Annotated in this window: 54 protein-coding genes, 1 tRNA gene and 1 other RNA gene (2 of these 56 cut by a window edge); 26 read left to right on the top strand and 30 right to left on the bottom strand. The window is 70.3% G+C overall.

Features of this window, described 5'->3' with window-relative positions; all coding sequences use genetic code 11:
- The 4 genes from U2P90_RS06740 to U2P90_RS06725 all read right to left on the bottom strand — a co-directional run.
- Positions 1–668: the beginning of an ABC transporter permease gene (locus U2P90_RS06740; protein ID WP_322474308.1), read on the bottom strand. Its footprint begins 907 nt before the window's first position; the window shows 668 of its 1,575 coding nt (coding positions 1–668); its start codon is at positions 666–668; its stop codon lies off the left edge, out of view.
- A 96-nt stretch (positions 669–764) separates the two neighbouring features.
- On the bottom strand, positions 765–1,214 hold the full coding sequence (locus U2P90_RS06735; protein WP_322474307.1) for a hypothetical protein: 450 nt from the start codon (positions 1,212–1,214) through the stop codon (positions 765–767).
- Between the two features lie 212 nt (positions 1,215–1,426).
- Entirely contained in the window at positions 1,427–2,425 is a 999-nt protein-coding gene (locus U2P90_RS06730; protein ID WP_295820336.1) for an extracellular solute-binding protein, read from the bottom strand.
- 233 nt (positions 2,426–2,658) lie between these two features.
- Positions 2,659–3,678 carry a D-alanine--D-alanine ligase family protein gene (locus U2P90_RS06725; protein WP_295820339.1) on the bottom strand — a complete coding sequence of 340 codons (1,020 nt, stop codon included), beginning with the start codon at positions 3,676–3,678 and terminating at the stop codon, positions 2,659–2,661.
- Positions 3,679–3,945: 267 nt separating this feature from the next.
- Here U2P90_RS06725 and U2P90_RS06720 point away from each other — a divergent pair, with 267 nt between their 5' ends.
- The 3 genes from U2P90_RS06720 to U2P90_RS06710 all read left to right on the top strand — a co-directional run bounded on the left by U2P90_RS06720 (position 3,946) and on the right by U2P90_RS06710 (position 7,987).
- Positions 3,946–5,667, top strand: a complete 1,722-nt coding sequence (locus U2P90_RS06720) for an ABC transporter substrate-binding protein (RefSeq protein ID WP_295820341.1) — start codon at positions 3,946–3,948, stop codon at positions 5,665–5,667.
- A 243-nt stretch (positions 5,668–5,910) separates the two neighbouring features.
- Positions 5,911–6,933 (top strand): ABC transporter permease, encoded by a 1,023-nt coding sequence (locus U2P90_RS06715; RefSeq protein ID WP_295820343.1) that lies wholly within the window; start codon positions 5,911–5,913, stop codon positions 6,931–6,933.
- Positions 6,934–6,967: 34 nt separating this feature from the next.
- Positions 6,968–7,987 carry an ABC transporter permease gene (locus tag U2P90_RS06710; protein ID WP_295820346.1) on the top strand — a complete coding sequence of 340 codons (1,020 nt, stop codon included), beginning with the start codon at positions 6,968–6,970 and terminating at the stop codon, positions 7,985–7,987.
- 26 nt (positions 7,988–8,013) lie between these two features.
- Here the strand turns inward: U2P90_RS06710 and U2P90_RS06705 are convergent, their stop codons facing one another.
- The 6 genes from U2P90_RS06705 to U2P90_RS06680 form a co-directional block, all read right to left on the bottom strand.
- Positions 8,014–8,472: a hypothetical protein gene (locus U2P90_RS06705; RefSeq protein ID WP_322474306.1), complete on the bottom strand. Its 459-nt coding sequence runs from the start codon at positions 8,470–8,472 to the stop codon at positions 8,014–8,016.
- Positions 8,465–9,340: a YgfZ/GcvT domain-containing protein gene (locus U2P90_RS06700; RefSeq protein ID WP_295820352.1), complete on the bottom strand. Its 876-nt coding sequence runs from the start codon at positions 9,338–9,340 to the stop codon at positions 8,465–8,467. The genes U2P90_RS06705 and U2P90_RS06700 overlap by 8 nt, the downstream gene beginning before the upstream one ends.
- A gap of 59 nt (positions 9,341–9,399) precedes the next feature.
- Positions 9,400–10,497 carry a glutamyl-tRNA reductase gene (hemA, locus tag U2P90_RS06695; protein ID WP_322474305.1) on the bottom strand — a complete coding sequence of 366 codons (1,098 nt, stop codon included), beginning with the start codon at positions 10,495–10,497 and terminating at the stop codon, positions 9,400–9,402.
- On the bottom strand, positions 10,494–11,060 hold the full coding sequence (locus U2P90_RS06690) for a precorrin-2 dehydrogenase/sirohydrochlorin ferrochelatase family protein (RefSeq protein WP_322474304.1): 567 nt from the start codon (positions 11,058–11,060) through the stop codon (positions 10,494–10,496). The genes hemA and U2P90_RS06690 overlap by 4 nt, the downstream gene beginning before the upstream one ends.
- Positions 11,061–11,174: 114 nt before the next feature.
- Positions 11,175–12,689, bottom strand: a complete 1,515-nt coding sequence (gene cobA / locus U2P90_RS06685) for a uroporphyrinogen-III C-methyltransferase (protein WP_322474303.1) — start codon at positions 12,687–12,689, stop codon at positions 11,175–11,177.
- A 73-nt stretch (positions 12,690–12,762) separates the two neighbouring features.
- On the bottom strand, positions 12,763–13,098 hold the full coding sequence (locus U2P90_RS06680; protein WP_295820362.1) for a hypothetical protein: 336 nt from the start codon (positions 13,096–13,098) through the stop codon (positions 12,763–12,765).
- A gap of 262 nt (positions 13,099–13,360) precedes the next feature.
- On the opposite strand from U2P90_RS06680, the gene U2P90_RS06675 reads away from it, so the two are divergent.
- Positions 13,361–14,086 (top strand): GNAT family N-acetyltransferase, encoded by a 726-nt coding sequence (locus tag U2P90_RS06675; protein ID WP_322474302.1) that lies wholly within the window; start codon positions 13,361–13,363, stop codon positions 14,084–14,086.
- On the opposite strand, the gene U2P90_RS06670 is transcribed toward U2P90_RS06675, so the two are convergent.
- From U2P90_RS06670 to U2P90_RS06660, 3 genes are read right to left on the bottom strand one after another with little or no spacing between them, the layout of a single operon-like run.
- On the bottom strand, positions 14,073–14,540 hold the full coding sequence (locus tag U2P90_RS06670) for an NUDIX hydrolase (RefSeq protein ID WP_322474301.1): 468 nt from the start codon (positions 14,538–14,540) through the stop codon (positions 14,073–14,075). The two genes, U2P90_RS06675 and U2P90_RS06670, sit on opposite strands and share 14 nt — an antisense overlap.
- Complete coding sequence (locus tag U2P90_RS06665; RefSeq protein WP_322474300.1) at positions 14,537–14,986, bottom strand: NUDIX hydrolase; 450 nt, start codon at positions 14,984–14,986, stop codon at positions 14,537–14,539. Before U2P90_RS06665 ends, U2P90_RS06670 begins: the two co-directional genes overlap by 4 nt.
- A 9-nt stretch (positions 14,987–14,995) precedes the next feature.
- Positions 14,996–15,898 carry a P1 family peptidase gene (locus U2P90_RS06660; protein WP_322474299.1) on the bottom strand — a complete coding sequence of 301 codons (903 nt, stop codon included), beginning with the start codon at positions 15,896–15,898 and terminating at the stop codon, positions 14,996–14,998.
- Positions 15,899–16,156: 258 nt separating this feature from the next.
- Between U2P90_RS06660 and ffs the strand changes: the two genes are divergently transcribed.
- Positions 16,157–16,255: signal recognition particle sRNA small type (gene ffs, locus U2P90_RS06655), an RNA gene on the top strand.
- Between the two features lie 52 nt (positions 16,256–16,307).
- Here the strand turns inward: ffs and U2P90_RS06650 are convergent.
- Positions 16,308–16,673 (bottom strand): hypothetical protein, encoded by a 366-nt coding sequence (locus tag U2P90_RS06650; protein ID WP_295820374.1) that lies wholly within the window; start codon positions 16,671–16,673, stop codon positions 16,308–16,310.
- A 38-nt stretch (positions 16,674–16,711) separates the two neighbouring features.
- Here U2P90_RS06650 and U2P90_RS06645 point away from each other — a divergent pair, with 38 nt between their 5' ends.
- Entirely contained in the window at positions 16,712–17,434 is a 723-nt protein-coding gene (locus U2P90_RS06645) for a carbonic anhydrase (protein ID WP_295820375.1), read from the top strand.
- Between the two features lie 66 nt (positions 17,435–17,500).
- Here U2P90_RS06645 and U2P90_RS06640 read toward each other — a convergent pair whose 3' ends face one another.
- Positions 17,501–18,760, bottom strand: a complete 1,260-nt coding sequence (locus U2P90_RS06640) for an aminopeptidase (protein WP_322474298.1) — start codon at positions 18,758–18,760, stop codon at positions 17,501–17,503.
- 286 nt (positions 18,761–19,046) lie between these two features.
- Positions 19,047–19,229 carry a 50S ribosomal protein L32 gene (gene rpmF, locus U2P90_RS06635; protein ID WP_136391122.1) on the bottom strand — a complete coding sequence of 61 codons (183 nt, stop codon included), beginning with the start codon at positions 19,227–19,229 and terminating at the stop codon, positions 19,047–19,049.
- A gap of 370 nt (positions 19,230–19,599) precedes the next feature.
- Between rpmF and U2P90_RS06630 the strand changes: the two genes are divergently transcribed.
- The 4 genes from U2P90_RS06630 (at position 19,600) to U2P90_RS06615 (ending at position 22,868) form a co-directional block, all read left to right on the top strand.
- Positions 19,600–20,076 carry an HD domain-containing protein gene (locus U2P90_RS06630; protein ID WP_322474297.1) on the top strand — a complete coding sequence of 159 codons (477 nt, stop codon included), beginning with the start codon at positions 19,600–19,602 and terminating at the stop codon, positions 20,074–20,076.
- A 62-nt stretch (positions 20,077–20,138) separates the two neighbouring features.
- Complete coding sequence (proB, locus tag U2P90_RS06625) at positions 20,139–21,230, top strand: glutamate 5-kinase (RefSeq protein WP_322474296.1); 1,092 nt, start codon at positions 20,139–20,141, stop codon at positions 21,228–21,230.
- A 25-nt stretch (positions 21,231–21,255) separates the two neighbouring features.
- Complete coding sequence (locus U2P90_RS06620) at positions 21,256–21,996, top strand: glucodextranase DOMON-like domain-containing protein (RefSeq protein WP_322474295.1); 741 nt, start codon at positions 21,256–21,258, stop codon at positions 21,994–21,996.
- Positions 21,978–22,868: a DMT family transporter gene (locus tag U2P90_RS06615; RefSeq protein WP_322474294.1), complete on the top strand. Its 891-nt coding sequence runs from the start codon at positions 21,978–21,980 to the stop codon at positions 22,866–22,868. Before U2P90_RS06620 ends, U2P90_RS06615 begins: the two co-directional genes overlap by 19 nt.
- Positions 22,869–22,875: 7 nt before the next feature.
- On the opposite strand, the gene U2P90_RS06610 is transcribed toward U2P90_RS06615, so the two are convergent.
- Positions 22,876–24,156: a DUF4127 family protein gene (locus U2P90_RS06610; protein WP_322474293.1), complete on the bottom strand. Its 1,281-nt coding sequence runs from the start codon at positions 24,154–24,156 to the stop codon at positions 22,876–22,878.
- A 121-nt stretch (positions 24,157–24,277) separates the two neighbouring features.
- Between U2P90_RS06610 and U2P90_RS06605 the strand changes: the two genes are divergently transcribed.
- The 3 genes from U2P90_RS06605 to U2P90_RS06595 are packed head-to-tail and all read left to right on the top strand — an operon-like array spanning position 24,278 to position 26,497.
- The gene (locus U2P90_RS06605) at positions 24,278–25,438 is read left to right on the top strand and encodes an ABC transporter permease (protein WP_322474292.1); all 1,161 of its coding nucleotides are present in this window, start codon (positions 24,278–24,280) and stop codon (positions 25,436–25,438) included.
- Positions 25,438–26,154 (top strand): ABC transporter ATP-binding protein, encoded by a 717-nt coding sequence (locus U2P90_RS06600; protein WP_322474291.1) that lies wholly within the window; start codon positions 25,438–25,440, stop codon positions 26,152–26,154. Before U2P90_RS06605 ends, U2P90_RS06600 begins: the two co-directional genes overlap by 1 nt.
- 52 nt (positions 26,155–26,206) lie before the next feature.
- The gene (locus U2P90_RS06595; protein ID WP_322474290.1) at positions 26,207–26,497 is read left to right on the top strand and encodes a hypothetical protein; all 291 of its coding nucleotides are present in this window, start codon (positions 26,207–26,209) and stop codon (positions 26,495–26,497) included.
- A 189-nt stretch (positions 26,498–26,686) separates the two neighbouring features.
- Here the strand turns inward: U2P90_RS06595 and U2P90_RS06590 are convergent, their stop codons facing one another.
- From U2P90_RS06590 to pulA, 4 genes are all read right to left on the bottom strand, one after another.
- The gene (locus U2P90_RS06590) at positions 26,687–27,094 is read right to left on the bottom strand and encodes an AAA family ATPase (RefSeq protein WP_322474289.1); all 408 of its coding nucleotides are present in this window, start codon (positions 27,092–27,094) and stop codon (positions 26,687–26,689) included.
- Positions 27,091–27,900, bottom strand: coding sequence for a class I SAM-dependent methyltransferase (locus U2P90_RS06585; RefSeq protein ID WP_322474288.1), 810 nt, complete (start codon positions 27,898–27,900; stop codon positions 27,091–27,093). Before U2P90_RS06585 ends, U2P90_RS06590 begins: the two co-directional genes overlap by 4 nt.
- A 59-nt stretch (positions 27,901–27,959) precedes the next feature.
- Positions 27,960–28,247 (bottom strand): hypothetical protein, encoded by a 288-nt coding sequence (locus U2P90_RS06580; RefSeq protein WP_322474287.1) that lies wholly within the window; start codon positions 28,245–28,247, stop codon positions 27,960–27,962.
- Between the two features lie 97 nt (positions 28,248–28,344).
- On the bottom strand, positions 28,345–32,061 hold the full coding sequence (gene pulA, locus U2P90_RS06575; RefSeq protein ID WP_322474286.1) for a pullulanase-type alpha-1,6-glucosidase: 3,717 nt from the start codon (positions 32,059–32,061) through the stop codon (positions 28,345–28,347).
- Between the two features lie 104 nt (positions 32,062–32,165).
- Between pulA and U2P90_RS06570 the strand changes: the two genes are divergently transcribed.
- A complete protein-coding gene (locus U2P90_RS06570; RefSeq protein WP_322474285.1) occupies positions 32,166–32,402 on the top strand; it encodes a hypothetical protein in 237 nt (78 codons plus the stop codon).
- A 32-nt stretch (positions 32,403–32,434) separates the two neighbouring features.
- Positions 32,435–32,740 carry a hypothetical protein gene (locus U2P90_RS06565; RefSeq protein WP_322474284.1) on the top strand — a complete coding sequence of 102 codons (306 nt, stop codon included), beginning with the start codon at positions 32,435–32,437 and terminating at the stop codon, positions 32,738–32,740.
- A gap of 50 nt (positions 32,741–32,790) precedes the next feature.
- On the opposite strand, the gene U2P90_RS06560 is transcribed toward U2P90_RS06565, so the two are convergent.
- Positions 32,791–32,873 (bottom strand) — tRNA-Leu (locus U2P90_RS06560).
- A gap of 402 nt (positions 32,874–33,275) precedes the next feature.
- Here U2P90_RS06560 and rpsO point away from each other — a divergent pair.
- Positions 33,276–33,551, top strand: coding sequence for a 30S ribosomal protein S15 (gene rpsO / locus U2P90_RS06555; RefSeq protein WP_295817273.1), 276 nt, complete (start codon positions 33,276–33,278; stop codon positions 33,549–33,551).
- A 56-nt stretch (positions 33,552–33,607) separates the two neighbouring features.
- Here rpsO and U2P90_RS06550 read toward each other — a convergent pair whose 3' ends face one another.
- Positions 33,608–34,066: a gamma-glutamylcyclotransferase family protein gene (locus U2P90_RS06550; RefSeq protein ID WP_322474283.1), complete on the bottom strand. Its 459-nt coding sequence runs from the start codon at positions 34,064–34,066 to the stop codon at positions 33,608–33,610.
- 8 nt (positions 34,067–34,074) lie between these two features.
- On the bottom strand, positions 34,075–34,767 hold the full coding sequence (locus U2P90_RS06545) for an XRE family transcriptional regulator (protein ID WP_295817269.1): 693 nt from the start codon (positions 34,765–34,767) through the stop codon (positions 34,075–34,077).
- A 121-nt stretch (positions 34,768–34,888) separates the two neighbouring features.
- Here U2P90_RS06545 and U2P90_RS06540 point away from each other — a divergent pair, with 121 nt between their 5' ends.
- The 6 genes from U2P90_RS06540 to U2P90_RS06515 all read left to right on the top strand — a co-directional run bounded on the left by U2P90_RS06540 (position 34,889) and on the right by U2P90_RS06515 (position 42,459).
- Positions 34,889–35,278, top strand: coding sequence for a hypothetical protein (locus tag U2P90_RS06540; RefSeq protein ID WP_295817266.1), 390 nt, complete (start codon positions 34,889–34,891; stop codon positions 35,276–35,278).
- 215 nt (positions 35,279–35,493) lie between these two features.
- Entirely contained in the window at positions 35,494–36,654 is a 1,161-nt protein-coding gene (locus U2P90_RS06535) for a S1C family serine protease (RefSeq protein WP_322474282.1), read from the top strand.
- 215 nt (positions 36,655–36,869) lie between these two features.
- Positions 36,870–37,328 carry a multidrug DMT transporter gene (locus U2P90_RS06530; protein WP_322474281.1) on the top strand — a complete coding sequence of 153 codons (459 nt, stop codon included), beginning with the start codon at positions 36,870–36,872 and terminating at the stop codon, positions 37,326–37,328.
- Positions 37,329–37,421: 93 nt separating this feature from the next.
- On the top strand, positions 37,422–38,090 hold the full coding sequence (locus tag U2P90_RS06525) for a hypothetical protein (RefSeq protein ID WP_322474280.1): 669 nt from the start codon (positions 37,422–37,424) through the stop codon (positions 38,088–38,090).
- A gap of 67 nt (positions 38,091–38,157) precedes the next feature.
- Positions 38,158–40,596, top strand: coding sequence for a glutamine--tRNA ligase/YqeY domain fusion protein (locus tag U2P90_RS06520; RefSeq protein ID WP_322474279.1), 2,439 nt, complete (start codon positions 38,158–38,160; stop codon positions 40,594–40,596).
- 75 nt (positions 40,597–40,671) lie between these two features.
- Positions 40,672–42,459 (top strand): WD40 repeat domain-containing protein, encoded by a 1,788-nt coding sequence (locus U2P90_RS06515; RefSeq protein WP_322474278.1) that lies wholly within the window; start codon positions 40,672–40,674, stop codon positions 42,457–42,459.
- A gap of 61 nt (positions 42,460–42,520) precedes the next feature.
- On the opposite strand, the gene U2P90_RS06510 is transcribed toward U2P90_RS06515, so the two are convergent.
- The 3 genes from U2P90_RS06510 to U2P90_RS06500 form a co-directional block, all read right to left on the bottom strand.
- Positions 42,521–43,690 carry a YbfB/YjiJ family MFS transporter gene (locus U2P90_RS06510; protein WP_322474277.1) on the bottom strand — a complete coding sequence of 390 codons (1,170 nt, stop codon included), beginning with the start codon at positions 43,688–43,690 and terminating at the stop codon, positions 42,521–42,523.
- Between the two features lie 2 nt (positions 43,691–43,692).
- The gene (locus U2P90_RS06505) at positions 43,693–45,105 is read right to left on the bottom strand and encodes a hypothetical protein (RefSeq protein ID WP_322474276.1); all 1,413 of its coding nucleotides are present in this window, start codon (positions 45,103–45,105) and stop codon (positions 43,693–43,695) included.
- A gap of 82 nt (positions 45,106–45,187) precedes the next feature.
- Positions 45,188–45,562 carry a DUF1232 domain-containing protein gene (locus U2P90_RS06500; protein ID WP_322474275.1) on the bottom strand — a complete coding sequence of 125 codons (375 nt, stop codon included), beginning with the start codon at positions 45,560–45,562 and terminating at the stop codon, positions 45,188–45,190.
- Positions 45,563–45,977: 415 nt separating this feature from the next.
- On the opposite strand from U2P90_RS06500, the gene rplU reads away from it, so the two are divergent.
- From rplU to obgE, 3 genes are all read left to right on the top strand, one after another.
- Positions 45,978–46,280 carry a 50S ribosomal protein L21 gene (rplU, locus tag U2P90_RS06495; RefSeq protein ID WP_295817239.1) on the top strand — a complete coding sequence of 101 codons (303 nt, stop codon included), beginning with the start codon at positions 45,978–45,980 and terminating at the stop codon, positions 46,278–46,280.
- A 17-nt stretch (positions 46,281–46,297) separates the two neighbouring features.
- The gene (rpmA, locus tag U2P90_RS06490; protein WP_295817238.1) at positions 46,298–46,573 is read left to right on the top strand and encodes a 50S ribosomal protein L27; all 276 of its coding nucleotides are present in this window, start codon (positions 46,298–46,300) and stop codon (positions 46,571–46,573) included.
- 122 nt (positions 46,574–46,695) lie between these two features.
- Complete coding sequence (gene obgE / locus U2P90_RS06485) at positions 46,696–48,021, top strand: GTPase ObgE (RefSeq protein WP_322474274.1); 1,326 nt, start codon at positions 46,696–46,698, stop codon at positions 48,019–48,021.
- A 75-nt stretch (positions 48,022–48,096) separates the two neighbouring features.
- Here obgE and U2P90_RS06480 read toward each other — a convergent pair whose 3' ends face one another.
- From U2P90_RS06480 to U2P90_RS06470, 3 genes are all read right to left on the bottom strand, one after another.
- A complete protein-coding gene (locus tag U2P90_RS06480) occupies positions 48,097–50,115 on the bottom strand; it encodes a hypothetical protein (RefSeq protein WP_322474273.1) in 2,019 nt (672 codons plus the stop codon).
- Positions 50,116–50,280: 165 nt separating this feature from the next.
- Positions 50,281–50,781, bottom strand: coding sequence for a DUF3105 domain-containing protein (locus U2P90_RS06475; RefSeq protein ID WP_322474670.1), 501 nt, complete (start codon positions 50,779–50,781; stop codon positions 50,281–50,283).
- Positions 50,782–50,816: 35 nt separating this feature from the next.
- Complete coding sequence (locus tag U2P90_RS06470) at positions 50,817–52,277, bottom strand: MBL fold metallo-hydrolase (protein WP_322474272.1); 1,461 nt, start codon at positions 52,275–52,277, stop codon at positions 50,817–50,819.
- Positions 52,278–52,503: 226 nt separating this feature from the next.
- On the opposite strand from U2P90_RS06470, the gene U2P90_RS06465 reads away from it, so the two are divergent.
- A protein-coding gene (locus U2P90_RS06465; protein ID WP_322474271.1) for a hypothetical protein crosses the window boundary here: on the top strand, positions 52,504–55,056 show its 5' portion. Its footprint extends 462 nt past the window's final position; 2,553 of the gene's 3,015 nt are visible here — the first part of the coding sequence; it begins with the start codon at positions 52,504–52,506; its stop codon lies beyond the right edge, outside the window.

Genomic DNA, 55,056 nt, shown 5'->3' with positions numbered 1-55,056 from the left:
GTGTACTGCTGGTAGATCGCGGCGCTGAAGGTGGGATAGCGCATCAGGCTGACCACGGCGAAGTCGCCCAGCACGTGCAGGGCGATCAGCAGCGCCCCGGACAGCCACGCGGGCCGCAGGTGGGGCACGGTGACCTGCCAGAAGGTCTGGGCACGGGTGCGGCCCAGCAGCGCGGCAGCGTCCTCCAGCGCAGGATCCAGGGCCCGCAGCGCCGCGTGCAGGTTCAGGAACAGGTACGGGAAGGTGAACAGTGTTAGCACGCCCAGCGCACCCCAGAAGCCGCTGGGTGCGGGCCAGGGAATGCCGGTCAGCGCGTCGATGGTGCCGCCCTGCCCACTCGCGGCGATCAGGGCATAGGCTCCCACATACCCCGGAATCGCCAGCGGCAGCACCCCCACCAGCATCAGGAGCCGGCGTGGCCGGATGTCGGTGCGGGCCGCCAGGAACGCCAGCGGCAGGGCCACGGCGGTGGTCGCCACCAGCACGCCCACCGTGAGCAGCACCGTGCTGCCCAGGAGCTGCGCGTTCCGGGCCCGGAACACGATCTCGCGCAGCTCCGTACTCTCGGCCCCGAAGGCCCGCAGGATCAGGTACGACAGGGGCAGCAGGACGCCGGCCACCGTCAGCAGGGCCGGCAACAGGATCAGGGGAGGAGAGCGGCGGATCATGGGTGACAGAGGCGACACAGCCCGGCCCGACGATACCAGAGTCCCCAGGTCGGATTTGCGGTCGTACGGACGGGTGCCGTGTCCGGCGTGCGGGGGTCACGCCACCCGACGGGGCCGCCATCCCATCCACCCCACACCGGACACGGCACCCACCAGCAGGCCCGTGACGAGCCCGGACGACGCGCGAGCCTTGGCGCCCCTGGGCAGGACGGTGCCCAGAACGGCGTCGGCCCCCAGGCCCACCAGCAGCGTGCCGGCGACCACCACCACGCCCAGTCCCACGGCGATCCAGCGGTCGGCGGCGCGGCCAGCCCCCCGCAGCCGGGGCAGGGCCGCCACGCCGGCCAGCACCGCCCCGAGCAGCACATACACCATCCCAAAGGGACGCGAGAAGTCGTCGGCCAGGAGCACGGCCAGGAGTGCAGCAACCATCAGCACGGCACCCAGGATCGCCACCACCACGGCGAGCGGGCCACGGAGGCTCAGCACGCCCAGCGCCACCGCCGCACCGAGGATCACGCCGAGCACGCCTCCCAGGAGTTCCATGCCCACAGTTCAGCACACGGCCCGGCAGGGCGTCGTCGTACCAATTCCGACCGAAGGAAGCAGGAACGGCACACCGGCTCTGCGGTATGGAGCCGCAACCGGCGCTGTCCCGGTTGGGGCGGAAGTGAGCGGAGTCGGTCTCACTTGCTGGCATGACGCAGACAGACGCCCACCCGGACTGTCAACCGGGTGGGCGGGCATGGGCGCTGGAATCAGAGCAGGCCGGCGTCGCGCAGGAGCTTCTGGGCCTTCTCGATGTTGCGGGGCAGCACGGTCGGCTCCACGCGGGGGCTGCGCTTGACCACGTCCGTGTACGGCAGCATGGTCGTGGGCTGGAGGATGTTGCCGACCACCGGGTACTCGAAGTTCACGCTCAGGAAGAAGGTCTGGGCGTCCTTGGCGACCAGGGCGCTCAGGAACCGGGCGGCAGCGGCCGTGTTCCTGCTGGACTTCAGGATGCCCGCGCCGGTGGCGTTGCCGAGGTTGCCGATGTCGCCGGCCTTGAAGAAGTACGTGTCGATGGGATAGCTCAGGCGGTTGACGCGCTGGATGTAGTAGTGGTTCGTCAGGGCGACGTCGATCTCGCCGGCCCGCATGGCTTCCAGCATGCCCACGTTGCTGGTCTTGAAATCGCGGGGTTGCAGCGCTTTCATGCCCTCGATCCAGGTCTTCGTGGCGGCCTCGCCATGCACCGAGATCATGCCGGCCAGGAAATCCTGGAAGGACGGGTACGCCACGGTCCAGCCGATCTTGCCCTTCAGGGCGGTCATCTTGGGCAGATCCAGGATGCTGGCCGGCAGCTGCTCGGCCTTGATGCGCTCGGTGCTGTACGCCAGGGTGCGGAAGCGCACCGTGGTGGGCAGCCACGTGCGGTCTGCGGGCAGGTAGTCGTCACTGACGCTGCGGGTCAGCGCCGTCCCCAGCTTCGTGAAGCGGCCCTCGGAGGCGAGTTCGCCCAGGGCGCCCACCGAGTTGCCCCAGTACACGTCGGCGGGACTGCGGGCACCCTCCTCGCGCAGGGCGGCGACGAGCTGCGCGTCGGTGCCGTAGCGCACGTTGACCTTGATGCCGGTCTGCTTCTCGAACTGCTGCACGACCGGGTCGACGAAGGTCTTCGCACGGCCCGAATACAGGGTCAGGGTCTTCGGGGTCTGCGCCAGCGCGGTACCGGCGAGCAGCAGGACGGAGGTGACAGCCAGGAGAGCTTTCATGGATTAATCCTAAGTAAACCACTCGGATTAATGAGGGTATATTTGTCCCGGCTGTCTGATCCGGGCTGGGGGTATCGGATATGGGTTCCGTCCGATTCCCGTCCATCCGGGACAGCGCCGGATGCACGTCCATCTCCCGAAATCCGTATCTTCTCCTTCTCCCTCTGCTGCGCAGCTCTGCGGGTCCGGTCGAATTGAATCTCATTGAAAACGGGATTCAATCCGAGTCCGTATCAGCGGCGTTCCAGCGCGAGTTCGACCAGCCGGGCCACCAGATCGCTGTAGCTCAGGCCGGCGGCCTCGAACAGCTTGGGATACATGCTGGTCGTGGTGAAGCCCGGCATGGTGTTCACCTCGTTCAGCAGCACCTCGCCGGTCTCCTCGACGTAGAAGAAGTCCACCCGGGCCAGTCCCGCGCAGTCCAGGGCCCGGAAGGCCCGCAGCGCCAGCTCGCGCACCTGCGCGGCGACCTCTGCGGGCAGCGGCGCGGGGATGTGCATGGTGGCGCGCCCCTCGGTGTACTTCGTCTCGTAGTCGTAGAAGTCCGCCTCGAAGCGCAGTTCCCCGACCGGGCTGGCGATGGGAGCGTCGTTCCCCAGGATGCCGACCTCCACCTCGCGCGGCTTGTGGGCGGTCATGGCCTCCAGGATCACGCGACGATCCAGCGAGAATGCTAGCGTGAGCGCGTCGTCCAGCTCGTCGGAGCCGTGTACCTTGCTGATCCCCACGCTGGAACCCAGGTTCGCGGGCTTCACGAACAGCGGAAAGCCCAGCTCCTGCGCCGACTGGCGCACGCTGTCCGGGCGGTCATGCCAGTCCCGGCGCACCGCGAGCCGCCACGCGACCTGCGCGATCCCGGCCGACGCCAGCACCTGCTTGGTCATGACCTTGTCCATGCTGACCGCCGAACCCAGCACCCCGCTGCCCACGAAGGGAATCCCGGCCAGGGTCAGCAGGCCCTGCACGGTGCCGTCCTCGCCCATGGGGCCGTGCAGGATCGGGAAGACGGCGTCGTAGCCCTCGGCGCTGGCAGCCCGGTGCAGCACGAGGTCACCGCCGCTGTCGGCCACGCCGCTCTCCAGGGCGTGCTGCGTCTGGGTGGGCGGCAGCCAGCGGCCCTCCTTGCTGATCACCACCGGCGTCACGTCGAACTGATCCACGGGCAGGGCGGCCAACACCGAACGGGCGCTCATCAGACTGACCTCGTGTTCGCCGGACTGGCCCCCAGCCAGCAGCAGGATGCGCTTCTTCACGCGGCGCAGTATGTCACGCAGCCAGAACGCTCAGCCTGCTGTCATGTGAACCACCTCCATGAGCGCGCATGAGGATGGTGCCTTACATGTTCAGGCCAACGGGACGCTTGACTTTTCAAAAAACAGGTCGATCCCGCACCCTGACGCAGTTCACACCTACGCCGTTGTGCCTACGCTATGATGCCCGGCGTTCACACACTAGACAGGTGACAGACATTCGGAGTCATGCGCGAAGTTCGTCCTCACCGTCAGCAGTTCAGGAGGCTTATGAAGAAACTGGCAATCCTCAGCACCATGCTCACCCTGTCGGTCGCGCTGGCCGTGGCTCCGAAGGACACCCTGGTCGTCCAGGAAAGCGCAGACATCCCCACCATGGATCCCGGCGTGACCTACGACACGGCCTCGGGCTCGATCACCGAGAACCTCTACGAGACCCTGGTGACGTACTCGGGCGCCAGCCTGACCAAGCTCGATCCCCTGCTGGCGACCAAGTGGACGATCAGCAACGGCGGCAAGACCTACACCTTCGACCTGCGCAAGAACGTCAAGTTCCACAGCGGCAACACCATGACCTGCGCCGACGCCGAGTACTCCTTCGAGCGCAACCTCGTCGTGAACTCCGGCGACTCCGGCAACTGGTTCATCGCCGAGTCGCTGCTGGGCACGGGTGCCAACGCCAAGGACGACAAGACCATCACGTGGGCGCGGATCGACAAGGCCGTGGAGTGCAACAACGCCGGCCAGCTCGTCTTCACGCTGCCCAAGGTCGACCCCGCCTTCCTGGCCAAGCTCGCGTACACCGGCCAGAGCGTCGTGGACAGCAAGTACGCGATCGGCCTGGGCGAGTGGAGCGGCAAGGAAGCCGACTGGCAGGCCAACGTCGGCAAGGACCTCCAGAACTCCAAGCTGAGCCAGGCGCCCAGCGGCACCGGCGCGTACAAGTTCGTCCGCAAGGACGCCAACGCCTTCCTGGCCACGGCCTTCGACGGCTACTGGGGCAAGAAGCCGGCCATCAAGAACGTCATCATCCAGAAGGTGCCTGAACTGGCCGCCCGCCAGCAGGCCTTCCTGCGCGGCGACGCCGACCTGATCGAGGGTGCAGGCCGCGCTGTGGACGAGGAGCAGATCAAGGGCAAGCCCGGCGTGGTGTGGCAGGACGGCTTCCCGTCGACCACCGCCACGGGCTTCTTCATGAATCAGAACATCAAGGCCAACGGCCTGCTGGGCAGCGGCAAGCTGGACGGCAAGGGCATCCCGGCCAACTTCTTCAGCGACGTGAACGTGCGCCGTGCGTTCTCCTACGCCTTCAACTACCAGCAGTACATCACCGACGTGCAGAAGGGCCAGGGCAAGCAGCGCACGATGCTGCTGCCCGACACCTTCCCCGGCTACGATGCCAAGGTCAAGACCTACAAGTACGACGCGACGCAGGCCAAGGCCTACCTCCAGCGTGCGTGGGGCGGTCAGGTCTGGAAGAACGGCTTCACGCTGACCGCGAACTACCGCGCGGGTGCCGTGGCGTCCCAGACGGCGATGGAGATCCTCAAGAAGAACATCGAGGCGCTGAACCCCAAGTTCAAGGTGAACATCCAGTCCAAGCCCTGGAGCGAGATGCTCAACGACTCGCGTGACGGCAAGGAAGCCATGATCATCATCGGCTGGGCACCGGACTACGCCGACGCCGACAACTTCCTGTACACCTTCTACTCGTCGAACGGCTACTACTCGCCGCGCAGCAACTGGAAGGACGCGTCGGTCGACAAGTGGCTGGAGCAGGCCCGCTCCACGGTCAACCAGGCCGAGCGCAACCGCCTGTACTCGCTGGTCGCCAACCGCGCCTACGAGCAGGCCCCGTACATCCTGATGCCCGCGCCGGTCGGCTATGCGTTCATGCGCGACAACCTGGTCGGGGCGGCGAAGGCCAACTTCAACCCCATGATCTCGTTCGCGTACACCGGTACGTTCTGGAAGGAGCTCAGCAAGAAGTAAGCTCCCAGCGCGGCGCAGTTCCCGTCACAGCGGGCAGGTTGTCCCCTCGGGGCGGCCGCCCGCTGTTTCCCATGTCGGGACACCAGGACGGAGCCCCCGGTTCAGGGAGCGCTCATCTTTTGCCCGCCGTACCCGGTTGGATTAAGCTGGACGCGCAGAGCGCCCGCCGCTCCGATCCCCCGTCCGCCCCGCTCGCCGACGGCACCGTCCGTCCGGCACCCGCACATTCCCACGAGGCCCTCCATGCTCAATTTCATCATCCGGCGAGTGATCCAGATTCCCCTGGTCATGCTCGTCCTGTCCCTGATGATCGTCGGGCTGACCCAGTTGCTCACGCCGGCCCAGCGCGTCGCGCCGTACATCCGCAGCGAGCAGCAGGCGGCCCGCGCCGACCAGATCATCCGCGAACGCGGTCTGGATCAGCCCTTCGCCGTGCAGTACAGCCGGTGGCTGGGGAGCACCCTGAAAGGCGACCTGGGCTACTCCCGGGCCAGCAGCCAGGACGTGATCCAGACCATCAAGACCCGCCTGCCCGCCACCATCGAACTGACCATCATCACGGCCATTCCGATCCTGCTGCTGGGGATCTGGCTGGGCACCCTGAGTGCACTCCACAAGGACAAACTGATCGATCAGGTCATCCGCGTGCTGGTCGTGTTCGGCTACAGCCTGCCCACCTTTGTCCTGGGGATTCTGCTGCTGGCGGTGTTCTACGCCTACCTGGGCTGGCTGCCGGGGGCTGGTCAGGTCAATGTCCTGAACCAGTTTGCCCTGAGCGACCTGAAACGCTACACCGGCATGCTGTCCATCGACGCCGCCCTGAACGGCCGCTGGGACATCGCGTGGGATGTCGTGCAGCACATGATCCTGCCAGCGATCACGCTGGTCACGGTACTGAGCGCCAACATCGTGAAGGTCATGCGCAACAACATGCTCGAGGCGCTGACGAGCGACTACGTGCGGACGGCCCGTGCCAAGGGGCTGGCCAACCGCACCGTGAACAACAAGCACGCCCGCCGCAATGCCCTGCTGAGCATCGTGACCCTGGGCGGTTTCCTGATCATCGGCCTGCTGGGCGGCTCGCTCATCACCGAGACGATCTTCGCGTACCCCGGCGTGGGCCAGTGGGTCGTGCAGGCCGCCCTCCAGACGGACCTTGCCGCGGTTCTGGGCTTCGCCCTGCTGTCGGCCGTGATCGTGGTGGTCGTGAGTACCGTGGTGGACATCCTGTACGGTGTGATCGACCCCCGAGTGAGGTTCGACTGATGTCCCCCGCCTCTCCTGCCACCCGAGGTCACGTATGACGACCGTCTCCGCCCCGGTGCCCGTGAGCCAGCGCGGCCGCTGGCAGCTGTTCTGGACCAGTCCCGCCATGCGCAAGCTGCGGCGCAACCCGCTGGCGATCGCCGGACTGATCATCACCCTGCTGTTCGGACTCACGGCGCTGTTCGCGCCCCTGATCGCCCGACCTGCCGACAACTGCCTGCGCGACCTGAACATCGCCACCCCGAACGAGGTCTACCGGCCGGGCGTTGCGCTGCAGGCCATCTTCGCTCCCCCGGAGAGCTGCTACCGCATCGAGCGTGTGAGCTTCCAGCAGCAGCCCACCCCCCCCAGCGCCTCGGCTATCTTCGGCACGGTCAACGGCTACAACATCTTCTATGGACTGGTCTGGGGCACCCGGACCGCGCTGAAGATGGCGTTCATCATCGTCGGGATCACGCTGGTGATCGGCGTGATCATCGGAGCGGTCAGCGGCTACTACGGCGGCTGGATCGACAACCTGATCCAGCGCTTCATCGACGTCCTGTTCGCCCTGCCGCCGCTGATCCTGACCGTCGTGATCCTGACGATCATGCGGGCCAGATTCACTGCCTCGGGGTCGGACTACGATCCCACCATTCCGATCATCGTGGCGTTCTGTGTGGCAGGCTGGGCCGGCTACGCCCGCATCATCCGGGGCGAGGTGCTGCGCACGCGGCAACTGGAATACGTCGATGCCGCCCGCGCCCTGGGGGCCCGCGACATGCGCCTGATCCTCAAGCACGTCGTGCCCAACTCGGTGGCCGCCGTGTTCACCCTGGCCGTGCTCGACCTCGCGACCACCCCGCTGGCCATCGCCTCCCTGTCCTTCCTGGGTCTGGGCTTCGAGGCCGGCTTCAGCGAATGGGGGCAGCTCGTGGACTTCGCCCGCGCGTGGCTCAAGCCCGAGTACTGGTACGTGCTGGTGTATCCGGCCGCGTTCATCATCCTGTTCAGCCTGGCCTTCAACCTCTTCGGCGACGGCCTGCGCGACGCGCTCGATCCCAAGACGCGCTGACGGTCAGTCGTCAGGACGCCTGCCGGTCACGACGACGGCAGGCGTTCGTCCTGTGGCTCCGGATCGCGCACCCAGCCGGGCAACTGCCGCCACACCAGCGCGTACGTGCCCAGTGCCAGCGCCCAGAAGGCCGCCACGGCCAGCGGCTGACCCAGCAGGGCGCAGCCCAGCAGCAGCAGCACACCGGGGGCGGTGGCCGCCTGGATTGCAGCGGTCAGCGCCGCCTGCCGGGCGGGCAGATCGGCGCGGCGGGCGGCCTGATACGCCAGATACAGCGCCACGGCGGCCAGGCCGACCCCCAGCAGCAGCAGACCGGCCACGGCCGGCCCAGGCGTCTGGGGTGGGGCCGACAGGAGCAGGATCACGCCCAGCACCACGCCCGGCACGGCGAGCACCCCCAGCGCCAGGGCGTAGGCCTGCCGCGCCGCGCGGATCAGGCCGTCCCGGGTTCCCGAGCGCAGGTCGCGGGTCAGGCGCTCAAGCATGAACGGCGGTCAGCACCTGCACCGTCGCGGGCACGCCGCCCACCTCGACGGCGGCGCCGTCCGTCAGTTCCCGGCGCAGCCGCGCAAGGCTCAGACCCTGCGCGTGCTCCCCCGACTGGCCCACGACCTTCCCGGCAAGCGTGACCTCGGCGTGGTTCGGCAGGGCGGCCCCGACCAGCCGCGCGAGGTGGTACCGGGCGTTGCCCCGCGCTTCCAGACGGGCCATGATCTCCTGGCCCACATAGCAGCCCTTGCGGTAGCTGATGGCCGGCAGGGGGCCGCCCACATCCAGTCCGATCTCCTGGAGCAGCGTACCGGTGAAGCCGTCGCGCACGACATCGGGAATGCCGGCGCGGATCCGGGCGGCGGTCAGGGTCTCCAGCGTGCCTTCCTCGCCGGGCAGCACGGCCAGCACCGCGTCCTCATGGCGGCGCAGGTAATGCAGGTCGACGCCAGGCGTGCCGGTGCGGTTCACGCGCCCCCCCAGAACCGTGATGCCGGCCAGTTCGAACTGCTGCGCGTCGGGGCCGGAGGCCTCCCAGCCGGCCAGCATGGCCGCATCCTGCACGTGAACGGTCGCCAGGAGCTCGGTGGTGGCCTCGATCTCGACCTGATCGAAGATCACGTAGCGCTTCAGACGGGCGGCCAGGGCGGGCGCCTGATCCGGATCGAGGTGCAGGTACACGTCGCCCTCGCGGCGGTACGCGCGCGCGAAATGCTCGATCTGGCCGCGTACGTTCAGGAATGCCCCCGTGACCATGCCGGGCGTGGGCGCGCCGCGCAGGTCACCCGTCATCTGGCCCTGGACGAAGTCCACGCGATCCGCGCCGGTCAGGCGCAGGCTGGAGGAGGGAAGCCGAGTCCACATGTCGCTCAGGGTACGGGAAGACGGGCGGCCGCTTTGTGTGCGCGGGGGGAACGGGGCACTCAGTCGCAGGCGTGCGCGAGTTCCCGCCGGGCCAGCTGCGCGCCGCGCGTGAGATGCCAGCGCCCCAGCTCGGCCACCTGTTCGCGGACGATCATCTCGGCCAGGGGCAGCGCGGCGCGGCGCGAGTCCAGGCTGCGGCGCACCACGGCGCCCAGGTCGTCCAGGTTCGACAGGTGTGCCCCCGGCACTCCCGCAATGGCCGGGTCGAGGATGCGCGGCACGCTGATGTCGATCAGGAACATGGGCCGATCCGGTCGCTCACGCAGGGCCTGCCCGACGCCAGCAGCCGTCAGGACGTGGTGCGGCGCCGCGCTCGACGCGATGACCACGTCGGCCTGCGGCAGCGCCTCGTGCAGCAGATCGGCGGCGCAGGTGCGGCCCCCGAAGCGCTCGGCGAGCTGCCGGGCCCGTTCCACGGTGCGGTTCACCACGATCACGTCCCGCACCCCGGCGGCCCGCAGGTGGGTCAGGGTCAGCTCGGCGGTCTCGCCCGCGCCCAGCACCAGCACAGCCTTGTCGTCCAGGCGGCCCAGCGCCGTCCGGGCCAGATCGACGGCAGCGCTCGACACGCTGACCACGTGATCGGCCATACCGGTCTCGGAGCGCACACGCTTGCCGGCGGCCAGGGCCCCCTGCGCGATCTTGTTGAGCAGCCCGGCGCTCAGGCCGCGCGCGTGGGCGTCCTGCCACGCCCGCTTGACCTGACCCTGGATCTGCGTCTCGCCGATCACCTGGCTGTCCAGGCCCGACGCCACGCGGTACAGGTGGCGGGCCGCGTCCTCGCCCCGGTAGACGTACAGGTGACCGTCCAGGGCGTGCCCCCATGCACCCTCGAAGGCCGCGACCGGATCGCCCCCCAGCCCCGCGAGGTACACCTCGGTGCGGTTGCAGGTGCTCAGGAGCATGACCTCGTCGGCGTGACCCGACAGGTGCGAGAGCAGCGCTCCCTCCTCGCCGGCCCGCACGGCGGCGCGTTCACGCACCTCAACCGGCGCGGTCTGGTGGTTCAGGCCGACCACGGCGAAGTCCAGCGGCGGAGCCGGGTCGTGGCCGGACGCGAGGATCAGGGCCTCGGCGGTGGGGCAGCGCAGGGTCATGCGCTGCTCCCCGGCAGGCCCAGATGGGCACGGATGTCGTCTCGCAGCCCTGCCAGGGCCGTGGCGCGGGCCTCACCGTCGACAGTCAGGGCCGCGTCCCGGCGCTGTGCCCAGGCGTCCAGATGCGCGGCATCCGGCAGCAGGGGCGCGATCAGTTCGGTCAGGGCCTGGGCGAGCATCGGGAGTTCGCGGCCGGTCGTGACGGCCACCTGCACGCCGCCCCGCCGGGCCACCGCCGGGAAACGCAGCGTGCCGCGTTCGGCGTGCCCGGCATGGTTCACAGGAATACCCAGGCTGCGGGCCTCGGCCGTCACGGTGTCGTTCAGGTGCGCGTCGTCCGTGGCCGCCACGACCAGCGCCGCGCCTGCAAGGTCGCCTGAACGGTACCCACGTTCTGCACAGGTCACCGGCAGGGCGCGCACCTCGGGGAGGACGCCGGGGGCGACCACGTGCACGTCCAGGCCGGCGTCCAGCAGCGTGCGGGCACGCCGGGCAGCGACACGGCCGCCCCCGACGACCACGGCGCGGGCACCGTGCAGTTCGAGGATGGCGGCCAGACTCACCCGCGTATGCTACGCCCGGCAGGCGGGTCAGGGGTCCCCGACCGAACGGTCAGGACGGGCATCTGGCACACAGGAATGCGCCCAGGTCGCTCCTGTCCCGGCATGGCGAGCGGCTCAGCCTGTCTGTACCGCCCGTTCGGCCGCATCCGCGAGCGATTCCAGACTGGCCGTGTCGGCCACCGTGATCCGCGTGAACCCGGCCTCGCGGGCAGCGTCGGCCGTCTGTGGCCCCATCGCCGCGACCGGCAGGGCCAGCGGGTCGAAGTCCTGGTTCGTCAGCGCCGCCAGATGCCGCGCCGCACTGCCCGAGGCGAGCGTCACGACCGCCGCCTCGCGCAGCCGCTGGAGGACGTTCTCGGTCGGCACAGCCGGCTCGGTGCGGTACAGCTCGGTGCGCCGGTACGCGATCCCCCGCGCCTCCAGCGCCCGCTGCAGGTCGTCCTCGGCCAGCTGGGAGGTGAGGTGCAGCGTGGCCTCGCCTGCCCCGGCCGGCAGCCCGCTGCCCAGGTGCCGCGCCCCCGGTGTGGACGGCACGAAATCTGCCCGCAGCCCGCGCTCCGCGAGGCTCCGCGCCGTGCTCGGCCCGACGGCGGCGATCCGCACCCGGGCCAGGGCGCGGGCGTCCAGCCCCGCGCGTTCCAGCACGCCGAACAGGGCCGTGACCGCCTGGTTGCTGGTCAGCAGCAGCCAGCCGCCGAAGCCATGCAGGGCGGCCAGCACCGGCGCGTCGTCCGGAATGGGCGCGAAGCGGATCAGGGGCACCTCCAGCACGCTCGCCCCGCGGGAACGCAGCACGTCCGAGAGACCACTGGCGCCGTCGCGCGTGCGGGTCACGGCCACGGTCTTTCCGGCCAGCGATCCGCCGACGCGCGACCCCAGATCGAACCAGCGCAACTGCTCGCGCAGGCGCACGACCTCGCCCACCACGGTCACGGCCGGAGCCTCCAGCCCGGCGTCCTGCACGACCTGCGCGATGGTCGTCAGGGTGCCGGTCACGGTGCGCTGCTGCGGCGTGCTGCCCCACTGGATGGTCGCGGCGGGCGTGTCCGGCGAGCGCCCGGCCGCGATCAGGTCGGCCGAGATCTGCGTCAGGTTGCGTACGCCCATCAGCAGCACCAGCGTGTCCACCCCGGACAGCCGCTCGTAGTGTGCCCCGCCCTCCTTCGTGTTGCCGGTCAGCACGGCGAAACTGCGGGCCACCTCGCGGTGCGTGACCGGAATCCCGGCGTAGGCGGGCGCGGCGATGGCGCTGCTGACCCCCGGCACGACCTCGAAGGGGATCCCGGCCAGGGCGCAGGCCTCGGCCTCCTCGCCGCCCCGGCCGAACACGTACACGTCGCCACCCTTGAGGCGCGCGACCCGCTGGCCGCCTCGATCCTGGGCCTTCTCGACGATCAGCGCATTGATCTGTTCCTGGCTGATGTACTCCGAAAAGCCCTTCTTCCCCACGTAGATCGTCTCGGCGTCAGGGGCAAAGCGCAGCAACTCCGGATTGGCCAGGTAATCGAACAGCACCACATCGGCCTCACGGAGGGCCCGCTGTCCGTGCAGGGTCAGGAGGCCGGGGTCACCGGGGCCGGCGCCGATCAGCGAGACGAACGCGCGGGAGGAAGAAGCACCATCGGTCATGCCGACAGGCTAGCCTCCCGCACGCGGGACATGGGGGACACGCCGACCGTGGCCGGAGGCCCCGGTTCCGGAATCAGTCAGACGCCGTGGCGTGCAGGGCGTCTCCGGTGGGCACGGCGGCGCCGCCGCTCTGGAGGGGCGCGTCTGCGGTCAGGGGCCACGCCAGATGGTGGGCCTGGGTGTCGTGCAGGCCGGCGAAGCGCAGATGGCGCTGGCAGATGAACCACAGCTCCTCGCGGTCGTTGGGCAGGATGAAGTACGCATCCGAGGATTCCGACGGATTGTAGACACCCACCACCCGGTAGGCCCGGTTCTCACTGAACCCGCTCTGGAGCGGCCGGGGCATCGGCGCACGGGGGCCATCGAGTTCGACGATGCGGACGAACATCTGGGGATGAAAGGCGAGCATGATCCACCTTGAGCCGCGCCCAGCACACACAAGGGGCGAAGGCATACAAGTTCAAGGCCCGGCCAATCCCCGCTGAAGGTCGCGTGTCCTCCGGCTGAGACAGACTCCGATTGAATCCCGCTGGAAGCGGGGTGAAATCCGACCGAAGGGAGTAGGAGAAGATGCGGATTCCGGGAGATGGACGTGCATCCGGTGCTGTCCTGGATGGACGGGAATCGGACGGAATCCGGCTGAGACGGGCTTCACGGAGTACCCTGACCGCATGGAACCGTGGCAGCGCATCGCGCACGCAGAAGCGCAGGCCCATGCCGGGTTCGGCACCTCCGAACGTTTTGGGCCGCTGGTCGCGGCTTTCGTCGCGCCGGGCCTGCCGCTCAATACCGCGTGGCACGACGGCACCCGCGTGCCGGACACCGCAGAACTGGCCGCCTTCGAGGCCTTCAGCGCCGCCCATGCCGTGCCGGCCACGCTGCATGTCCTCTCCCCCGCCGTGCCCGGTCTGCTGCCGCTGCTGCGCGAACGGGCCTACGCGCTGGAGTATGTGCTGCACCTGTACACCCACACCCTGCAGACGCTGCCGCCCGTGACCCTGCCGGTGCAGGAGGAACCCGATGCGGATGCCTGGGCGGCCGTGTCGGCGCAGGGCTTCGGGCCGGGCAGCGAGGACATCATGCGGGTGGTCGCGCACGCGCCGGGCACGCGGCGCTTCGTGGCCCGGCCAGGCGGTGTCCCGGCGGGCAGCGGGGCACTGGGCGTGAACGGAGCCGTGGGGGCGCTGTACGGCATGTCCACTCTGCCCGACGCGCGGAACCGGGGCGTGCAGGCTGCCCTGATCGCTGCCCGGCTGCACGCGGCGCAGGCGGCGGGGGCGACCGTGGCCACGGTCTTCACCACCCCCGGCACCGGCAGCGAACGCAATGTGGTGCGGGCAGGCTTCACGCTGGGCGGAATGCGGCTGACCTTCACCCGCTCCATCAGTACACGCTGAGGCACACCCGCAGCCGCTCCAGCGCACGCCGGTCGACCGGGCCGAGGCCGGCAGGCAGTGCGTCCAGCGGGAAGAACCGCAGGGCATGGCCCTCGACGCCATCGGCGCGGGGCGATCCATTCCACTCGCGCACCACGTACACGGTCGTGACCTGATAGAACTCGTCGCCGTTCGGGAGCCGAACGTAGGTGTCCGGGCCACTGATGACCGCGAACAGCAGGGGATCTCGCGGCGTCAGGCCGGTCTCCTCGTGCAGTTCGCGCACCAGGGTGTCCTCCAGCGCCTCGCCCAGTTCCGCGATGCCGCCGGGTGTGCCCCAGCCGCCGGTGTCGGTGCGGCGTTGCAGCAGCACCTCGCCGCTGCCGTTGACGACCAGGGCACACACGCCGGCCCAGTTGACGGGCGCGTGGCCGATGCGGGAGCGCAGGTGCTGCACGTAGTCCACAGCCGTCACGCCCTCACCTGTACGGCGCGGCGGGTGACGGGGCCGCCCAGAGGCGGGAGCCCGTCCGGCGCGAAGAACGACAGTTCCGCGATCTCCACGCTGTCCGGCTGCGGGGTGCCGCTCCACGCCGTCATGCGGAACAGGGCGGTGTAGGCGTAGAACCCGTGGCCGTTCGCCAGGCGGCGGTAGGTGTCCGGGCCGCTGACCACGTCGAGCAGGTCGGCCGTGTGGACGTGCAGGCCGGTTTCCTCGCGCACCTCCCGGCGCATGGTGGCGTCCAGCGCCTCGCCCAGTTCGCTGCTCCCGGTGGGGACGCCCCACGCCCGGCCGCCCACGCGGCGGCACAACAGGACATGTCCGTGGGCATCCGTGATCACCGCGCCCGCCCCGATGAGGTTGATGGGCCTGGTGCCGATCACGGCCCGCAGGTCACGGATAGAGTCATGTGTACTCATGTGAGCATCTTACACACCAGACGCCGCACTCCGTACCGCGTCCCTCACCGCCGCGCACACGGCCTCCTGCACCAGCGCCCCCAGCAGCAGCGGATCGGCCGGGGGCAGCACGCCCGAACTCAGGACGAAGGCGCTGTCGCCGTCCCAGAAGGTGTGGCTGGGGTGGATCACGCGGGCCAGCGCGGTCTGCGCCGAGTCGGCCAGCCGCCGGCAGTCGGCCTTGGTCAGCGTGTGCTCCGTGACCACCGCGACCAGGGTGGTGCTCTCGACCTCGCCCGGCGTGAAGGCCAGGGCCCCCGGCCCCACGCCCGGCCCGGCCAGCACACTGCCCTGCTCATCCAGCACGTCCCCGATCGGGTTCACGACCGCCAGCGCCCCCACGCGGACGCCGTGGCGCTCCAGCGATACGCTGCCCAGGCCACCGGGCACGGCCCCCACGCCCAGGTACTTCCCGGCCGTCGCCCCGGTGCCCGCGCCCACCCGGCCACGCAGCACCGGATCGGACGACGCGGCCCGCGCGGCGGTCTCTCCCTCCCGTTCGCCCGGCCGCGCCTGTGGGTTGCCCACGCCCAGGTCGTAGATCACGGCCGCCGGGACGATGGGCACCCGTGCCCACGGCGTCTCGTGCCCGATCCCGCGTTCCTCCAGCACGCGCACCACGCCTGACGCCGCCGCCAGCCCGAAGGCGCTCCCACCCGTCAGCAGCAGCCCGTGCACCCGCTCGACCTTCTTCTCCGGCGCGAGCAGGATGCCCTCACGCGTGCCCGGACTCGGCCCCAGGAACGACCCCGATGCCACGGCCCCGGCCGGTGGACACAGGAGCACGGTGCAGCCGGTCTGGCCCACCGGGTCTGTCCAGTGGCCGACCAGAAACTCTGGAATGGCCGTGAGGGTCGTGTTCAGCGTGGTCATGGGTTCATTGCATCACGTCGGGGGCGGCGGGAGCGTCGGATCGTACCAGGGTCACAGGAACGGGAGGCGCGCTGACTGCGGCCTCTGCACGTCGAGGGGAGGCAGCGAGTCCCTCAGGGCCTCCACTGAGGGGAGGTGGCCCGGACGCACAGAGGGGCCATGCTGACGGCAGCGCTGTCGCGTGCGCAGGTGCCCGACCCGTCTCCCCGGCTCCGGCTGGACGCTTCCCCGCCCCGGTGTGCTATCGTCTACGGCGCATTGCTGGCGCAGCGCAGCGTGGACGCCTGAACCTGGTCAGGGCCGGAAGGCAGCAGCCATAAGGGATGATCCGCGGGTGCCGTTGCTCACCGGCAATGCTTTTTTTCTGCCCATGTCCACCCCGCCCCGGCGGGGTGTTTCTGTTGCGTGCTCAGCGCGTCTTGCTCTGGAGCACCAGCGCCTGGGTCTCCTTCACCACGGCCAAGTCACGCAGGCGGTCGCCGTCGAGGTCGCCGGCCTGGGCCAGGGCCTCGGCCTTCTTCCGGTCGACGGTCGCGACCTCCAGGGCTGCCGCATCTCCGAAGACCTCGCGGAAGCGGTCAAGGGGATATTCGATGCGGCGCGAGACCTTCAGCACGGCGCGGTACAGGTCGGTCTCGGCGTGCTCGCCGCTGCCCAGCGCGGCCTTGAGCTGGGCGCCCAGTTCGTCCCGCTCGGCCTCCAGGCCCTGGATGGTGTCGCGCAGCATCGCGTAGCGCTCCAGCAGGTCACTCAGGGTGGGGACGTCAGACGTCATGTGCCCAGAATACGGAACTGGCCGCTAGCATGGCCCGTATGGACGACCCCGCTGAACTGCTGGCCGCCGACCTGCAACGCCGCATCCTGGACGCCATCCGGCGCGGCGCGAGCATGGAGGACATCGCGGATCTCAAGGACGCCGACATCCAGAGCCCGGAAGCCGCCATCCAGGCCCTCAAGGACGGCAATGCCCGCTTCTTCAGCGGACAGGTCGCCCGGCCGGAGATCGGCGCGAACACCCGCCGTGCCCACATCATGGGACAGACGCCCTACGCGGCGGTGCTGGCGTGCAGTGACAGCCGCGTGCCGGTCGAACTGGTGTTCGACCAGGGGCTGGGGCAGCTGTTCGTGGTGCGTGTGGCGGGCAACGTCGTCGGCGGGGCCGCCCTGGGCACTCTGGAGTACGCCCTGGAGCATCTGGACGTGCAGCTGATCATGGTGCTGGGACACGAGGGCTGCGGCGCCGTCGCGGCCGCCCTGCTGCCCGAGCAGCGCGTGGCGCAGGAACCCGAGAACCTCCAGGAACTGATCCGCTGCATCCAGCCCAGCGTGGCGGGCCTGCCGGTCATCCGTGACAAGAAGGCCCGCATGCGGGAGGCCGTGCTGAACAACATCCGCCATCAGGCCCACCTGCTGCGCCAGCACCCCCTGATCCGCGACGCCGAGGCCGCCGGCCGCATCCGCGTGGTCGGTGGCTACTACGAGATCGGCTCCGGGGCCGTGGACTTCCTGGTCGATGACGAGGATCTGAGGCCGTAAGGGGCGGAGGGCAGAGTGCCAACAAAGCCCCTCTGCCCTCCGTTGCGCGGCTCCGCGAGTCTGCCCTCAGATCACGAACTCGCCCGCACGCATGACCGGCTCGCGGGTGCCGTCCCTCGCCACGCCGTCCACGTCGATCTGATCACTGCCGATCATCCAGTCCACGTGGGTCAGGGAGTCGTTGCCGCCGGCCTTCAGGAAGTCCTCCAGGGGCATGTCCACACCGCCTCTGACGTTGAATCGGTACGCGCTGCCAATGGCGATATGGCTGGCGGCGTTCTCGTCGTACAGGGTGTTGAAGAAGAACAGGCCGGACTTGCTGATCGGGCTGGAGTGCGGCACCAGCGCGACCTCGCCCAGGCGGTGGCTGCCCTCGTCGGTGGCGATCATGCGCGTCAGGGCGTCCTGGCCCTGGCGGGCCGTGGCGCTGACGATCCGCCCGCTTGCGAACTCGATCCGGATCCCATCGATCAGCACGCCCTGGTACGACAGGGGCTTGGTGCTGACGACCACGCCGTCCACCCGCTCGCGGTGCGGGGCCGTCCAGACCTCCTCGGTGGGAATGTTGGCCGTGAAGGTGATGCCGCCGGGGGTGTCGGCCGCGCCGCCGCCCCAGATGTGGTCGTCCGCGAGGCCCACGGTCAGGTCGGTCTCGCCGCCACGGAAGTGCAGCGCGTGGTACCGCTTGCCGGTCAGCACGTCGCGGCGGCGCTTCAGGTGCGCGAGGTGCTCCTCCCACAGCGCCACCGGATCAGGCTGGTCGGCGCGGGTGGCGGCAAAGATCGCGTCCCACTGCTGCTCGACTGCCATGTCGGCGCTGGCGTCCGGGAACATGAGCTGCGCCCAGCCGGGAATGGGGGCACTGATCAGGTTCCAGTTCAGGCGGTTGGTCATGACCTGCTGCGAGTAGGGCCGGCGGTACGTGGCCAGCGCCTTCTGATACGCGGCCACCCGCACCTGATCCACATTGCCGAGCAGATTCGGATCGGTGGCGCGGATGGCGATGACCGCGCCGCCCGCGTTCGCCGTCTCCAGTTCCGCATCCACGCGCCACTGGCTGATGGTGTCGAAACTGCCGTCCGGGGCCAGCTCGAAGCGGGCGAGCACCACGTCGTCATCGTCCCAGCGGACATCCACGAAGCTCGCGCCGGCGGCGTAGGCCTCGCGCACGACCAGGCGGGCCAGGGGCGCGGTGTCCACCGGAGCCTGCACCAGCACGCGCTGGCCGGGCTTCACGCCCAGACCGACCCGCACGGCCAGACGTGCGTAGTTGCGGAGTTTCTCGTCGAAGGTCAGGGCTGCCGGAGTGGTCTCGGTCGTGGTCATCCGCCGAGGATAGCCCTGGAGTCCACAGGAGCCGCGCACGTCCGTCCCGCATCCCTGAGCACCTGGCCTTGGCCCCCACATCCCAGCCGGTGAAGCCTGCCGGTGAATGCCAGGCCAGGAAAGACACCCTCCGGACAGCCGCCCTCCGGCGCACCGAGGTGGCGTGGAGCGTGATCGCGCCGGACACGCCGGGGCCCCGGCAGGCGATCTGATCGGCACGCGCCCTTCCTGCACACCGGAACTGAAAAAGCCCCCTTGCGGGGGCTCCCTCATGGTCAGCGCGTCCTCAGACGGCCAGCACCTGGCGGCCGTCGTAGTAGCCGCAGCTGGGGCAGATGTGGTGCGAGAGCTTCTTGGCGTGGCAGTGGGGGCACTCGCTGAGGTTCGGAGCGGTCAGCGCGTGGTGGCTGCGGCGCATGTCGCGCTTGCTCTTGCTGGTCTTCTTCTTGGGGACGGGATGCTTGGCCATGGTCTACTCTCCTCGGACGCCGCTCGGCGCGAATTATGGACTGCTCGCCGGGGCAACTGCTCGGCCGCTCACGGCGTCGAGACAACAGCGGGGACTATACCACGAAGTGGCGTGGGATGGGAATGGGGCGGGGGTGGTGACCGTGCGCATCCCCCTTCCGGCACTCCACGCCACGTCCCCTCAGGGAGTCGCGAAAAAAAGCCGGCTGCGACACCCTGCTCGGCACCCCGTTGAGGGGGGCAGTCACCGGCAGGCGAGTGATGCGTAGAGCCGCGCGGGAGCGGACACGCCCACAGGCCCTGCGCCGGGAGCCTCCCGACCGACGATCTGCGGCCGTGAATGGACACGCGGCGGCGTACCATCACTGTCCATGACCGACCTGCACCGCATCCGCACGGAGCTGGCCGACGCCTTCGCGCTGGGGACGCACAGTCTGCACGGCCCGGCGCACTGGGCCGGGGTCGAGCTGCACGCCGTGCGGCTGGCGGAACTGGGTGGCGGAGACCCCGAGGTCTGCCGCTGGTTCGCTGTCTTCCACGACGCCGCCCGTCAGGACGAGGGCCACGACACCGGCCACGGCGCACGCGGCGCAGCGCTGGTGCAGCACCACCGGCCCCGCCTGCCCCTGACCGATGCCCAGGTCGAGGTGCTGGCCCAGGCGTGCCACAGCCACGAACTCGGCCACGTGACGGACGATCCGACCATCGGCGCGTGCTGGGATGCCGACCGCCTGGAACTCGTGCGGGTCGGCATACGGCCCAGAGCCGACCTGATGAGCACCGCCGCCGGCCAGGCCGCCGCCCGCGACCGCGAGGGCTGGATGCGGACGCTGGCCGCGCAGGAGTAACCCAACCCGCCCCGCTGGACGTCCCCCCGGTGCCCGGCGTGGCCCGCTCTATGCTGCCCTGCATGCGGGTCGTCCTGAAACTCGGCACGAGCGTCCTCACCGCCGGCACGGATCGGCTGCACCCGCCCCGGCTGGTCGATCTGGTGCGGGGACTGGCAGCGGTGCGGGAGGCCGGGCACGAGGCCGTGCTGGTCACCAGCGGGGCCGTGATCGCCGGGTGGGAGGCGCTGGGCTTCCCGCCGCGCGACCGGACGGTGGCGGAAAAACAGCTGCTGGCCGCTGTCGGGCAGGGCCGCCTGATGCACCGCTACGCGCAGATCGCCGACATCTACGGCATGACCGTGGCACAGGTGCTGCTGACTGCCGACGACTTCCGCGACCGCACCCGCTACCTGAACGCCCGCACCACCCTGGACGCCTGTCTGGCCCGCGGGGTGCTGCCGATCATCAACGAGAACGATGCCGTGGCCCTGGAACAGCTCAAGGTGGGCGACAACGACACCCTGTCGGCCTTCGTGGCGAACCTCGTCGAGGCCGACCTGCTGGTGATCCTGACCGACGCGCCCGGCCTGTACACCGCCGATCCCCGCACGCACCCGGACGCCACGCTGATCCCGGTGGTGCCGCGCGTCACGCCCGAGATCTGGGCGCTGGCGGGCGGCGCGGGCTCGCACCGGGGCACCGGGGGCATGCACACCAAGATCCAGGCGGCCGAGATCGCCACCCGCGCCGGCACCCCGGTCGTGATCGCCCCCGGCGACGCGCCGGACGCCCTGCACCGCATCGTTCAGGGCGAAGCGCTGGGCACCCGCTTCGTGGCCGCCGGATCGCGCCTGGAGGCCCGCAAGCGCTGGATCCTGGCCGAGATCGCCGCCGGCCGGGCCCTGCTCGACGACGGGGCCGCGCGGGCGGTGCGCGAACGCGGCGGGAGTCTGTTGCCGGCCGGGATCCGCGCCGTGGAAGGCAGTTTCGCGCGCGGCCACACCATCCGCCTGCTGGCCCCGGACGGCCACGAGGTCGCCCGCGGCCTGAGCCGCTACTCGTCGGCCGACCTGAGCCGCATCGCCGGGCGGCACTCGCGCGAGATCGAGGACGTGCTGGGCTTCACCTATGGCCCCGAAGCGGTGCACCGCGACGACCTCGTGCTGCTGTAGCGCCCCGCCGCCTATACTCCTTGCCGTGCTGTCCCTGCTCACGGCCGCCATGCTCACCATTCCGGATCCGGCCGGCGACGCCCGTGGAGACGGGGGCTATGTGCTCCCCACCCGCCCCGCCATCAGCCAGGACACCCTGGATCTGCGGTCGTTCAGCGCCCAGCCCCAGGGTCAGGGCATGCGCCTGACCGTCGCCTTCGGGCAACTGGGCAATCCGTGGAACGCCCCCGGCGGCTACTCGGCGGGCGTGACCGACATCTTCGTGCGCACCGGCTTCGGCGGCCAGTCCGTGCTGGGCGACACGGGCCTGCGGGTGCGCGGCGCGTCCGGGTGGCAGTACCACGTCCGCGTCACGGGCTTTGGCACCACGCTGAAGACCGTGACCGAGGACGGCCGGGACGTACGGGCCCTGCCCGCCCCGACCATGCGGGTGTCTGGAGCCAGTCTGGTCATCGACGCGGCCATCCCGCCCGGCACGTACGCGTACTGGGTGACCAACTCGGTGTACAGCCCCCTGTCGGCCGACGGTGTGCTGCGGCCGACGACGGGGGGCGGGGCGTCGGCGCTCCAGGCGGGGCGGGCGGACGCGCCGGTGCCGGTGGACGTGCTGGCCCCGGCCGGCGACCTGGGGGCCTACACCGACTTCACCGTGGCCCCCCAGGGTGAGACGCGCAACACGGCCACGCTGATCCTGGCCGGGCTGGGGCTGCTGGGGCTGCTGATCACGCTGGGGGCCACGATCGCCGTGTGGCGGCGCGGCCGGTGAATCTGGCCACCCGGCCCGCCCTGCTGATCCTGACCGCCGCCGTGCTGTGGGGCCTGCTGGGCATCCTGGGCAAGCAGGCGCAGGCGGCCGGCGTGTCCCCGCTGGAGGTGGCCTTCTGGCGGGCAGCGCTGGCGGGCGGGCTGTACGCGCTGCACGCGGCCGTGATCCGGGCGCCGCTGCCACGTGGCCGGGATCTGTGGATCACCGCCGCCTTCGGCATCGCCGGGGTCAGCGTGTTCTACGGCACGTACCAGCTGGCCGTGCGGGCGGGCGGGGCCAGTCTGGCGTCCGTGCTGCTGTACACCGCGCCGGCCTTCGTGGCCCTCATGGGTTGGGCCTTCCTGCGCGAGCGGCTGGGCCTGCGGGAGCTGGCGGCCGTGGGCGGCACCCTGGCCGGGATCGCCCTGATCAGTTTCGGGGGTGGCCAGGGCGTGACCGTCGGCCCGGCCGCGCTGGGCTTCGGGCTGGCCGCCGGGTTCACGTACTCGCTGTACTACGTGTACGGCAAGGCCTTCTTTCACCGCTATGCGCCGCCCGCGCTGCTGGCGGTCGCCCTGCCGGTGGGCGCCCTGGGCCTGCTGCCGCTGGTGGAGTTCGCTCCCAAGACAGCGCCTGCGTGGGGCAGCCTGCTGGCCCTGTCGTTCTTCAGCACCTACCTGGCGTATCTGGCGTATTCGGCCGGCCTGCGACACCTGAACGCCACCCGCGCCAGCGTGATCGCCAGCCTGGAGCCCGTGGTGGCCGCCGCCCTGGCCGCGCTGCTGTACGCCGAGCGGCTGTCCGCGCTGGCGCTGCTGGGAGCCGCCCTGGTCATCGGCGCGGCGCTGCTGCTGAGCGTCGAGAAGAAGGAGACCCACCCGCCGGTGGAATGACGACGGCTCACGGCACGCTGGACTCGGGCGTCAGGTCGAACTCCCACTCGAAGGAGCGGCCCCACGGCAGGAAGGCGTCCTTCAGGGTATAGGCGTTGCCCACCCGCAGCGGGAAGAACTCCCTGGCCAGCGTGAACAGCTGGGTCTGTGCGTCCTGACCGGCCAGCGCGGATTCGGGCAGAGATTTACGCAGCAGGGCCCGCACCTGGGCGCTGTAGATCACGTCGTTGGCGTACTCGCGGGCCAGCAGGGCGTCCTGGCGCACGGCGCTGCCACCGTCCAGGGCGAGTTTCGCGTGGGCCAGGGCGCTGCCCAGGTTGTTACCGGGCGTGCCCCACGCGGCCAGAGCTTGCAGGTTCGCGGTCTGGCGCAGGGTGCTCAGGTCGGCCCACAGCCGGGGGTTGCCGGTGTTCACCTGCGCCACGTCGGCCACGGCGACCCGCTGCGAGCGCAGCAGCGTGCTGATCCGTACGGCCGCCCGGCGCGGGTCGCCGCCGTTGTACACATACAGCGTCAGATCGGCACCGCCCGTGTCCACGACTGTGAAGCCGCTCCCGTGCGCGTGATTCACGGCGCTCTGGGTCAGGGGAATGCCCTCATAGCGCATGACGGCCTGCGCGGCCTTCGGGTCGCTGTACTCCACGCGCACGGTGCGCGCCTGCGGCGACAGGGCCCGCGCCGCGAGCATGGACAGCACCTCGTCCGCGCCGGGATACACGCGCACGTTGGCGGGGATGTCCTTGGCCAGCGCGGCCCCCTCGGCCGGCGAGGGGCTGCCGGGCAGCGCGTCGTCCCATGTGACATGCAGCTCTGAGAACACACCTTCGCGAGCCCACGCGATCATGGCCCGCACGACCTCCAGGTTCCGGGCCCGGTCCGTGGCATCCGGCTCGCGCGGCAGGGTGATGAAGGCGTAGACCGGCTGGCCGGTGCGGGCATGCCACGCCCGGATCAGCTCCAGCCGGGTCAGGGCCTGCGCCGCCGTCAGCGGGCTCGTGCGGGACTGCACCAGCCCCCCGTACGCCAGGGCGTCCAGCGCCACGACCAGCGGGCCGCTCACGGGCTGCGTCTCCAGCCATGCCCCCAGGGCCAGCGGATCGGCCGCACGGGTGGCCGTGCCCAGCAGTTCGGTCGGCGGCACCTGCGGCGAGCCGCCGCCCAGGCCCGCGATCAGGGCGGGCAGGACGCGGGTGGCCGGACGGGAATCGAGTGGAATCAGCGACTGGGCACTGGCCGCGCAGGACGCGAACAGCACGCAGATCGACGTGAGGGCAACGGCAGACCGCATGGCGACCAGCGTAGGCAACGAACGTGAGGAGTCCCCCGGATGCCCCCACCACTCTCCCCCGGCGCAGCATGTGTAAGCCTCCACGCACATCTGTCCTGCCCCGCCCGGCGTACGTTAGGGCGTGACCGTGACCGACCTGTGGCGACTCGCGTGGCGTGGCCTGACCCGCCGCCGCGTCCGGACTCTGCTGACCGCACTGGGCATCACGGTGGCGGTGGCCAGCATGGTGATCTTCCTGTCGCTGGGCGAGGGCATCCGCAAGGTGTTCACCCAGCAGCTCGGCGGCATCGGGCCAGACATCCAGGTCAGCCTCAGCGGCTTCACGCAGGGGCTCGCGCCCGCCCCCAACCTCCCGCAGACGGCCGTGCAGGACATCCAGGCGCTCGCGCCGGAACTGGGCATCCAGGCGGTCACGCCGGTCGTGATGACCGTGCGCGGCAGTCTGGACGTCTCGCAGAGCGCCGTCCTGTATGGGCTGCCCGCCGCGCAGGGCGTCACGGCCGTGTTCCCGAACACCACCATCACGCAGGGCCGCCTGCTCACGGCCGCCGACGAGGGCCAGGGGGTCGCCGTGATCGGCGCGAAGGCCGCGCAGAACCTGAACCTGAAGCTCGGCAGCCAGCTCAACCTCAACCGCCGCAACCGCGTGACCGTCGTGGGCGTGCTGGCACCGGAATCCGGGCTGGTGGACTCCTTTATCTTCCTGCCCATCCAGACCCTGCAACGCGCCGAGGGGGCCCAGGGCCGCGTGTCGCTGATCGCCGTGAAGCTGAACGATCCCCGGCAGGCCCGCCGCGTCGCCACGGCCCTCGCGGAGCGCCTGAACCTGGAGGCGTCCACGCAGTCGGACTTCCTGAGCTTCGTGGAGCGGGCGCTGAAGATCAGCGACGCCGTGCGGTTCGGGATCTCGCTGATCGCCCTGATCGTCGGCGGGCTGGCGGTGGCCAACACCGTCATGATGGGCGTGTACGAGCGCATCCGCGAGTTCGGCACGCTGCGGGCCATCGGGGCGCGGCCCGCCTTCGTGCGGGCCCTGGTGCTCAGCGAGAGCCTGCTGCTGGCCCTGGTCGGCGGCGTGGGCGGCCTGCTGCTGGGACTGGCAGGCATCTGGGGCGTGAACGCCTACACGCAGCAGCTCGCCGGAATCGACGCCGCCGCCCTGACGCCGCGCCTGACGCTGCTGGCGCTGGGGATCAGCCTACTGCTGGGCCTGCTCTCGGGTCTGCTCCCGGCCCGCGCCGCCAGCCGCCTGAACATCACCGACGCCCTGGGGAGGGTCTGATGACGCACGCCACCACCATCCCGCACATCGCCACGCCCGGGCCGCACCCCACCCTGCACGTCGAGCAGCTCAGCCGGATCTATCCCAGCGGCGACGGGCAGGTGCAGGCGCTGGCCCCGCTGACGCACACCTTCCCCCCCGGCCTGACCGCCGTGGTCGGCCCCTCGGGGAGCGGCAAGAGCACCCTGCTGAACCTGCTGGCGGGCTTCGATACGCCCACCACCGGCAGTGTCCGGGTGGGCGACACCGACCTGACTGCGCTGACCGAGACGCAGCGGGCCGACTTCCGCCTGAAGCACTACGGCTTCGTGTTCCAGAACCACAACCTCGTAAGTATCCTCACGGCGCTGGAGAACGTCGAGTTTCCGCTGACCCTGGCCGGCGTGCCTGTGCGCGAACGCGCCGACCGCGCCCGCGCCCTGCTCGCCCGGGTGGGCCTGGAGAAACGCGCCGGGCATCTCCCCTCCCAGCTGTCGGGCGGCGAGGCCCAGCGCGTGGCGATTGCCCGCGCCCTGGCCGGCAATCCGGGGCTGCTGCTGTGCGACGAGCCCACCGGCAACCTGGACAGCAAGACGGGCGAGATGGTACTGGCCGAGCTTCAGGACGCCGCGAGGCAGGGCCGGACGGTGGTGCTGATCACCCACGACCGCGACATCGCCGCGCTGGCCGACCACCATCTGCAGGTGCGGGACGGTGTTGTCGGGGTGGTGGACTGAAGCGTTCCTTGAATCTTCCGGCCGCCCTGCCCCGGCTGCGCCACACTGCCGCATGAACCTGCAAGACGCTCTAGCCGCCCTGACCACCTCGCTGGAGTCGCTGAACCGCGACGACGTGACCATGACGCCCCGCGTGGACGGGGACGAATTGACCGTTACAGTGCGCTCGACCGATGTCGATGCCCTGCGCGGCTTCGATGTGGTGGCGCAGCCCCTGCCCAGCGAGGAGCGGACGCCTGATGACCTCGCCCATGACATCACCGAGGTCGTCGAGCGCGAACTGATGTACGGCCAGCTCGCCGCCACCGACGAGGCCGGCGAGTTCAAGCGCATCGTGGTGTAGGGCGGCTCTGTGAAGCCCCTGGGAGTTCCAGGGCGACCGCGACGCTTCAGGCAACGCCGATGAAGGCGGCCAGTCGGTTCAGATCCGGTGGCGTTCCCTGCGAGGTGTCTACCCTCAGCACAGGTACTCCCACGTCTACGGGCTCCTCGAAGTGAGCCCAGCGGCCCGGATTTTCCTCCAGATCGGCCATCAGGTCGGCGTCCCGGTGCGCCGGATGCCGCTCGCTCTGGGCACGGGCGCGGAACCGGGCATGGGCGATCTCGCGGGGGCCGTACAGTGGATGATGTTCACGTCAGCCCTGTCAAGAAGTGCTCGCACCTCTGGCACGCCTGCCGTGTGGTGGACGCTACCTTCCGCGACCACGTTCACGCCCGCGTCCAGCAAGGCGTGTAGACCGGCATAGTACGCGCCCCAGTGCGCGACCGGAACCTGTGCCCGCAACGTCGGCTGCTCCGTCCACGCATCCCACAACCGCTCCTTGAACTCGTCCCGCGACAGACGAACCCAGCCCAGTGTGCCAGCCAGACGGGCAGCCAGGGTGGTCTTGCCGCTTCCAGGCGCACCAGTGACAAGAACAAGCCGGGGACGGACACTCATGTGTGCGCTGCACTCAGCAGCGCCATCCGCTTCGATACGCGCCACGGGCCAGCCGCCAGTCTGTCCTCCAGCAGCCGGGTCAGCACCGCCCGCCCGCGTTCCTGCTGGCCCTCGCCCAGCCGCTGCCACGCCATCAGGCTCTCGATGTATGCCAGGACGGGCGCGGCCTCGGTGAACACCAGGGCCGAGTCTGTCAGCGTGACGTGGACATTCCCGAACGCCTCCCGTACCCAGGCCTCGCCGTTCACCTCCGAGAACGCGGTGGCGAAGTCGCCCCGCGTGCGGCTCAGGGCGGTCAGGGACGGCTCGCTGCGGGCAGCCTCGTCGGTCAGTGCCCACAGCTGGGCCATGTACCCGTCCGTGTTCGTGACGGCCAGGAACCGCCCACCGGGCCTGAGCACCCGCCGGAACTCGCGCAGGGCGTCCGGCACGCTGGGCACGTGGTACAGCATGTGCCGGGCCGTGAGCACGTCGACACTGGCATCCACGACGGGCAGAGCGTCGGCACTGGCCTGCACGTACACCACGTCCGGGTGCGCGGCCTGCGCGGTCGCCACCATGCCGGGGGACAGGTCGGCTCCGGTCAGCGGGCCAGTGTGCCCCTGCTGTCGCAGCCGTCCCAGGAATCCACCGGGGCCACAGCCGACATCCAGCACGCGCTCGGTGCCGGTCAGGGCCAGGGCGGCGTCCACGGCGGGCTCCAGTTCCGGCCCCACGGTGTACCGCTCGTGCGTGAGCATGCGGGTGCGCAGGTGCGCGTCCGTGGCGTACTGGGCGGCCACGTCGGTCGGGTTGCGGGCAGTCATGGGCGGAGTATAGGAAGAGGGAGCCAGCGCGGCTCCCTCATTTCAGCGTTGTGGTGTGGTCAGGCCTGCGGCGCGGCGGGCGTGGGCTGCTCGCCCCGGATGCCGGCGATGGTCGCCTCGACCAGTTCGCGGAACCCGCCCCGGTGCATGGCGGTCAGCAGCTCGAGGGTCTTGGCGGCGCCGCCCTCGAATTCGAAGCCCGTCTCGTTCAGATGGCAGCCGTTCATGGCCGTGCCGCCCGTCCCGGAATACACGAGAACGCACCCGTTGAAGGTGCAGCCCGTGAACTGCGTGTCGTCGATCTCGATACGCTTTTTGGTGAAGGTCTGGTTCTCGATCACTTTCATGCAGGAGAGTCTAAAGGTCGGAGGGTCGAAACGTCTGAACGCTCTGCCGTGGATGGGCAGAGCGTTCAGACCTTCAGTCATTCGGACGTGTCGTCCGCTACTTCCCGACGAACACGGCCGTCGTCAGGCCCGGCACCGTCACGGCCGTGCCTGCATAGCGGCTGGTCTTGACGACAGCATCCGTGCTGGCGGCCAGCACTGGGTGCAGTGTGAGGTTCAGGCCTGCCAGAGCCGGATCGCTCAGGGTCACCGGCTGACCGCTGCCGTTGAACACCACGACGATGTTCCGGTACGGATTCGTGGGGCTGACCGCGCCGCTGAGCTTCAGGGCGATCACGCCGGGCTGCTGCTGGGGGCCGGTGTTCAGGAAGCTCAGGGCCTGCTGCACCTGCGCGGCGGTGTCCAGCCGGAACAGGGTGCTGGAGTAGCGCACCCGCAGCATCTCGCGGTAGTGGTCGAAGGCGCGCGCAATGTCAGTGGTCGTGGCCTTCATGGCCGGGTTGCCCAGGATGCCCTTGTACAGCGCCCAGTTCCCACTGTTCTTCTCGGCGGGCGGCAGCCCCTTGCCGAAGCCGTTGGTCTTCAGTGACCAGTCCAGGGTGTTGAACCAGTCGCCGCTGTTGTAGCTGTCGGTGTCGAAGGACTTGCTGCGCAGGATGTCGTCGCCGGCGTAGCTGAAGGGCAGGCCCTGGCCCAGCAGGACGACCGAATGAGCCAGATTCTGCATGCGGGTGCGCTGGGCCGGCGTGGCAGTGGCCGGGGCCTTGAGCAGCACGGCGTCGTACAGCGTCTGATTGTCGTGGGCGCTGACGTAGGTGATGGCCTCGCGGGGGCTGGCGGCGTAGCCGGTGGGCTGGCCGTTATAGTCCACCTGTCCCCCCGTGACCACCTTGCCCGTGGCATCGGTCAGTTTGTAGTCGCGCAGGTTGCCGGTCAGGCCGATCCGCACCTGATCCGCGAGCTTCAGGGCCTTTGCCCTGTCGGTGTTCTGCGGCTGGCCGTTGGGCAGGGTGAACAGGCCGGTGGCGAAGCCCTGATCCTGGAGCCCGCCGAAGGGGTTTCCGCCGCGCACGGCATCCCGGACGCGGTCGTTGAAGGTACCGATGCCCTGGCCGTACAGGTTGCCCTGCGTGGCGTTCACGCCGCGGGCGTTCTTCTGCACCTCCCCGAAGTCCCAGCCCTCGCCGTACAGGTAGATGGCCCTGCCGTCCACGCCGTCTTTCTGCACCGTCAGGGCGTCCAGGGCCTTCCGGGCGGCCTGCATGTCCGCGACCATGTGGTGGCCCATCAGGTCGAAGCGGAAGCCGTCCACCCGGTACTGTTTCGCCATCACGACCAGGGTGTCCACCATGAGTCTGCGCATCATGGCGTGTTCGGTCGCCGTGTTCGAACAGCATGTGGAATTCTCGACGGTACCGTTCACGTTCAGGCGGTGGTAGTAGCCGGGCACGATCTTATCCAGCACGCTGCGGTCGGACTGTCCGCTGGCGGCAGTGTGATTGAACACCACGTCCTGCACGACCCGCAGTCCGGCTCCGTTCAGGGCCATGACCATCTGGCGGTACTCTTTCGTGCGCTGGGCCGGATTCACGGCGTAGCTGCCCTCGGGCACCATGTAGTGGTACGGGTCGTAGCCCCAGTTGTAGGCGTCGGCGTCCTTTACGCCGGTCACGGCCTTCTGCTGCTCCTCGCTGTCGGGCGGGAAGGTGCTCAGGTCGGGCGTGGCCTTCCACTTCGACTTCTCCTCCTCGATGGTGGCGATGTCGAAGGTCGGCAGCAGGTGCACCGCCTTCAGACCTGCGTCGGCCAGGGCTTTCAGGTGCTTCATGCCCGCGCTGCCCGCCTGCGTGAAGGCCAGGTACGTGCCGCGCTGGGCAGCAGGCACGGTCGGATCGGCGGCGCTGAAGTCGCGCAGGTGCAGCTCGTAGAAACTCAGGTCGGAGGCCGAGCGCAGCGCGGGCTTCTTCAGGGCGTCCCAGCCGGCGGGTTTCTGGGCAGCTTCGTTCAGATCGGTCAGCACGCTGCGGGTGCTGTTCAGGGTCAGGGCCACGCTGTAGGGATCGGTCACGAGGTTCGTCTCGATCTTCCCGGTGCTGGGCGCGAAGACCTTCACCTCGTAGCGGTAGGGCAGGCCGCGCCAGCTCTGATCCCCGGCGGCCGTCCACACGCCCCTGGCGTCACGGGTCATGGCGACGGTGCGCTCGTTCGTGCCGTCGGGATTGCTGAGCCTGAGCTTCACGTCCTGGGCGGTCGGGGCCCACAGGCGCACGGTGGGCCGGCTGCCCTGCCACGTCACGCCCAGCGGCCCGTCGTAGGCGGCCAGCTCGTCCAGGGCCCATGCGGTCTGCACGCCGGTCGCGTCCAGCACCGTGCCGTCGGGCATGACGCTGCTCACGGCGAGCTGCCCGCGCAGGGCGGCGGCCACCTTGCCCCGGTCTTCGGCCCGCACCTGCACCAGCCGGTAGCCCGCCAGATACGGCACGCGCGCCTTCTGGGCGGCGCTCAGGCCGGCGGGCACCTCCTCCAGCGTGATCGTGTCGCCGCCCGACACGCCGTCTGCACCGAGCTTCAGGCTGGCGTCCGGTGCAGCGTGCAGGGTCAGGAACGCGCCCGGCTGCACGAGTTCCGGTTTCACGGCGATCTGGTACGCGCCCAGCATGATCGCCTGCTGCCGCGTCAGGTCGCCCACGGTTCTGACGCTGGTGTCGGGCTTCGTGGTGTTCACGGTGGCGTTCCCGCTCACGATCCACGCCTGGGTGCCCTGCTCACGGGTCAGGATCATGTCCGGCCCTGGATCTTTCTCGTCGCCCTTGTGCACGATGAACCCCAGTTTCTTCCAGTCGGTCTTCATGGGCACGTCCCAGTACACGCCAAAGGAGTTCGTACCCGTCTGGTTCAGCGGTTTGCTCCACTCGACCGTCGCGGTGGTGTCCTCGAAGGCGTGCAGGCCCCAGCCGTCGTACTTCCCGTCGGGGCGGAAGTAGTTGATGCGTACACTGCCGGTGGGCACGGGGGGCTCGTTCAGGGCAGCAGGAGCGCCATACACGAAGTCCGCCTTGCCGCTCGTCACCGTCACTTCGTTGCCCCTGGTCGGATCGGCGAAGAGGTCGGGGCCCGGATCCTTCTCGTCGCCCTTGTGGACGATGAATCCCAGTTTGGCCGCGCCGGCCTTCAGGGGCACGTCCCAGTACGCGCCGCCCGCGTCCACGCCGGTCTGCGGCAGGGGCTTGTCCCACGCCACCGTGGCCGTGGTGTCCTCCCACACGTGCAGACCCCAGCCGGTGTACTGCCCGTCGGGGCGCACGTACCGCACGCGCAGCACGTTTGCTGCGATGGGCGGGGTGGTGGTGGCCGGGGATGCGGTGGCCGGAGCCGCCGGAGCTGGAGCCGGGGCGGCAGGCGCAGCCTGGGCCATGGGGGCCTTCGTCGCGTCCACGTTCAGCGCCGCGCCCTTCGCGTAGGCCACATTCGCACTGCCCGACTTCAGGAACAGCTCTCTGCCCCTGCTCAGGTCAAGGAACATGTCCGGGCCGGGATCCTTGGTGTCGCCCCTGTGGACGAGGAATGCGACCTTCCGGGCACCCGCCTTGAGGGGAACGTCGAAATACACGCCCCAGTCGTCCTTCCCAGCCTGCGCGAGGGGCTTCTCCCAGGTCACTGTGGCGGTGGTGTCCTCCCAGGCGTGCAGGCCCCACCCGGCGTACTGGCCGTCGGGGCGCTGGTAGTGGATGCGGGCGGTGTCCGCCGGCAGGGCGGTCTGCGCCGTGGCCGAGGCCAGCAGCGCGAGCGTCAGGAGCGTCGCAGGTCGTTTCATAGGTGTGGCCCAGAGTGTAGCGGGCGGCGCGGTTCGGGGTCTGTCTCAACTCCTCTTGACGTCCGGCACACCCGGCCTGGCCCCGGGGCCCGCAGGATGCCCCCATGACTGGCACCGGACACCGCAGCGACGAGACCCACGACACCCCCCAGGAGAACCACAGCGACGCCGAGAGCCTGCGCCGCGTCCCCACCGACTACGAGGATCGCGGCGTCGTGCAGGACAGCCCCGGCAACCCCGACATCGGTATCGAGCACGGCAACCCCAACCGCGAGATGGATGACGCCGACGACGACACCAACGGCCGCACGCTGGACGACGACCTGACGGCGAAGGACTGAGGCCGGGTGCTCCTCTCGCCTACACTGCGCCCATGACAGGCAAGGCCATTTCCTCTGACGACCGCGCCCGGCTCGATCCGGTGTTCATGCAGGTGGTGCTGGACGTGCAGGCCCAGCTCCAGCAGACCGCGCCCACCCAGCCGGGCAATCTGGCGGCCATGTTCCACAAGGAGACCATGTCCGACGGTCTCCAGGGCTGCGCCATGCTGATCGCCGGCTGGAACCAGGGCCGCGTGGACGACGCCGGCATGGCCCGCGCCGTGAAGGCCCTGCGGGCGCTGGAGCTGCCGGAACTGGCCGACCGGGTCGAGAAGCTCCGGGAGATCGACGGGGCGTGACGCACCCCATATGGGAAGCGCCGGAACCCGACTGGATTCCGGCGCATTCTTGGTGCTCGGGATGGGACTTGAACCCACACGGTTGCCCACACGCCCCTCAAACGTGCGCGTCTACCAATTCCGCCACCCGAGCACAGGGGTGTCTGAGGAGCGGAAGTAATACTAGGGGCACCCCCCGGCGGTGTCAAGCCAGACGATGGGGGCGGGCAGACCACACCGTCGGACGGGCCGCCCCCGGCACAGTGCCTGTGAGCCATCCATTGTCCGGTCTTGCCGCGGCTGCCCCCTGCACTGGTGACCGGCACTGCGTTCCAGCTGAGGGGTCTCCGGCCGCCACGTCACGGGTACCCTTCGACGTGGCGGCGGAATGCCCACCTGATCCGTGCTGAATCTGAGACACGCCCGTCTCGCCTTGACCCGCGGCCCTTCTGCCGTGGTATGTTCACGTTTGCCGCCGTCAGCGGTCAGGCCCGCCGGAAGGCGGATTTTGCCGGGCTGCCGCGTGCGGGACTTCCAGCAACACGAGAGGTTCATCATGATCGACAAGAAACAGACGGTTCAGGAACACGCCAAGCACGACAAGGACACCGGCGGCACGCACGTGCAGATCGCGCTGCTGACCGCCCGGATCAACAACCTGGCGGCGCACCTGAACGAGAACAAGAAGGACAAGCACGGCCAGCGCGGCCTCCAGCTGATGAACGGTCAGCGCCGCCGCCTGCTGAAGTACCTGGAACGCACCAACTACGACGAGTACATCGCCCTGACGGATCAGCTCAAGATCCGCCGCGGCCAGCGCATCGTCCGCTGAACCCCGGAACCACGAACCGCCGCCCGGCAACGGAGCGGCGGTTTTTTATGTGCCAGTCAGCGGTCGCCGTCGGCGGGCAGGCCGCGATTCGGCACGGTGCGCCAGTTGCCGCCGGGCACGGGGACAGCTCCGTGCTGGCCCAGACGATCCGTGCGGGCGTACACGTAGACCCACGCGGGTTCGGCCTGTCCATCCACCTGCACCGTGACCTGCTCCCGGGTGTACAGAGGGGGGGTGTCGTGGAGCCCTTCCAGCGCGTCGAGGAAGGGCAGGGCACGGGGCCATGCGGCGGGATCGTAGGTCAGGACATGCCCGGTCACCGTGTCGTCCTGGGTGCCGGGGACGACGCCGGGGTACGCCTCGGGGCGCAGGTCGATCAGGCGGTAGCCGCGCAGGGTGGCCGACCGGGCGTGGAAGGCACCGCCCTGCCGGGCCACGTGCTCGTTGCGCTCGCCGGGCATCAGGGTGCCGTACACGAAGACGGCGGTCAGGGGCAGGATGTCCGGAAAAGTCATGCGTGACGTTATAGCCGCTGGCCCTGTGGCTGGTGGTAGTACACCCGGCCGACCACCGTCACCTCCTCGGGCTTGGCGGGCGGGTGATCCGGGTTGTCGCTGGTCAGCCACAGCGCCGGCCCGAAGCGGCGCAGGCGCTTGACCGTCAGGCCCAGGCCGGGCACGTGCAGCACGTAGATCCGGCCCTCACGCAGGTCGAGATCGCCGGTGTCGACATAGATCCGGTCACCGGGGCGGATGCCACCGGCCTCGGTGGTCATGGAGTCGCCGCCGACCTCGAGCACGAGCATGCCGGGGCGGTGGTCACGGGCCGGCACGAGTTCGTGGTCGATGATGCTTGCCTGATCCTCGGTGACGGGCAGCCCGGCGGTGGCGAGCGCCCGCACTGGAACGCGCACAAGCTCCAGGGCGGTCAGCACGTCCTCGCCGGGGGGCGGCCCGAGCAGGGGCAGGCCGGTGCGGGCGACCCACTCGCCGGCCGTGATGTCCAGGGCCCGGCGTAGGGCGTCCTGCCGCGCCGGAGTCAGGGCGTGCAGAGGCCGCGTCCCGGCCTCCAGCCGGCTCAGATATGACTGGGTGATGTGGGTGTCCGGCCCGCCGTGGTCGCGGGTGGCCTCGCTGATCTCGGACTGGCGCAGCCCGAGGGACGTGCGGTGGGAGCGGAGCCACGCGGGAATGCCAGAATCCTGGGTCGGTGGCATGGGGAGCAGTGTAGCGGGAGCGATGAGACCGGAATGAATCTCGGACACTTGAAATATGTCTGTAGTCATACTAGGGTGGCCTCCTGATTCTGTTCCCACCAGAATCACCCAGGAGGTCATCATGTCTGACGCCGCTCCCCTCACCTCCGCCCTGCTCCAGTGGCTGCCAGCCCTGGCCACCGCCTTCGTCGCCGGCACCGTGACCCAGCTGGCCCGGCAGCTCGCTGCGCCCGGTGCCCTGCACCTGCGTTCCACCCTGGCCCTGGCGGTCGCGGCCGGGATCGCGGCCCTGAGCGCCGTGGCGCTGCTGGCCGTGACCCTGCCGGACGGGGCCTCGCCCGCGCTGCTGCTGGCGGCGGCGTGCGTGACCGGCTGGAGCGGCCCTGGCCTGCTGTCCCGCCTGGGCATGCTGGTCGAGCGCCGCCTGGGACTGCCGGGAGCGAGTCAGCCCTTCGATCCGCCCAGCGACACGGGGGCCAGCGCCGGCACCGCTGGCGACGACTCGCGGTGAAGCCGTCTACCGAATGTTCTCAGGGCCGACACATCCCACCCGACCAGGCGAGCGCAGGTGCCGCTGGGACGGCCCTTCCGGGGTGTGATCCGATGTGTGCTGTGCCGCCGGTGCCGGAGCGCGGCGCGTCAGATCGCAAGGGCCACCACACACCGCCGGATACGCACAGAGCAGAATGCGGTATGAACCCTGAGTCTGCCCGCCCGGGGCATCGTATGTCGTCCCTCGTCCGCCCCGCCATGCTGTGCGTGACCGTGCTGCTGGGCATTCCAGCGCAGGCCGGCAGCCCCGCGCAGCCGGCTCCGACCCTGGCCCAGGCGACCAGTCCTGCCGCGCCGGCCACACCGCGCCGCACCACCCCGACCTCTGACCTGACCAGCGCCGAGGAGAAGACCCTGGCCGCCCTGTTCACCAAGGTGAGGCCAGCATCGCTGCGGATCGAGCAGTGCCCCCCCACCAACTGCACGGAACCGAATGGCGTCGGTTCCGCCGTGCTGATCTCGGCGGATGGACTGGCGCTCACGGCCTACCACGTGATCGCCAAGGCCCGCGCCCTGAGCGCCCAGACCGTCGACAAGAAGCGCTACGCCGTCACGGTGGTGGGCTTCGACGAGCAGCGGGATCTGGCGCTGGTCAAGGTGAACGTGCCCAGCGGCACGCCCTTCCTGAAACTGACCGCGACGGCGCCCCGCGTGGGCGACATCCAGCTGGCGGTCGGCAACGGCAACGGGGCGTTCCTGCGCTCCAAGACCGGCCGCCTGACCGCCCTGGACGCGGACGCAGGCCGGGCCGACTTCCCGCCGGGCACGCTGGAACTCGACGCCCCGCTGATCCCCGGCGACAGCGGCGGCCCCATCGTGAACGCGAAAGGGGAACTGGCGGGCATCGTGAGCTACATCCGGCTGGCCGGCTCGCCCCGCAATCCGATCTACCGCTCCTATGCCGTGCCGGTCACCACCACGAACGCGCTGGTGGCCGAACTGAGAACCGGCGTGAAGCGGGACGCCCCGCAGATCGGCGTGGGCCTGGCCTCGGCCTTCCTGCCGGCCTTCACGCTCGACGCCGAGGGCTTCAAGCTGCTCAGCGACGCCCTGAAGCTGGGGGACACGCCGGGAGCCTTCTTCACCAATGTGACCGCTGGCAGCCCCGCCGCCAGGGCCGGCCTGAAACCCCTGCGCCTGAATGCCGATCAGGAGCGTGAATCCGGCGACATCGTGACCGAGGTGAACGGGAAACGCGTGCTGAACTTCAGCGATTTCCAGTACGCGGTGCGCTCCTACAGGGTCGGGGATACCGTCACCCTGACCGTGCTGCGCGATGGCAAGACCCTGAAACTGCCGCTCGTCCTGACCGGCAGCACCCAGATCAACAACTGAACATGGCAGGAGGTGAGGCCGGTAGGACGCCGATCGTCCGCCGGCCCTGCTCGTTGATCAGGGAAGTATTGCGGCAGAATACGCCGTCCCAGCCAGCACACCCGCCATCCACAACGCACCGAATCCGTCGTCCAGCACAGATCGAAACAGCCGCCCCATCTTCATCCTTCATAAACGCCTCTTGACAATTATGCTTTAAACAGAATAATGCGGGTATGGACACCCTGAAAAAAGCAGGAGCGATGCTGGCCCACCTCGACCTGTTCCACACCATGCTCGACCTGCGGAGCCTGCTCCAGCTGGCCGCGCACATGGAGGAACGCGGCGACCGGGTCACGCTGATCAGCGCCGAGACCATCACGCTGGTGGGCCAGGGCATGACCAGCGAGCCGGCGCTGAGCACCAGCAAGGGCGCGACCATCCAGGCCGCGACCGCCTACCGCGTGCTCCAGGGGCTCAAGGGCCACGACGCGCCCGAGTACGCCGTGACCCGTGAAGAACTGTCGGCCCTGAACGCCCGCGCCGTCACGGAGCTGGAATCCGGCGACGCCCTGCGGGCCTTCGCGGAGACCCTGACCCGCGTGACCGCCACCCCGGACGCCGCCCAGGAGCGTCCCGGCCGCACCGCCCGCCGCAGCCCCGAGAACGAGACGGCCGAGGCTCCGGCGGCGTAACTGCCGGCAGGGTTCCCCGGAGCTGGTCGCGGCGTGTGTCCCGGCCAGCTCCTGTCTTGAGACAACCTTCATGTGTGGCTGCCACACTGACCCGTGCGCGTTCTGCTCCTGCTGGGTGCCCTGCTGACCTCTACGGCTGCCGGGGTCATGCCCGCCGCAACCCTGCTGGCCGCCGGGCAGTACGCCCAGGCATACGACGCCGCCCACGCCGCCGGAAGCGATCTGGCCGCCAGCGACGCCGCCCTGGCCGAGGCGCTGTATCACGCGGCCGATCCGCAGGTGTGGCTGGAGCGGGCTGTCACGGCCGGACGGGCCGCCATCCGCACGGCCCCAGACGATGCCCGCGCCCACCTGACGCTGGGCACAGCACTGTGCTCGCAGGCCGCGCGGGGCGGCTTCACGCTGGGGGCCTACCAGCTGTCCAGGGCGTGCCGCGACGAGTACGAGCGCAGCCTGATCCTGAATCCAGGCCTCACCGAGGCCAGGGCAGCGCTGGCCCGATGGCACTCGGGGGCGTGGGTGAAGGCCGGCGTGATCGGCGGTGGCCGTCCGGACACGGCCCGCACCCTGGCTGCCCACGCCCAGGCCCAGGCCCCGGACAGCGTGCGCGTGCTGGTGCAGGTCGGTCTGGTCGCCGTGGATCTGCGCGATGACGCGTGGGCACGCAGCACCTTCCGGCAGGCCCTCGCCCTGAGCCCGGACGGTGCCCAGGAACGCGACCTCCAGGCCGTGGCCCGCGCGGCGCTGGCCCGGCTGCCCTGAGGCCCGTCCGCCACGATTGATAGGCCGGTTCCGGCACAGTCCGCGCGGCGCGGCTATCCTGAAGGGTATGACCGTTCCCGGCCCCACGCCGCTCCCCGTTGCACCCGGCGACACGCCGGACGTGGCACCCAACTTCATCACCGAGATCATCGACCGCGACCTGCACAGTGGGAAGGTGCCGCAGGTCGTGACGCGCTTTCCGCCCGAGCCCAGCGGCTACGCCCACCTGGGGCACGTGTTCGCGTCGTTCCTGGACTTCCAGACCGCCGCGCAGTACGGCGGACGCTACCACCTGCGCATGGACGACACGAACCCCGAACTCGCCACGCAGGAATATGTGGACGCCATTGCCGACGACCTGAAGTGGCTGGGCTGGGACTGGGGCGACCACTTCTACTACGCCAGCGACTACTTCGACCGCTACTACGCCTACGCCGAGCAGCTCGTGCGTCAGGGCGACGCCTACGTGGACTCGGTCAGCGCGGACGAGATGGCGCGGCTGCGCGGCGACCCCCGCACGCCCGGCACGCCCAGCCCGTACCGTGACCGCACGCCGGAGGAGAATCTGGGGCTGCTGCGCCGCATGAAGGCCGGCGAGTTCCCGGACGGCTCGCACGTGCTGCGGGCAAAGATCGACCTGGGCAGCCCGAACATGAAGCTGCGCGACCCGGTGCTCTACCGCATCCTGCGCGGGCACCACTACCGGCAGGGCGACGCGTGGTGCATCTATCCCATGTACGACTTCCAGCACCCCCTCCAGGACGCCATCGAGGGTGTCACGCACTCCATGTGCAGCCTGGAGTTCGTCGACAACCGCGCCATCTACGACTGGCTGATGGAGACGCTGAACTTCGAGCCGCGCCCGCACCAGTACGAGTTCGGGCGGCGCGGGCTGGAATACACGATCACGAGCAAGCGCAAGCTGCGCCGGCTGATCGAGGGCCAGCACGTGACCGGCTGGGACGACCCCCGGATGCCCACACTGCGAGCCCAGCGCCGCCTGGGCGTCACGCCCGAGGCCGTGCGGGCCTTCGCGGCGCAGATCGGCGTGAGCCGCACCAACCGCACGGTGGATCTGGCCGTGTACGAGAACGCCGTGCGCGAGGATCTGAACCACCGCGCCCCCCGCGTGATGGCCGTGCTCGATCCCATCCCCGTGACGGTCGCGGGGCTGGACGCCCAGACCCTGAGTCTCCCCTACTGGCCGCACGACGTGGTGGCGGGCTCGCCCGACGGTCTGGTCGGAGTGCCCGGCGGCGGTCGTGTGACCCCCGAGCAGGCCGTGCGCGACGTACCCATCGGGCCAGAGCTGCTGATCGAGCGCGAGGACTTCAGCGCCGCGCCGCCCAAAGGCTACAAACGGCTCACGCCGGGCGGCACGGTGCGGCTGCGCGGGGCGGGCATCATCCGGGCCGACGCCTTCGACACCGCTGCCGACGGCAGCGTGACCCACATCCACGCCACCCTGCTGGGCGAGGGCGCGAAGGCCTCCGGCGTGATCCACTGGGTCGATGCCGCGCACGGCGTCCCGGCCGAATTCCGCCTGTACGACCGACTGTTCCGCGTGCCCAATCCTGAAGGCGAACACGTGGACGATCTGGAACCCGCCGCCGACCCCCACTTCGACCCCGATGAGGCTGCGCTGGAGGACGGGGCGGCCCCGGTCGACGCGGGCTTCCTGCGCTACCTGAATCCGGACAGCCTGAAGGTCACGCGTGGCGTGGTGGAACCCAGCGTGCTTGGCGACCCACCGGACACGCGGTACCAGTTCGAACGCCAGGGCTACTTCTGGCGCGATCCGGTGGACAGCCGGGAGGACGCGCTGGTCTTCGGGCGGATCATCACGCTGAAGGACACGTGGGGACGGGGGGCCGAGGGCAGAGAGCCGAGGGCCGAGAGCAGAGGGCAGAGAGCAGAGGGCACCGCGCCAAAAGTCGAGGGGAAAGCGGCAGAGACGCGGGTGGTCACGCTCAGCCCCGAGCAGGAGCAGGACGTTGCCCGCCTGACCGGGCTGGGCGCAGCGGAGGCGGACGCACGGACGGTGGCGCGGGATCCGCTGCTGCTGGCCTTCCTGGGGACGGCCGTCCACGACGCCACCTTCGGGCAGGTCGTGTCGTGGACCGTGAACGACCTGGCGCCGGGCCTGCGGGCGGGTGAGGTACGGGTGGAGGCGGCGGCCCTGGCCCCGCTGGCGGCGCGGCTGGCGCAGGGAGCCGTGACCATGCGCGTGGCCCGCACCGCGCTGGCCCAGGCCGCCGCGAGTGGCGACGCGCCGCTGGACGTGATCGAGCGCGAGGGGCTGAACGCCGGGGTCAGCGGGGACGATCTGGCCCGCGCCGTGGCAGACGCGCTGGCGGCCCATCCGGACCGGGTCGAGGCCTACCGTGCCGGCAAGACTGCCCTGAAGGGCTTCTTCACCGGGGTGGTCATGCGGGCCACCGGCGGCAAGGCCGAACCGCAGGCCGTCGCGGCGGCGTTGGACGCCGCGCTGGAGGCAGCCCGGTAAGGTCTGCGGCACCGACCCCGACGCCGTCCGCGCATTCGGGCGGCGTCCTGCGTGCCGCGCGTTTAGAGTGTGTTCATGAGACTGTTGACGCTGATGCTCGCCGGATCGCTCGCCGTGTCTGGCGTGGCCTCTGCCCTGACCCTCCAGCCGGCCCGCGTGGTCACCGTGCCGGGGGCCGACACGGACGCCGCGTGGCCGCTCACGGGTGGCCGCTGGGTCGTGTCGGCCGACAATGCCGTGATGGTGCTCGGGCCTGACCTGAAGGTGCAGCGGGCGTGGCACACCCTGCAGGGGTCAGTGCGCGCCCTCGCGGTCAGCCCCCAGGGCACCCGGGTGGCCGCCATGACGCGGGATCGCTGGGCGGTGTGGGATCTCGCCACCGGCGCCGAGCTCGGCCGTGGGCTGATCTACGCCGACAACGTGGGGTTCGACGAGGCCGGCAACCTGCTGGTCGTGTACGACGGCGCCCTGCTGCGCAATACCCTGACGGCCGGCCCGGAGCGCTTCGAGGCGCTGGACGTGGGCACCACCTGGGAGTATTTCGCCGCCTCTCCGGACGGCACACAGGCCGTGCTGATGAACGCGGACATCGCGCAGCTCGTCCGCCTGTCGGACGGCGAGGTGCTGGCCGAGGCGACCCTGTCGGACGACACCGACGGCCTGGGGGCCACCTTCAGCCCCGACGGGCAGGCCGTGGTCGTCCGCACGGGCAACGAGGCCTTCATCCTGCGCGCCGGCGAGGACGCCACCGACATCGAGGACGGCAGCGACCTGGGCACGGCCACGAGCAGCGTGTACTTCACCGGGAACGACCGCTTCGTGTACGTGGGCGGCGTGCGTGGCCAGACCTACGACGCGCTGACCGGCGAGACGGTGGGCGAGCGCTTCAGCGTGCCGTCCAGCGGGGGCGTGGCGCGGGGACTGAACGGCACGTATCTGGCGCTGGGGCGCGGCGTGGCCCGCTTCAATCCGGCCACGCGCACCGAGCAGAACCGCACCGTGCTGGTGTCCTCGAACACATGGCTGGGGGCCTTCCTGCCCGACGGGAAGTTCTACGCGGGGGTGAACGACCTGCGTGCCGTGCAGGACGGTGCCCGGCTGAACGTCGGGCCGCTGGACGACCTGCTGGATCTCGCGGCCAGCGGGGGCCGCGTGTGGACGCTGAACGGCCTGACGGTGCGCGTGACCGAGAACGGCCGCATCCGGTCGCTGGCCACCCTGGACGAGGATGCCGAGTACGACACCATCGCCGCCACGCCCGACGGCACCGTGGCGGTTGCCAGCGGCTACTACGGACTGGCCGTGCTCAGCGCCCGCACCGGCAGGGTGCTGAGCAGTGTCAGCTCGGACGAGCTGGACATGGAGGACATCCACGCGGCGATCCCCACCCCGGATGGCCGCGCCGTGCTGATCGTGCCGCACGAGGGCCACACCATGCGCTACGACGTGGCCACCGGACGCCTGACCACCGCCTTCCGCCTGCCCGGTGGGGTCGGGGCGACCACGCTCCAGGCCACACCGAGCGGCACCCTGGCCGTGGGGTACACCACCGAGGACGACGAGGAGAGCATTGCACTGATCCGCCCCGGCGCGACCACCCCGTACCGGTCGCTGCCCGTGCCCGACGGCGTGCAGTCGATGCGCTTCAGCCCGGACGGCAAGCTGCTGGCCGTCCTGACCTACGGCGAGGGGGCGGCGCTGCGGATCTACGACACGGTCAGCGGTGCGCTGCTGACCTCGGGCGGCCCACTGAACTCGACGACCGACCTGCTGGTGTGGTCGAGCACCAGCCGGCAGCTGCTGGTCGGCTCCGGCGTGCTGGGCAAGCCCGGCAGCGCCACCGTGTACAACGTCCTGCGCTGAGCAGGGCGGAACAGAACGGCCGGGGATTCGCGTCCCGGCCGCCTCTCTGTCATGTGCCGGGCTACGCCTGCGCGGGCTGCCGCAGGGCCAGCGCGGCCCCCAGCAGCAGCACGGCGGCGCTGACGCCCAGCCCCAGGCGCAGGCCGCCGGCCGTGTCGGCCAGAGCGCCGGTCAGCAGCGGCCCCATGACCTGCCCGGCGGCGAACAGCACCGTGAACGCCGCGATGCCCCGCGCCCACCCCTGCTCCGGCAGCACCCGGCGCGTGATGATCGTCGTGAAGGTCACGACGGCCAGGAAACTCACGCCGAACAGGATGCCCGACGTGAACAGGATCATGGGGTGGATGCTCAGCAGCGGCAGGGCCGCGCCGGTCGCCAGGGTGAGCATCTGCACGGCCATGGCGCGGGCACCGGGGGCATGGGTGGCCAGGGATCGCCACACCACCGGACTCACGACGACCGCCGCCCCCAGCACCGCCCAGAACGGCGTGACCAGCGCACCCGCCCCGCTGGCCCGCAGGAACGCGACGATGAAGGTCATGTACGCGATGTACCCGACGCCGAAGCAGGTGTACGCGGCCAGCGTCCACGCCAGCGGTTGGAGCGGCGCCGTGGCCTGACCGGCGGCGCCACTGGTTCCCCGATCTGGGAAGCGGCTCAGCGGCCGCAGCGTGAGCAGCAGACACGCCAGCGACGCGGCGCCCAGACCCACCCATGCGCCGCGCCAGCCCCCGGCCAGCATCGGCGGCAGCAGCAGCGCCGAGAGCATGATCCCGATGCCGCTGCCGCCGTAGAACACGCCGAGCAGCAGGGCGCTGCGCTCCGGATGGCTCCGGGCCGCCAGCGCCGCCAGCCCGCCCCCGCTGACGAACACCAGCGCCCCGCCCACGCCGGCCAGCAACCGCAGGGTCAGGAGCGCCCCGCTGTGGGCCGTCAGCGCACACAGCAGCAGCGACACGGCCGTCAGAAGCAGGCCGCCGGTGAACACGCGCTTCAGGCCCAGCCGGCCCGCCAGAGCGGTGGCTGCCACGGCCCCCAGCAGGTACCCCAGGGCGTTCGAGGCATTCATGGCCCCGGACAGCGTGAACGACCAGCCCAGATCCGAGCGCATGACCGGCAGCAGCAGCGCATAAGCGAAGCGGGCGAAGCCCAGCGCCACGGCGCCGCCCAGGGACAGGGCCAGCATGTCCAGCAGCGCCCCCACGGCGGACGCCGGTTCGCGCGGGGGCACGGTCAGTTCAGCATGCGGCCGCCCGACGCGCCGCCCTGCTCCATCATCGCCTCGGCCTTGCGCAGGTGATCCTGCAACGTCACGTGCCAGTCGTCGCTCTCGGGGGTGCTCGCCAGGGCCTGCTGGGCGTGGGCGTACGCCGCCGCCGGATTCGGAAAGCCCTGCTGGGCCATCACGTCGGCGGCCATCTGGTGGCCGGTGACCCAGTCGCGGCTGTCCGGCGCGGCCTCCCGGATCACGCGCTCGTAATGCTCCAGGGCGTCGTCCAGCTGGAAATAATCCATGGCGACACTGCCCAGCACCAGACTGGCGGGCACGACCGCGCCCTGTGCCAGCGCCTGTTCGGCTTCCAGCTGGGCCTCCTGAAGGCGGCCCAGGCGGTAATCGCATTCCGCAATATCGGCCAGCACCTCGGGGTGGTAGGGGTACTCGGGCTCGCCCAGCACGCTCTCCAGGCGCTCGCGGGCCTCCACGGGGCGGTCGAGATCCAGCAGCGCCACGCCGAGTTCATGGTTCGCGTAGGGCCGGTCGGTGTCGCCGGCCAGGGCCAGGGCCGCGCTGAAGGCCTCCAGCGCCTCCTCCTGGCGGCCCAGCTGCGTCAGGATCTGGCCACGCACCAGCGAGACGCCGTAGCTGGGATCGCCGTGCTCGCGTTCCAGGCGGTCGGCCTCGCGGATCATGTCGAGCGCCGCGTCGGGCTGGCCCAGATTCAGCTGGGCCTGGGCCCGCAGGTAGTGCCACGTCGCCAGTCCCAGGGCCTCGTCCTCGCCGGGCTGGACCGGGTACAGGGGCCGGGCCTGATCCAGCACCGTCTTGGCATTCGCGGGCTGCCCCTGCTGGATCAGCAGCGCCGCCTGTTCCTGGAGCATGGTGGCCCGGTCGACGCCCTGGGCCAGATGGGCCGCCTCGGCGTACAGCAGCACGGCGTCAGAGGTATGCCCCAGCTGCTCCTGCGCGTCGGCCTGCCACGACCGCAGCCGCCAGCGCAGGTGCTCCGGGAGTTCGGTGCTGGGCAGATCCACGTCCAGCGCCTCCTGGTGCCGGTCGGACAGCGCCAGCGCACACAGGGCGTGATACCGCGCCAGGGGATCGGCCGCCGCCACGGCCGAGGCGGGCGGGGCCGCCGCGTCCGGGCCACGGGTGCGCGCGTCCAGTTCGGCCGAGAGCGCCTGGTACAGCGGATCGCTGCGCAGGGCGGGATTCAGGGTGCGGGCTTCCTGCAACGCCGCACCCAGGGGGTCGGTGGCGGCGTCGCCGTACAGGGTGTGCATACTGCCCACGTACAGGGCCAGCCGGGCACGGACGTCCCGGCTGGCCTCGTTCATGGCGTGCTCCAGCACGTCGAAGGCCGTGTCGTACTCGCTCCTGGCGAGCGCCGCAGAGGCCTGGTGCCAGGTGGTGGCCGCGTCAATCATTCTTCCCCAGGATAGCGCCTGCGGGCCGGGTTCCAGAGTGACGTGGCGTGCCCTGTGAACTGCGCCTGTGAACCGGCCTGCCTCAGCCGGTGACCAGCCGCAGCAGGCCCCACACGGCCAGCACGGCCCCCACCACCAGGAGCGCGACCAGCGCCGGCAGCAGCCACGGTACCTGCCGTTGCAGCCGCGCCGAGCGGGCCCGGGCATCCGCCAGCACCGGGGCGGGCAGCCCCCGCGCCGCGTAGGCCAGCAGCGCCGGCACCAGCACCAGGTCGTCGCCCAGGCCCAGCAGGGGCACCGCGTCGGGCAGCAGATCCACAGGACTCAGGGCGTACAGCAGCGCTCCCGCCGCCAGCCACCGCGCCCGGTCCGGCGTGCGCCGGTCGCGGATCGCGTACAGCAGCGCCAGCGCGTCGCGCCAGATGGGACGAAGGCGGGCCAGGACAGGAGACAGCATCACGCGGGTGGATACGCGGGCTGGATGGTCGGGGTTCCGCCTGGCTCTGGCCCCGCGTACCGGAGCCTGCTACACTCGATCCTTGCAGCGGCTCCCCAGCCAGGACGGGCCGCCCGGAGGTCAACGAAACCAGACTCGCCCCGGCGAGCCCACGTGTACCGCGAGGACACGTCCACACAGACGGGAACACGCATCAGGCATACCTTCCACCCCTTCCGCGGGGTGCGTGCCGACTGCCCTGCCCGTCCGGTTTCTCCCTCCGGCCCCGGGTGTGTTCCCGTGTCATCCCCGCGCCGCCCGGATGTGCTACAGTCCCTGTTTGGTGACCCGCCCCGAGCGGCGGGCTTCGGCAGTGAAGTTCAGTGGCTTACGTCTCCTGGCAGCGTTCCGGAGCGTGGCAAGGCAGGAGAGACCCATGTTTGCAATCATCCAGACCGGCGGAAAGCAGTACCGCGTCTCCGAGGGCGACGTGATCCACGTCGAGAGCCTTCAGGGCGAGGCGGGCGACAAGATCGACCTCAAGCCCCTGTTCGTGGGCGGTGACCAGGCGCTGTTCGGCGACGCCGTCGGCAACTTCGTCGTGAACGCCGAGGTCGTGCAGCACGGCCGTGGCCCCAAGATCTACATCCGCAAGTACAAGAGCGGCGTGCAGTACCGCCGCCGTACCGGCCACCGCCAGGACTACACCACCCTGAAGATCGTCGGGATCAAGGGTTAAGGGGAGGCTGAACTCAGATGGCACACAAGAAAGGCGTAGGTTCCTCCAAGAACGGACGTGACAGCCAGCCCAAGATGCTGGGCGTCAAGAAGTTCGGCGGCGAGGTCGTGAAGGCCGGCAACATCCTGGTGCGTCAGCGCGGCACGAAGTTCAAGGCCGGCGCGAACGTCGGCATGGGCCGTGACCACACCCTGTTCGCGCTGGAAGCCGGCAAGGTCGTGTTCACCAACCGTGGCCGCACCGGCCGCTTCATCAGCGTCGAAGTGCCCGCTACGGACCTCGCGGCGGACTGAGTCCGGACGCCCGTTCCCAGGCCCTGCCCGCGAGAAGGGCAGGGCGTTTTTTCTGTTTCCCGCCGGCCACGCGGTCTTTTCCGGCAGATCTAACATGAGCAGCACAACACAGAGGTAGAACCATGGCGTTTCGTGACGTACTGAATATCGAGGTGAACGCCGGCAATGGCGGCGACGGCAGCATGAGCTTCCACCGGGCGAAGTACATGGAGAAGGGCGGCCCGGACGGCGGGCACGGCGGCAAGGGCGGCGACATCATCCTGCGGGCGATCGAGGGCGTGGAGTCGCTGGAGCGGCTGCTGGGCCGCCGCAAGTTCAAGGCCCCCAACGGCGCGTACGGCGAGGGAAGATTGCGCCAGGGGGCAGACGGCGAGGACGTGTTTATCGACGTGCCGGTGGGCACCACGGCCTTCGACGAGGACAGCGGCCGGGTGCTGGCCGATCTGGTCGCGGTGGGGCAGGAAAAGATCATCGCGCGGGGCGGGGCAGGCGGACGCGGCAACAGCACGTTTACGAGTTCCACGCGACAGGCTCCACGCTTTGCCGAGCTGGGTGTGCCTGGCCAGAAGCGCCGCGTGCGGCTGGAACTGCGACTCATCGCCGACGTGGGCCTGGTCGGCTACCCGAACGCCGGGAAGAGTTCGCTGCTGGCGGCGCTGTCGCGGGCCAATCCCATGATCGCGGACTACCCCTTCACCACGCTCTCGCCCATCCTGGGCGTGGTGGCCCGCGAGAACCGCGACGAGCGCTTCACGATGGCCGACATCCCCGGGATCATCGAGGGGGCCAGCGAGGGCAAGGGCCTGGGCCTGGAGTTCCTGCGGCATATTTCCCGCACGCGCCTGCTGGTGTACGTGCTGGACGTGACCCGCAACCCCGTGGAGGAGCTGCGGGCCCTCCAGGCCGAGCTGTCGGCCTACGATCCGACGCTGCTGGAGAACGTGGCCCTGGTCGCGCTGAACAAGGTGGAACTGGTCGACGCGGACATCGCCAGCATGGTCGAGGACGAACTGGCCGAGTTCGGGCTGCCGGTGCTGAAGACCAGCGCCAAGGAAGGGCAGGGGCTCGATGCCCTGCGCGAGACGCTGTTCCAGATGATGCCGGCCTTCGAGCTGTGGACGGAACGCCACGCGCTGGAACTGGAGCCCGACACGGTCGTCGAGGAATCCCTGCGCATCGAGTTCCGCATCGACCCGGCGGCGCGCGGCGTGGGCCTCGTGAGCGACGGCCAGCCCGAGCGCGTGTGGGCCGTCCACGGCGGGGGCTTCGAGGCCCGCATCACGCGCTTTTCCCGCTATCTGGAGGACGCCTCGGAGTACCTGGGTGGCGTGTTCCGGCGTCAGGGCCTGTACAACGCCCTGAAACGGGCCGGCGCACGCGAGGGCGACACGGTGGAGATCGGTGCCCACCGCTTCGAGTACTTCGACGACGAGGACGTGCGCGGGTAGCGCCCGGCACGGAAAAGGGGGAGCACCAGACCAGCAGCGTCCGGTGCTCCCCTGCTTTATGACCGATTCTCCGGACTACTTCCCGTCCTGGCGCGTGTACGTCGAACCGCCCAGCCGCAGCAGTTCCAGGTCGGGCCTACCGTTCTTGTCCGGCAGGGCATAGGCGAACAGCGTCTCGGTGTGGCCGTCGCCGTAGGTCAGCGCCAGCGTGTAGCCGCTCACCTTATACGTGCCGCTGCTGCGCCGGTCGCTGGTCACGGTCACGCCGCCGGTCACGTTCCCGAGGTTCGTGCCGGTGTCCGTGGTGGTCGCGGACACGCCGCCGCTGCGCGCCCGGGTGAACCTGCCCTGCGGCAGGAAGTTCAGGGTGGTCTGGAAGCCCCCGCTGACGGTGCTCGTGCCGCCCCCGACGAAGGACTTCGATTCATAGCTGCCGGCGAGCTTCGCCCCGTCCAGCTTCAGCAGGGGCTCGTACGTGCGGCCGTCGATCTTCAGCCCGGTGCCCACCCTGACCAGCGGCACCGCCTTGTCCTTTCCGATCACGATCTGGCTGCCCTGGACACGGTAGACCTCGCACACCGGCAGGCCATTGGGGTGGGTGCGCGTACAGCTGGCCTCGTCAATGGAGCCGTCCGGCTCCTGGGTGTACACGTACCCGCTCCGGTCGAACACGTACACGTCCCAGCACAGGCCGCTGCACGTGCCGTAGCCGCTGGCCGCCAGGGGATCGGGGTACCACGCGGCGTAGGCCCCGCTCAGGCCGCCGCTGCCCTTCGGGGGGGTGGGGGCCTTCGTGCTGCCATAGCGGGGAATGGGGGTGGGCTTCACGACCAGCCGGCACTCCATCTTCGGGCGGTAGACGCTGAGGGTACGCACACCGGCCTCGTCCTCCTGGTAGGTGCCGTTCGCGTCGTCCAGGGGGCCGCCCGTGAACGTCACGTCACTCCAGGCATCGTTCTGGTCGCTGCGGAAGTCGGCCGCGTAGCGCCCGGTCTGGCCGCCCAGTCGGTACATCCCATCCTTGAGGATCTCCAGCGTGCCGCCCGACTTGCCGCTGCCGTCGGTGGCCGTGCACGGGTACGCGGCGGGTACGGGTGTTTTGAGTCTGAAGTCCAGCAGCTGCCGGTTCTCCCGTGCGCCGCGCTGGTAGCACTCGAAATCGATACTGTCGTCCAGCACGTTCTCGCCTACATTGCTGATGCTGAGCGTCTGGCCGTAGTCGTCGATATTCAGGTAGCCGTAGGCCCCGTCCAGCGGGCCACCGGTCCAGTCGGTCTTGATCAGGCTGCTGTCCTTGCGCACCGTATACGTCCCCGAGCCGTAGGCCGTGCGGTACTTCCCGCCCGACAGGATCTGCACGGCCAGTTCCGGGGTCACGCTGCTGCCGCGCTTTTCCTGATAGCAGCGGAACTCGTCCGGGATCACGGCGACCTCCGGATTGCCGCCAGCCGCGATGAACTGCGCGGCGTTCATGGGTTTGACGGCGGGCAGAGCGGTCTTCGCACCGCCCAGCGGAGAGGTCGCGGCGGTGCCCTTGCTGGGCGTGCTGGTACCCGCCGTGCCCGAAGCCTGCGCGGGGGCAGCCGAACGGATCAGTGCCACGTAAGTGTCCTGAAGGCCATCGACCGCGTTCAGGCTGGACGTCACCAGCACATAGACCGACGCGCTGCCCGATCCGGTCAGACGGGCCGTGTAGAAGCGGTACTGCGTGCCCTGTGACAGCCGGACGGTCACAGCGGCCGAGAGCAGGGACGCGCCGGCACCACTCCCCGCCTGGATCTCGCTCTGATCGGTGATCTGGCCGTCGCTGGAGAGCTGCTGCACGACCGTCCTGAACCACGCCTCCGGGTCGCCGCTGACCTTCTGATCCGGGATCAGGAGCATCAGGCCCTGGCCCGCGCCGCCGGGAGCGGTGAAGGTGACCATCTCGGGCTGCGCCTTCACCGCCCAGCCGGTGGGAGCCGTGTAGGTCACGGTGCCGATCTTCGCGGCCATGGCCTGCGACTGGAGCGCGAGCAGCGGGAGCAGGGCCAGCAGCCACCCCCGGACGAAACGTCGGATCAGATGCGCGGCGCGGATCGGGAACCTGGACATGGACGGGCCTCCGGACAGGACGGGCGGGGACGTCGGACTCGGCGCAGTGTAGGGCGAGCGCGTCCCAGACCGGGTTAGTCCGAATTCACGGCGGGCTCATCCGGCACGTGGCGCTGCCGGATGAGCCCGAAATAGTGTGACCTGCGTGCTACCGGACGACCAGACTCAGCGCGTGCCGCCGTAGCCGCCGCTGCAGGCCGCGCCGCGCTCGGGAGCGGTCGGCCCCTGCTCGTACTTGTCAAGGAAGGCTTTCAGACGGCTGTCGTCGGCCTTCTCGACCTTCAACTGGGCCCCCCACGCGCTGGCCACGACCGGACTGGGCAGACCGTCGTAGGGGCTGAGCAGCGTGTAGGGGCGGCCATCCACCAGGGTCTTCAGGGCGGTGACCTGGGCGGCGTCCAGATCCGGACGGTAGGTGATCCACACCGCGCCGTGCTCCAGGCTGTGCACGGCGTACTCGTTGTACAGCGGCTGGGTGTACACGCCGCAGTTCTGCCAGCTGGGGTTGTGCGCCCCGCCCGCCGGCGGGTTCTCGGCGTAGACCAGGGAACCGCTGCGGTGATCGCCGGCGGCGTAGGTGTAGGTCTGGAGGCCCTCGATGCCCTTGGAGCCGCACGCGGTCAGGGTCAGGAGGATCACGGGCAGGATCGGGAACGCGGCGCGCATCATCACGGCCCAGGGTATCTCACCACCGATGAGACTTATTCCCCGCCGACGGCCCGCGCGGCGTCGGCCACTCCGTCGAGCACCACACCGGGGGGCCGGCCCTGCGGGAAACCGGGGCCGAGCAGATCCACGTCCTGCCGGTCCGGCACGAGGTCGCCCTTCAGACCGCGCTGCTCCAGCACCGGCACGAAGGCGTCCATGACCTCCGGCTCGCCGTGGACGAGCCACACGTGTGGCCGGCCGGTCGTGCCCAGGAAGGCCAGCAGGTCGTCCTGATCCGCGTGGGCCGAGAAGCCGCCGATGGTGTGGACGTGCGCCTGCACCGCGATGTCCTCGCCCATGATGCGCACGTGGTCGGCGCCGGTTACGATCCGCCCGCCGAGCGAGCTGGGCGACTGGTACGACACGCTGATCAGGGTGGTCGAGGGCTTCCACAGATGGTGCTTGAGGTGGTGCTGGATGCGCCCGCCGGTCATCATGCCGTTCCCGGCCATGATGATCGCGGGGCCGTCGTAGCGGTTCAGACGCTGCGACTCGGCGCTGGTGGGCACCACATGCAGCGTCGAGGGCCGGAAGGGATCCTCGCCGTCTTGCAGGGCGTTCCGTACCGGCGGGATCAGCTCGTCGCCGAACTCGAAATACTCGTTGGTGGCGCGGGTCGCCATGGGGGAGTCGAGGAACACCGGGATGCGCGGCACCTCGCCGGCGTCCATCAGCTGTTTGAGGGTGTACAGGATGACCTGGGCACGCTCGATGGCGAAGGTGGGGATCAGGATCTTGCCGCCCTCGCGCACCGCACTCCGCAGGGCGTCCCGGAATTCCAGCAGGGTGTCGTTCCACGGCCGGTGGGTGCGGTTGGCATACGTGGTCTCGATGACCACCGCGTCGACCTCCGGGGGGGGCGTGAAGTCAATCTGAAGGCCGCTCTCGCGGTTGCCCAGGTCGCCGGACATCAGCAGGCGGCCGTCACTGCTCTCCAGCAGCAGGTACGCGCTGCCCAGGATGTGCCCGGCCCGCTGGGGCGTGACCTTCACCCCGGCGACCGTCGTGGTGTCCCCGAAGGCCAGATCCGGGCGCAGCAGGGCCAGCGTGCGGTGGACATCGGCCTCCTCGTACAGGGGTGGCAGCACCTCGGCCTCGCGGCCCTGGCGGCGGGCGTGGCGCAGCTCCATGCGGTAGCCGTCCTCCTGCAGCCGGGCCGAGTCGAGCAGCACCGTCTCGACCAGGGCGGCGGTGGGCGGCGTACAGTGCACCGGCCCCCGGTAGCCGCCGCGCACCAGCAGCGGCAGCCGTCCCACATGGTCGAGGTGCGCGTGCGTGAGGATCACGCCGTCCAGGCCCTTCACATCGAAGTCGAAGCTCTCGCGGTTGCGGGCGTCCGTCTCGTCGTTGCCCTGGAACAGACCGCAGTCGACCAGCAGCTGACGGCCTCCCAGGGTGAGCAGGTGCATGCTGCCGGTGACGGTCAGCGCCGCGCCGTAACTCTTCATGTGCATGCCCCGGAGTGTACCCTGCGCCACGAATGGAGCGGCCCGGCCCCCCGGACGAGCGCGTCAAGGGTCATACGGAACTTGCGCGAGTCCAGGACATGCCGTGAGAAGATCGGCATGCCCTTCCACCGCTCCAGTCCCGTGTGTCGTTCGTGCTCGCTCTGCTTCGCAGCTTTGCAAGTCCGCTCGCCCCTCGCCTCCGGCTCACCTGAATTCCGTATCACAATGCAGCATGGTCATCGAGGAGCAGGCGGTGGTGCGGGCCCTGCGGAACCGGCGGCAGGGAGCGGTGCTGGCGTATCACGGCCCGGCCGGGGTCGGAAAGACCCACGCCGCCCATGACCTGCTGCGCCGCGCCGGCGTGCGGGCGCACGCCCTGAGCGCCACGCTGCCGCTGGCGGACTGGCCTGCCCGCTTCCCGGCGGGCCGCGCCCTGCCCGGGTGGATCCAGGCCGCGCTGCGCCGCCTGCCGGACGGCGACGGAGCGCTCAGTGCCCTGGCCGCCCTGATCGCGTCGCACGCGCCGGTGGGCGTGATCGTGGACGACCTGCACGACGCATCTCCCGCGCAGGCCCAGGCCCTGACGACGCTGGCCGGACTGCTGGCGCGGGCACGGGGCGTGGCGCTGCTGCTCACCACCCGGCACGCGGTGCCCGGCGACCTGCCGGCGTACGAGATCTGCCCGCTGGACGAGGCCGGCACCGCCGCGCTGTGCGCCACCGAACTCGGGCCGCACCTGCCGCCGGAGGTCTGCCACTGGGTTCACGCCCGGGCGCACGGCAACCCCCTGTTCACCCTGGAATACCTGCGCTTTCTGGTGCGCAGCGGGCACCTGTACAGCGACGGCCAGCGCTGGCACTGGCGCCCGCCGGACAGCGCCCGCCTGCCGGGCCGGATCGAGGCGCTGATCGACCTGACCCTGGAACGCGCCGGGCCGCACCGCGCGGCGCTGGAGGCGCGGGCCTGCGTGCCGGACGCGCCGGTGCCAGTCTGGGCCAGCGTGGCGGGGATGGATCCCCAGACGCTGCACGGGGCCATCCGCGAGCTGACCCAGCAGGGCCTGCTGACCGGGCCGGACGGCCACTTCAGCCACCCACTGTACGCGGAGGTGCTGCGGGCCCACGACTCGCCGCAACACCTCCGGACGCTGGCCGGGCGGGCGCTGGAGGCCTACCGGGATGATCCCCTGCGGGCCGTGGATTTCCTGGACGCGGCCGGAACACCGCCCGAGGTGGCCGCCCAGCTGCTGGAACGCGCCGCCGGGGACGCGCAGAACCGGAGCCAGGGCGCCCATGCCGGCACCCTGCTGGCCCGCGCCAGTGACGTGGCCCCCCCGGCACGGCGGGCCGCGCTGGCCGGGCAGGCGGCGCTGCTGCTCCAGGGCAGCGACCTGCCCCGGGCCCTGGCACTCGCCACCCGCGCCCTGGCCGATCCGGCGCTGGCGGCCAGCACCCTGCCGCTGGCCGCCACCCTGAGCGCACGCTCCGGCGGCCGGGCGGCGCTCGAGGCGCTGCTGGACACGCAGCCGCCCGGCCCGCACGCAGACGGTGCCCGCATCCTGGCCCTGCAGGGCATCGGGGATCACGCGGGAGCACTCTCGCACTGGGACACCCTGGATGCCGACGAGCACGCGGCGGCGAGCGTCCCGGTGCGCAGCGCCGTGGCGATGGCGCTGCTGGGTACCGGCCGGCGCTACGACGCGGCGCGGGCGCTGGACACCCTGCTGGCCGAATCCCTCAGCGAGCCCGAACGCCAGCGGCTGCTGGGCGTGCAGGTCATGCTGCTGTACCACCAGGGCGAGTACCGCGCCGCCGCCGATCTGGCCGGCGCCACCGCGCTGGACATGCAGGCCGCCGGGAACGCGGTGGGGGCCAGCGCCCTGTGGCACAACCGGGCGGCCTTCCTGCGGATGCTGGGGGAACTGGACGCCGCCATGGACAGCGTGACCCGTGCCCTGGACGCCCGGCGCCTCCTGGGCGATGCCCGGGGCTACGCCAGCAGTCTGGGCATGCGGGGTGAGCTGCACCTCGAACGCGGTGAGCTGGATCTGGCCGAGGACGCCCTGAGCGAGGCGCACAGCGTCCTGACCTACCAAGACGGCGCCCACTTCCTGCTGAACAACCTGGGCATGCTGACCTCGCTGTACACCCTGAGCGCCGCGCCGCTGTCGGGCGAGCTGGCGCTGCACCACGCGCGGCGGGCGCTGCGGCTGGCCCGCGACCTGGGCAATCCGCAGCTGCTCACCGAGACCCTGGCCGATGCCAGCCGGGCGTATGCCCGCGCCGGTCAGGGTGAAGAGGCGCTGGATCTGGCGGCCCAGGCCCAGACCCTGGCGGGCACCCTGAGCGCCGACCCGCGGATCCAGAGCCGCAACGCGGTCGCGCGTGCCCTGGCGCTTGACGCCCTGGGCCGCCGCACCGAGGCACTCGATGCCCTGCGGGCTGCCGAGGCCGTGGCACGGGAGCACCTGGGGACGTACGAGGCCGACCGGATCGCCGTGGACATCGCCCGCCTGAGCGCCGACCGGGCCACACTGACGCGGCTGGCCGCACAGTTCGAGGCCGGCGGCCAGGGCCTGGGGGCGCTGCTGGCCCGCCGGGCGCTGGGCGACGCCCCGGTTCAGCCGGGCGAGGTGCGCCTGCGCGTCCTGGGGCCACTGGAACTGGACGGCGTGCCCGTGCGCGGCGACGTGCGCCGCACCCTGCTGCTGCGCGTGCTGGAGGCCCGGCTGCTGGGCCGCACCGAGGTCACGCGGCTGGATCTGGCCGACGACCTGTATCCGGGC

The organism is Deinococcus sp. AB2017081 (genome assembly GCF_034440735.1).
Lineage (GTDB): Bacteria > Deinococcota > Deinococci > Deinococcales > Deinococcaceae > Deinococcus > Deinococcus rufus.
Note: the sequence above shows the minus strand (reverse complement) of the source record. Positions and strands in the feature narration are given on the sequence as shown.

Bases quoted from the DNA above. Each gene is read 5' to 3' on its own strand.
- U2P90_RS06700 (WP_295820352.1), bottom strand. From the start codon at position 9,340: ATGTGGACTCGGCTTCCCTCCTCCAGCCTGCGCCTGACCGGCGCGGAT.
- U2P90_RS06680 (WP_295820362.1), bottom strand. From the start codon at position 13,098: ATGCTCGCCTTTCATCCCCAGATGTTCGTCCGCATCGTCGAACTCGAT.
- U2P90_RS06520 (WP_322474279.1), top strand. From the start codon at position 38,158: ATGACCGTTCCCGGCCCCACGCCGCTCCCCGTTGCACCCGGCGACACG.
- U2P90_RS06645 (WP_295820375.1), top strand. From the start codon at position 16,712: ATGGACGACCCCGCTGAACTGCTGGCCGCCGACCTGCAACGCCGCATC.
- U2P90_RS06585 (WP_322474288.1), bottom strand. From the start codon at position 27,900: ATGACTGCCCGCAACCCGACCGACGTGGCCGCCCAGTACGCCACGGAC.
- U2P90_RS06640 (WP_322474298.1), bottom strand. From the start codon at position 18,760: ATGACCACGACCGAGACCACTCCGGCAGCCCTGACCTTCGACGAGAAA.
- U2P90_RS06545 (WP_295817269.1), bottom strand. From the start codon at position 34,767: ATGCCACCGACCCAGGATTCTGGCATTCCCGCGTGGCTCCGCTCCCAC.
- U2P90_RS06565 (WP_322474284.1), top strand. From the start codon at position 32,435: ATGACAGGCAAGGCCATTTCCTCTGACGACCGCGCCCGGCTCGATCCG.
- U2P90_RS06665 (WP_322474300.1), bottom strand. From the start codon at position 14,986: ATGAGTACACATGACTCTATCCGTGACCTGCGGGCCGTGATCGGCACC.
- U2P90_RS06540 (WP_295817266.1), top strand. From the start codon at position 34,889: ATGTCTGACGCCGCTCCCCTCACCTCCGCCCTGCTCCAGTGGCTGCCA.
- U2P90_RS06500 (WP_322474275.1), bottom strand. From the start codon at position 45,562: ATGCTGTCTCCTGTCCTGGCCCGCCTTCGTCCCATCTGGCGCGACGCG.
- U2P90_RS06630 (WP_322474297.1), top strand. From the start codon at position 19,600: ATGACCGACCTGCACCGCATCCGCACGGAGCTGGCCGACGCCTTCGCG.
- rpsO (WP_295817273.1), top strand. From the start codon at position 33,276: ATGATCGACAAGAAACAGACGGTTCAGGAACACGCCAAGCACGACAAG.
- U2P90_RS06515 (WP_322474278.1), top strand. From the start codon at position 40,672: ATGAGACTGTTGACGCTGATGCTCGCCGGATCGCTCGCCGTGTCTGGC.
- U2P90_RS06650 (WP_295820374.1), bottom strand. From the start codon at position 16,673: ATGACGTCTGACGTCCCCACCCTGAGTGACCTGCTGGAGCGCTACGCG.
- hemA (WP_322474305.1), bottom strand. From the start codon at position 10,497: ATGACCCTGCGCTGCCCCACCGCCGAGGCCCTGATCCTCGCGTCCGGC.
- U2P90_RS06705 (WP_322474306.1), bottom strand. From the start codon at position 8,472: ATGCTTGAGCGCCTGACCCGCGACCTGCGCTCGGGAACCCGGGACGGC.
- U2P90_RS06470 (WP_322474272.1), bottom strand. From the start codon at position 52,277: ATGCACATGAAGAGTTACGGCGCGGCGCTGACCGTCACCGGCAGCATG.
- cobA (WP_322474303.1), bottom strand. From the start codon at position 12,689: ATGACCGATGGTGCTTCTTCCTCCCGCGCGTTCGTCTCGCTGATCGGC.
- obgE (WP_322474274.1), top strand. From the start codon at position 46,696: ATGGCGTTTCGTGACGTACTGAATATCGAGGTGAACGCCGGCAATGGC.
- U2P90_RS06660 (WP_322474299.1), bottom strand. From the start codon at position 15,898: ATGACCACGCTGAACACGACCCTCACGGCCATTCCAGAGTTTCTGGTC.
- U2P90_RS06570 (WP_322474285.1), top strand. From the start codon at position 32,166: ATGACTGGCACCGGACACCGCAGCGACGAGACCCACGACACCCCCCAG.
- proB (WP_322474296.1), top strand. From the start codon at position 20,139: ATGCGGGTCGTCCTGAAACTCGGCACGAGCGTCCTCACCGCCGGCACG.
- U2P90_RS06580 (WP_322474287.1), bottom strand. From the start codon at position 28,247: ATGAAAGTGATCGAGAACCAGACCTTCACCAAAAAGCGTATCGAGATC.
- U2P90_RS06475 (WP_322474670.1), bottom strand. From the start codon at position 50,781: ATGCGCGCCGCGTTCCCGATCCTGCCCGTGATCCTCCTGACCCTGACC.
- U2P90_RS06600 (WP_322474291.1), top strand. From the start codon at position 25,438: ATGACGCACGCCACCACCATCCCGCACATCGCCACGCCCGGGCCGCAC.
- U2P90_RS06715 (WP_295820343.1), top strand. From the start codon at position 5,911: ATGCTCAATTTCATCATCCGGCGAGTGATCCAGATTCCCCTGGTCATG.
- U2P90_RS06505 (WP_322474276.1), bottom strand. From the start codon at position 45,105: ATGATTGACGCGGCCACCACCTGGCACCAGGCCTCTGCGGCGCTCGCC.
- U2P90_RS06730 (WP_295820336.1), bottom strand. From the start codon at position 2,425: ATGAAAGCTCTCCTGGCTGTCACCTCCGTCCTGCTGCTCGCCGGTACC.
- rpmA (WP_295817238.1), top strand. From the start codon at position 46,298: ATGGCACACAAGAAAGGCGTAGGTTCCTCCAAGAACGGACGTGACAGC.
- U2P90_RS06535 (WP_322474282.1), top strand. From the start codon at position 35,494: ATGTCGTCCCTCGTCCGCCCCGCCATGCTGTGCGTGACCGTGCTGCTG.
- rpmF (WP_136391122.1), bottom strand. From the start codon at position 19,229: ATGGCCAAGCATCCCGTCCCCAAGAAGAAGACCAGCAAGAGCAAGCGC.
- U2P90_RS06735 (WP_322474307.1), bottom strand. From the start codon at position 1,214: ATGGAACTCCTGGGAGGCGTGCTCGGCGTGATCCTCGGTGCGGCGGTG.
- U2P90_RS06610 (WP_322474293.1), bottom strand. From the start codon at position 24,156: ATGCGGTCTGCCGTTGCCCTCACGTCGATCTGCGTGCTGTTCGCGTCC.
- U2P90_RS06550 (WP_322474283.1), bottom strand. From the start codon at position 34,066: ATGACTTTTCCGGACATCCTGCCCCTGACCGCCGTCTTCGTGTACGGC.
- pulA (WP_322474286.1), bottom strand. From the start codon at position 32,061: ATGAAACGACCTGCGACGCTCCTGACGCTCGCGCTGCTGGCCTCGGCC.
- U2P90_RS06480 (WP_322474273.1), bottom strand. From the start codon at position 50,115: ATGTCCAGGTTCCCGATCCGCGCCGCGCATCTGATCCGACGTTTCGTC.
- U2P90_RS06590 (WP_322474289.1), bottom strand. From the start codon at position 27,094: ATGAGTGTCCGTCCCCGGCTTGTTCTTGTCACTGGTGCGCCTGGAAGC.
- U2P90_RS06720 (WP_295820341.1), top strand. From the start codon at position 3,946: ATGAAGAAACTGGCAATCCTCAGCACCATGCTCACCCTGTCGGTCGCG.
- U2P90_RS06530 (WP_322474281.1), top strand. From the start codon at position 36,870: ATGGACACCCTGAAAAAAGCAGGAGCGATGCTGGCCCACCTCGACCTG.
- U2P90_RS06710 (WP_295820346.1), top strand. From the start codon at position 6,968: ATGACGACCGTCTCCGCCCCGGTGCCCGTGAGCCAGCGCGGCCGCTGG.
- U2P90_RS06675 (WP_322474302.1), top strand. From the start codon at position 13,361: ATGGAACCGTGGCAGCGCATCGCGCACGCAGAAGCGCAGGCCCATGCC.
- U2P90_RS06595 (WP_322474290.1), top strand. From the start codon at position 26,207: ATGAACCTGCAAGACGCTCTAGCCGCCCTGACCACCTCGCTGGAGTCG.
- rplU (WP_295817239.1), top strand. From the start codon at position 45,978: ATGTTTGCAATCATCCAGACCGGCGGAAAGCAGTACCGCGTCTCCGAG.